General features: G+C 52.8%; 52 protein-coding genes, 1 tRNA gene and 5 pseudogenes (1 of these 58 running past the window's edge). 33 read left to right on the forward strand and 25 right to left on the reverse strand.

Features of this window, described 5'->3' with window-relative positions:
* Positions 1-129 precede the first annotated feature (129 nt).
* On the reverse strand, positions 130-435 hold the full coding sequence (locus JCM12308_RS27935; RefSeq protein ID WP_128647455.1) for a GIY-YIG nuclease family protein: 306 nt from the start codon (positions 433-435) through the stop codon (positions 130-132).
* Positions 436-1,121: 686 nt separating this feature from the next.
* Between JCM12308_RS27935 and JCM12308_RS21335 the strand changes: the two genes are divergently transcribed.
* Positions 1,122-1,394 (forward strand): hypothetical protein, encoded by a 273-nt coding sequence (locus tag JCM12308_RS21335; RefSeq protein WP_054785012.1) that lies wholly within the window; start codon positions 1,122-1,124, stop codon positions 1,392-1,394.
* Positions 1,395-1,643: 249 nt separating this feature from the next.
* Here the strand turns inward: JCM12308_RS21335 and JCM12308_RS28385 are convergent, their stop codons facing one another.
* A complete protein-coding gene (locus tag JCM12308_RS28385) occupies positions 1,644-1,814 on the reverse strand; it encodes a hypothetical protein (protein WP_164845339.1) in 171 nt (56 codons plus the stop codon).
* Between the two features lie 186 nt (positions 1,815-2,000).
* On the opposite strand from JCM12308_RS28385, the gene JCM12308_RS21340 reads away from it, so the two are divergent.
* A complete protein-coding gene (locus tag JCM12308_RS21340; RefSeq protein WP_208978830.1) occupies positions 2,001-2,618 on the forward strand; it encodes a LysR family transcriptional regulator in 618 nt (205 codons plus the stop codon).
* 5 nt (positions 2,619-2,623) lie between these two features.
* Complete coding sequence (locus tag JCM12308_RS30680) at positions 2,624-2,854, forward strand: hypothetical protein (RefSeq protein WP_208978831.1); 231 nt, start codon at positions 2,624-2,626, stop codon at positions 2,852-2,854.
* Between the two features lie 73 nt (positions 2,855-2,927).
* On the opposite strand, the gene JCM12308_RS21345 is transcribed toward JCM12308_RS30680, so the two are convergent.
* Positions 2,928-3,296, reverse strand: a complete 369-nt coding sequence (locus JCM12308_RS21345) for a PH domain-containing protein (RefSeq protein WP_054785013.1) — start codon at positions 3,294-3,296, stop codon at positions 2,928-2,930.
* Between the two features lie 276 nt (positions 3,297-3,572).
* Here JCM12308_RS21345 and JCM12308_RS28390 point away from each other — a divergent pair, with 276 nt between their 5' ends.
* Complete coding sequence (locus JCM12308_RS28390) at positions 3,573-3,710, forward strand: hypothetical protein (RefSeq protein ID WP_164845340.1); 138 nt, start codon at positions 3,573-3,575, stop codon at positions 3,708-3,710.
* A gap of 106 nt (positions 3,711-3,816) precedes the next feature.
* On the opposite strand, the gene JCM12308_RS21350 is transcribed toward JCM12308_RS28390, so the two are convergent.
* Positions 3,817-3,906: transfer RNA gene (locus tag JCM12308_RS21350), tRNA-Ser, on the reverse strand.
* A gap of 408 nt (positions 3,907-4,314) precedes the next feature.
* Between JCM12308_RS21350 and JCM12308_RS21355 the strand changes: the two genes are divergently transcribed.
* The 6 genes and pseudogenes from JCM12308_RS21355 to xsc all read left to right on the forward strand — a co-directional run bounded on the left by JCM12308_RS21355 (position 4,315) and on the right by xsc (position 11,927).
* Positions 4,315-4,632 carry a hypothetical protein gene (locus tag JCM12308_RS21355; protein WP_208609129.1) on the forward strand — a complete coding sequence of 106 codons (318 nt, stop codon included), beginning with the start codon at positions 4,315-4,317 and terminating at the stop codon, positions 4,630-4,632.
* Between the two features lie 26 nt (positions 4,633-4,658).
* A complete protein-coding gene (msrA, locus tag JCM12308_RS21360; RefSeq protein WP_054785014.1) occupies positions 4,659-5,333 on the forward strand; it encodes a peptide-methionine (S)-S-oxide reductase MsrA in 675 nt (224 codons plus the stop codon).
* Between the two features lie 208 nt (positions 5,334-5,541).
* Positions 5,542-6,021 (forward strand): MarR family winged helix-turn-helix transcriptional regulator, encoded by a 480-nt coding sequence (locus JCM12308_RS21365; protein WP_014283787.1) that lies wholly within the window; start codon positions 5,542-5,544, stop codon positions 6,019-6,021.
* Between the two features lie 419 nt (positions 6,022-6,440).
* Entirely contained in the window at positions 6,441-7,802 is a 1,362-nt protein-coding gene (locus JCM12308_RS21370; RefSeq protein WP_054785015.1) for a methyl-accepting chemotaxis protein, read from the forward strand.
* Between the two features lie 356 nt (positions 7,803-8,158).
* Positions 8,159-9,964, forward strand: coding sequence for an aminodeoxychorismate synthase component I (gene pabB / locus JCM12308_RS21375; protein WP_054785016.1), 1,806 nt, complete (start codon positions 8,159-8,161; stop codon positions 9,962-9,964).
* Between the two features lie 185 nt (positions 9,965-10,149).
* Positions 10,150-11,927: pseudogene (xsc, locus tag JCM12308_RS21380) on the forward strand (sulfoacetaldehyde acetyltransferase).
* Between the two features lie 174 nt (positions 11,928-12,101).
* Here the strand turns inward: xsc and JCM12308_RS21385 are convergent.
* Positions 12,102-14,576, reverse strand: a complete 2,475-nt coding sequence (locus JCM12308_RS21385; protein ID WP_054785017.1) for a GcvT family protein — start codon at positions 14,574-14,576, stop codon at positions 12,102-12,104.
* 79 nt (positions 14,577-14,655) lie between these two features.
* Positions 14,656-15,993, reverse strand: coding sequence for an omega-aminotransferase AptA (gene aptA / locus JCM12308_RS21390; RefSeq protein ID WP_054785018.1), 1,338 nt, complete (start codon positions 15,991-15,993; stop codon positions 14,656-14,658).
* A gap of 171 nt (positions 15,994-16,164) precedes the next feature.
* Here aptA and JCM12308_RS30685 point away from each other — a divergent pair, with 171 nt between their 5' ends.
* The 8 genes from JCM12308_RS30685 to JCM12308_RS21415 all read left to right on the forward strand — a co-directional run bounded on the left by JCM12308_RS30685 (position 16,165) and on the right by JCM12308_RS21415 (position 21,945).
* Entirely contained in the window at positions 16,165-16,812 is a 648-nt protein-coding gene (locus JCM12308_RS30685; RefSeq protein WP_208978833.1) for a GntR family transcriptional regulator, read from the forward strand.
* A complete protein-coding gene (locus JCM12308_RS30690; protein WP_208978834.1) occupies positions 16,785-17,678 on the forward strand; it encodes an aminotransferase-like domain-containing protein in 894 nt (297 codons plus the stop codon). Before JCM12308_RS30685 ends, JCM12308_RS30690 begins: the two co-directional genes overlap by 28 nt.
* A 296-nt stretch (positions 17,679-17,974) precedes the next feature.
* Positions 17,975-18,961: a taurine ABC transporter substrate-binding protein gene (locus JCM12308_RS21400; protein ID WP_008548410.1), complete on the forward strand. Its 987-nt coding sequence runs from the start codon at positions 17,975-17,977 to the stop codon at positions 18,959-18,961.
* Positions 18,962-19,084: 123 nt separating this feature from the next.
* Positions 19,085-19,867 (forward strand): ABC transporter ATP-binding protein, encoded by a 783-nt coding sequence (locus JCM12308_RS21405; protein WP_008548668.1) that lies wholly within the window; start codon positions 19,085-19,087, stop codon positions 19,865-19,867.
* 9 nt (positions 19,868-19,876) lie between these two features.
* Positions 19,877-20,224: an ABC transporter permease family protein gene (locus JCM12308_RS30695; RefSeq protein WP_208978835.1), complete on the forward strand. Its 348-nt coding sequence runs from the start codon at positions 19,877-19,879 to the stop codon at positions 20,222-20,224.
* Positions 20,209-20,391, forward strand: coding sequence for a hypothetical protein (locus JCM12308_RS30700; RefSeq protein WP_208978836.1), 183 nt, complete (start codon positions 20,209-20,211; stop codon positions 20,389-20,391). The genes JCM12308_RS30695 and JCM12308_RS30700 overlap by 16 nt, the downstream gene beginning before the upstream one ends.
* Positions 20,388-20,744, forward strand: coding sequence for an ABC transporter permease subunit (locus tag JCM12308_RS30705; protein WP_208978837.1), 357 nt, complete (start codon positions 20,388-20,390; stop codon positions 20,742-20,744). The genes JCM12308_RS30700 and JCM12308_RS30705 overlap by 4 nt, the downstream gene beginning before the upstream one ends.
* Before the next feature lie 331 nt (positions 20,745-21,075).
* Positions 21,076-21,945 carry an SDR family oxidoreductase gene (locus JCM12308_RS21415; RefSeq protein ID WP_054785019.1) on the forward strand — a complete coding sequence of 290 codons (870 nt, stop codon included), beginning with the start codon at positions 21,076-21,078 and terminating at the stop codon, positions 21,943-21,945.
* On the opposite strand, the gene JCM12308_RS30710 is transcribed toward JCM12308_RS21415, so the two are convergent.
* Genes JCM12308_RS30710 through JCM12308_RS21425 form a run of 3 tightly spaced genes read right to left on the reverse strand, consistent with a single transcriptional unit; the run spans position 21,938 to position 24,066 of the window.
* The gene (locus tag JCM12308_RS30710) at positions 21,938-22,360 is read right to left on the reverse strand and encodes a UTRA domain-containing protein (protein ID WP_208978838.1); all 423 of its coding nucleotides are present in this window, start codon (positions 22,358-22,360) and stop codon (positions 21,938-21,940) included. The two genes, JCM12308_RS21415 and JCM12308_RS30710, sit on opposite strands and share 8 nt — an antisense overlap.
* On the reverse strand, positions 22,306-22,647 hold the full coding sequence (locus JCM12308_RS30715; protein ID WP_208978839.1) for a GntR family transcriptional regulator: 342 nt from the start codon (positions 22,645-22,647) through the stop codon (positions 22,306-22,308). Before JCM12308_RS30715 ends, JCM12308_RS30710 begins: the two co-directional genes overlap by 55 nt.
* A gap of 42 nt (positions 22,648-22,689) precedes the next feature.
* Positions 22,690-24,066 carry a formimidoylglutamate deiminase gene (locus JCM12308_RS21425; RefSeq protein ID WP_054785020.1) on the reverse strand — a complete coding sequence of 459 codons (1,377 nt, stop codon included), beginning with the start codon at positions 24,064-24,066 and terminating at the stop codon, positions 22,690-22,692.
* A gap of 272 nt (positions 24,067-24,338) precedes the next feature.
* Here JCM12308_RS21425 and hutI point away from each other — a divergent pair, with 272 nt between their 5' ends.
* The 7 genes and pseudogenes from hutI (at position 24,339) to JCM12308_RS21460 (ending at position 33,208) form a co-directional block, all read left to right on the forward strand.
* A complete protein-coding gene (hutI, locus tag JCM12308_RS21430; protein WP_054785021.1) occupies positions 24,339-25,574 on the forward strand; it encodes an imidazolonepropionase in 1,236 nt (411 codons plus the stop codon).
* Positions 25,575-25,588: 14 nt separating this feature from the next.
* Complete coding sequence (gene hutH, locus JCM12308_RS21435; RefSeq protein WP_054785022.1) at positions 25,589-27,157, forward strand: histidine ammonia-lyase; 1,569 nt, start codon at positions 25,589-25,591, stop codon at positions 27,155-27,157.
* On the forward strand, positions 27,158-27,985 hold the full coding sequence (hutG, locus tag JCM12308_RS21440; protein WP_083417178.1) for an N-formylglutamate deformylase: 828 nt from the start codon (positions 27,158-27,160) through the stop codon (positions 27,983-27,985).
* 11 nt (positions 27,986-27,996) lie between these two features.
* The gene (hutU, locus tag JCM12308_RS21445; RefSeq protein WP_054785023.1) at positions 27,997-29,682 is read left to right on the forward strand and encodes a urocanate hydratase; all 1,686 of its coding nucleotides are present in this window, start codon (positions 27,997-27,999) and stop codon (positions 29,680-29,682) included.
* A 160-nt stretch (positions 29,683-29,842) separates the two neighbouring features.
* Positions 29,843-30,942, forward strand: a pseudogene (locus tag JCM12308_RS21450) (TRAP transporter substrate-binding protein).
* 191 nt (positions 30,943-31,133) lie between these two features.
* Entirely contained in the window at positions 31,134-31,652 is a 519-nt protein-coding gene (locus JCM12308_RS21455) for a TRAP transporter small permease subunit (protein ID WP_054785024.1), read from the forward strand.
* Complete coding sequence (locus JCM12308_RS21460; protein WP_083417180.1) at positions 31,649-33,208, forward strand: TRAP transporter large permease; 1,560 nt, start codon at positions 31,649-31,651, stop codon at positions 33,206-33,208. The genes JCM12308_RS21455 and JCM12308_RS21460 overlap by 4 nt, the downstream gene beginning before the upstream one ends.
* A gap of 53 nt (positions 33,209-33,261) precedes the next feature.
* Here JCM12308_RS21460 and JCM12308_RS21465 read toward each other — a convergent pair whose 3' ends face one another.
* Positions 33,262-33,618 (reverse strand): winged helix-turn-helix transcriptional regulator, encoded by a 357-nt coding sequence (locus tag JCM12308_RS21465; RefSeq protein WP_014283769.1) that lies wholly within the window; start codon positions 33,616-33,618, stop codon positions 33,262-33,264.
* 84 nt (positions 33,619-33,702) lie between these two features.
* On the opposite strand from JCM12308_RS21465, the gene JCM12308_RS21470 reads away from it, so the two are divergent.
* Positions 33,703-34,152, forward strand: a complete 450-nt coding sequence (locus JCM12308_RS21470; protein WP_054785025.1) for a GFA family protein — start codon at positions 33,703-33,705, stop codon at positions 34,150-34,152.
* A gap of 133 nt (positions 34,153-34,285) precedes the next feature.
* Here the strand turns inward: JCM12308_RS21470 and JCM12308_RS30720 are convergent, their stop codons facing one another.
* Positions 34,286-34,945, reverse strand: a complete 660-nt coding sequence (locus tag JCM12308_RS30720) for a nucleoside transporter C-terminal domain-containing protein (RefSeq protein WP_208978848.1) — start codon at positions 34,943-34,945, stop codon at positions 34,286-34,288.
* Entirely contained in the window at positions 34,903-35,547 is a 645-nt protein-coding gene (locus JCM12308_RS30725; RefSeq protein ID WP_208978840.1) for a Na+ dependent nucleoside transporter N-terminal domain-containing protein, read from the reverse strand. Before JCM12308_RS30725 ends, JCM12308_RS30720 begins: the two co-directional genes overlap by 43 nt.
* A 577-nt stretch (positions 35,548-36,124) precedes the next feature.
* On the opposite strand from JCM12308_RS30725, the gene JCM12308_RS21480 reads away from it, so the two are divergent.
* Positions 36,125-37,051, forward strand: a complete 927-nt coding sequence (locus JCM12308_RS21480) for a LysR substrate-binding domain-containing protein (protein WP_054785026.1) — start codon at positions 36,125-36,127, stop codon at positions 37,049-37,051.
* 29 nt (positions 37,052-37,080) lie between these two features.
* Here JCM12308_RS21480 and JCM12308_RS21485 read toward each other — a convergent pair whose 3' ends face one another.
* From JCM12308_RS21485 to JCM12308_RS21515, 7 genes and pseudogenes are all read right to left on the reverse strand, one after another.
* On the reverse strand, positions 37,081-38,178 hold the full coding sequence (locus tag JCM12308_RS21485; protein WP_054785027.1) for an ABC transporter ATP-binding protein: 1,098 nt from the start codon (positions 38,176-38,178) through the stop codon (positions 37,081-37,083).
* Position 38,179: 1 nt separating this feature from the next.
* Positions 38,180-39,244, reverse strand: a complete 1,065-nt coding sequence (locus tag JCM12308_RS21490) for a Gfo/Idh/MocA family protein (RefSeq protein ID WP_054785028.1) — start codon at positions 39,242-39,244, stop codon at positions 38,180-38,182.
* Positions 39,241-40,085, reverse strand: a pseudogene (locus JCM12308_RS21495) (carbohydrate ABC transporter permease). Before JCM12308_RS21495 ends, JCM12308_RS21490 begins: the two are co-directional and overlap by 4 nt.
* A gap of 7 nt (positions 40,086-40,092) precedes the next feature.
* Complete coding sequence (locus JCM12308_RS21500; protein WP_054785029.1) at positions 40,093-41,025, reverse strand: carbohydrate ABC transporter permease; 933 nt, start codon at positions 41,023-41,025, stop codon at positions 40,093-40,095.
* A gap of 94 nt (positions 41,026-41,119) precedes the next feature.
* Complete coding sequence (locus tag JCM12308_RS21505; protein ID WP_014283761.1) at positions 41,120-42,376, reverse strand: ABC transporter substrate-binding protein; 1,257 nt, start codon at positions 42,374-42,376, stop codon at positions 41,120-41,122.
* 129 nt (positions 42,377-42,505) lie between these two features.
* On the reverse strand, positions 42,506-43,453 hold the full coding sequence (locus JCM12308_RS21510) for an N-acetylmuramic acid 6-phosphate etherase (RefSeq protein ID WP_054785030.1): 948 nt from the start codon (positions 43,451-43,453) through the stop codon (positions 42,506-42,508).
* A 166-nt stretch (positions 43,454-43,619) separates the two neighbouring features.
* Positions 43,620-45,587: a metallophosphoesterase family protein gene (locus tag JCM12308_RS21515; protein ID WP_054785031.1), complete on the reverse strand. Its 1,968-nt coding sequence runs from the start codon at positions 45,585-45,587 to the stop codon at positions 43,620-43,622.
* 417 nt (positions 45,588-46,004) lie between these two features.
* On the opposite strand from JCM12308_RS21515, the gene thiC reads away from it, so the two are divergent.
* The 6 genes and pseudogenes from thiC (at position 46,005) to JCM12308_RS21545 (ending at position 51,257) form a co-directional block, all read left to right on the forward strand.
* A complete protein-coding gene (gene thiC / locus JCM12308_RS21520; RefSeq protein WP_054785032.1) occupies positions 46,005-47,804 on the forward strand; it encodes a phosphomethylpyrimidine synthase ThiC in 1,800 nt (599 codons plus the stop codon).
* Positions 47,801-48,742 carry an FAD-dependent oxidoreductase gene (locus JCM12308_RS21525; RefSeq protein ID WP_054785033.1) on the forward strand — a complete coding sequence of 314 codons (942 nt, stop codon included), beginning with the start codon at positions 47,801-47,803 and terminating at the stop codon, positions 48,740-48,742. Before thiC ends, JCM12308_RS21525 begins: the two co-directional genes overlap by 4 nt.
* Positions 48,739-48,934 (forward strand): annotated as a pseudogene (gene thiS / locus JCM12308_RS21530) (sulfur carrier protein ThiS). Before JCM12308_RS21525 ends, thiS begins: the two are co-directional and overlap by 4 nt.
* 1 nt (position 48,935) lies before the next feature.
* A pseudogene (locus JCM12308_RS21535) lies at positions 48,936-49,702 on the forward strand (thiazole synthase).
* Positions 49,702-50,295, forward strand: a complete 594-nt coding sequence (locus JCM12308_RS21540) for a thiamine phosphate synthase (RefSeq protein ID WP_054785034.1) — start codon at positions 49,702-49,704, stop codon at positions 50,293-50,295. The pseudogene JCM12308_RS21535 and the gene JCM12308_RS21540 overlap by 1 nt, the downstream one beginning before the upstream one ends.
* The gene (locus JCM12308_RS21545; protein ID WP_054785035.1) at positions 50,292-51,257 is read left to right on the forward strand and encodes a HesA/MoeB/ThiF family protein; all 966 of its coding nucleotides are present in this window, start codon (positions 50,292-50,294) and stop codon (positions 51,255-51,257) included. Before JCM12308_RS21540 ends, JCM12308_RS21545 begins: the two co-directional genes overlap by 4 nt.
* Here the strand turns inward: JCM12308_RS21545 and JCM12308_RS21550 are convergent.
* From JCM12308_RS21550 to JCM12308_RS21575, 6 genes are all read right to left on the reverse strand, one after another.
* The gene (locus JCM12308_RS21550; RefSeq protein WP_054785036.1) at positions 51,254-52,306 is read right to left on the reverse strand and encodes a substrate-binding domain-containing protein; all 1,053 of its coding nucleotides are present in this window, start codon (positions 52,304-52,306) and stop codon (positions 51,254-51,256) included. The genes JCM12308_RS21545 and JCM12308_RS21550 overlap by 4 nt on opposite strands.
* 7 nt (positions 52,307-52,313) lie before the next feature.
* Positions 52,314-53,624 carry an amylo-alpha-1,6-glucosidase gene (locus tag JCM12308_RS21555; RefSeq protein ID WP_244271983.1) on the reverse strand — a complete coding sequence of 437 codons (1,311 nt, stop codon included), beginning with the start codon at positions 53,622-53,624 and terminating at the stop codon, positions 52,314-52,316.
* A 404-nt stretch (positions 53,625-54,028) separates the two neighbouring features.
* Positions 54,029-54,841, reverse strand: coding sequence for a carbohydrate ABC transporter permease (locus JCM12308_RS21560; RefSeq protein ID WP_054785064.1), 813 nt, complete (start codon positions 54,839-54,841; stop codon positions 54,029-54,031).
* The gene (locus JCM12308_RS21565) at positions 54,834-55,778 is read right to left on the reverse strand and encodes a carbohydrate ABC transporter permease (protein ID WP_041767956.1); all 945 of its coding nucleotides are present in this window, start codon (positions 55,776-55,778) and stop codon (positions 54,834-54,836) included. Before JCM12308_RS21565 ends, JCM12308_RS21560 begins: the two co-directional genes overlap by 8 nt.
* 20 nt (positions 55,779-55,798) lie before the next feature.
* A complete protein-coding gene (locus JCM12308_RS21570; protein WP_054785037.1) occupies positions 55,799-57,037 on the reverse strand; it encodes an ABC transporter substrate-binding protein in 1,239 nt (412 codons plus the stop codon).
* A gap of 13 nt (positions 57,038-57,050) precedes the next feature.
* Positions 57,051-57,671, reverse strand: partial view of an ABC transporter ATP-binding protein gene (locus JCM12308_RS21575; RefSeq protein WP_054785038.1) — the 3' portion only. Its footprint extends 534 nt past the window's final position; only the last 621 of its 1,155 coding nucleotides appear in the window; its start codon lies beyond the right edge, outside the window — the gene reads right to left on this strand; its stop codon occupies positions 57,051-57,053.

The raw sequence follows: 57,671 nt of genomic DNA on the forward strand, positions 1-57,671 counted from the left end.
CAGGGTTGTGGGCTCTGAGGGGAGGCATGGGATGTGAGGGCATTGTGGTTTGAGGTGGGGCTGACTTTGCGGTGGTACTGATGAGCAGAGCGGTTGCCTCAGGTGTCATCCCGGCCAAGGAGCCGGGATCTATAACCACTTACGTATGCTCAAAGTGCAATGAGAGTGACAAGTCCTCCCAATGAGGTTCATCTCTTCGATGGCTTGAATTTTCCATTCCCGTCGCCAGCGTTTTACCTGCTTTTCTTTGCGGATAGCCTCGTGCGGTTCTTCGTAGAGCTCATAGTAAACAAGCTTGGAAACGCCATACTTTGCCGTAAAGCCGGAGTTCATCTTGGTCTTATGCTGATGCACACGCTCAGGCAGGTTATTGGTTACGCCCGTGTAGAGTGTCCCATGCTTTCGGCTCGCCAGAATGTACATGTAGTAAGGCATGCACTGAGTATGCAGTTGGCATTCCTTTGTCGCTACTGCGCAAACTTACCCGTTAATGCAGGGGGTATGGATCCCGGCTCGGGGGCCGGGATGACACCGAGGGCGACCGCTTTGCGTATTGGTGGAGAGGTGGGATGGGTCCCGGGTCTTCGCCCGGGATGACACCGTGGGGGGGCCGTTTTGGGTTTTGGCGTGAGCGCTGTGGTTGGGGAGCTTTCGGGTGTTTGTGGTGAGGGCTTTATTGACTGGCGAGTATGGCGTTGGTGGAGACGTGGGATGGGTCCCGGGTCTTCGCTGCGCTTTGCCCGGGATGACGTCGTGGGGGCGGCGCGTTCAAAACGCTGAGGGAAGTCTTTCACCCAACCGTTGCAGAAATGCATGAGTGGGGGAGGTTTTGGGTTTGGGCGTTGACAGGTTGTGGAGTTGTGTTTCACACTCATATGTGAGGTCCAAAACCTCTAAAGTCAGCGGTACCCGCTCCCGTAGTCTAGCGGTTTTTTTGTGCCTATTTTATAGTGCGCGAACCCTTTGCTATGAGCGGGAGGGCGGTGAATACAACACCTCCTTCGGGAGGGAATAAGCCCGCCTGTCTGACTCAGGTTTTTGGCCTCCCGCTCGCCAAGGGGTCTCCAAAAAGCTCTTAGGTGCTGCGGTTCTTCAACACCCTAGTCAGTAAGGGGATTGGAATGGACGATACCGCATGCGCGCATAGCGCCACAAACACTATCGACAATGAACTAGATGAAGTACTCATTGCTGTCTCTGACCTTGAGAATCTGGCTTATTTTCAGCAGCTTGTGCTGAGTGAGCGGATGAACCAGAGCAGCGAGCGGGATGCTTTGTTCACTTTGCATTATGCCTTGCGAGACCGCCTGGAAGCGCTGAGAAAGACCTGTGGGGTTTTACAGCGGGTCGTCGACCCACAACCAATCAGTACAACATTGACGCTTCTTGATTAACGGGTTGGGCGCGGGGCACTGAGCCCCCTGCCCTGTTCGGCTGCGTTGGTGCGCCTTGCTCTGGGTTATCTCCCCTGAGGCGTGCCGTTTCACTGTGCCGGTGCTTTCGCGGTGCGCTTGCTGCGCCGTGGGCGGTGCCTCGCAATCCTTGTTCAGCCGCCCCGTGCATGTGGTCTGCCAGCGACCGGCGGTCTGCCTGCGCGTGCACCCTGCTGGTCTGCGGTGAGTAACGCACTCCGCAGGCCAGTGTTATGCGCTGAAGAGGCAAAAGAGAACGAAGAGGCCGGCCATGATGGAGGCCAGTGCGATGTAGTAGGGCCGTGCGCAGGCGCTGGCGTAGTTGGTGTAGTAATCCTCCAACTGCTGGCGCGTTGGGTTTTTGGGGTGCTTGTCTGGTTCGGGGAGTGGAAAAATCAACATTCTGGCTTCTTTTCATTTAGGAGAACTGCGTGGAGCAACCGCCTCTTCGAGGCCTGGCGTCGCTCCATTCTTTCTTTCTGCGTACTCTTGTCCAAGAACCGGCTTCCACTTCTCGGGAGTACGCACTATCTTTCCTCGTGTTCTTCCCGCCGGATAGCGGCCAAATTTCAAAAGCAGTTTTCAAAAATGAAGGTTCGATTGCTGGATAATCTCAATGCATTCCTCGTGCTTGCGGCTTGTGGCACGCTGAGTGAAGCGGCGCAAAGGCTGTCGTGCAGTCCGGCCACGCTCAGCCGCCGTATGCAGCAGTTGGAAGAGGATGTGGGGCTGAAGCTGTTTGACCGAGTACAGGCCGGGTATGTGCTGACCGAGGACGGGCACGATGTTCTGGAGCAGCTGGAGCCGTTTCAGTGTGCCTATGCCGGGTTTGAGCAGTGGTTGAGCGCGAAATCCCGCAGGCCGCAGGTTCGGGTTTCTGCCGGCAGCTGGACGATGAAGTTTCTCAGCATGCATATTGGTGCGCTGTGCAAGCCGGAGGATGGGTTCGAGGTGGTGTTCATTACCAGCGAGGACCGGCTGAACATCAAAAAACGCGAGATTGATATTGGGCTGCGCAGTTCTCCTCCAGCGGAGATTGGGCTGGCGAGCAAGCGTCTGCCGCCCGTGGAGTTCGCGCCTTATGTGGCGGTTGGGGCGGTTGGGGCTGATGAGGCGGTGATGGAGCGCTGGCTCGGCATCGCGCCGGAGTTCGCGACCACAAATTCCTCCCGCTGGCTGCTGGAGCACCATGCAGTGAGATGGTGATGCAGGTGAGCTCTCAACACACCCTGCTGGACATGCTGTGCGCAGGCGCGGGCGTTTCCATTCTGCCGTGCTTCCTAGGAGATACCGCGCCTCAGCTGCGGCGATGCGGGCCGGTGATTGAGGAGCTGACCAAGTTCCAATGGGTGACCATGCATGATGACCGGAGACATCTGCCCGAGGTGCGGATGATGACGGACCGGATCGTACAGGTGATCGAGCAGCATCGTGGGCAGTGATGGAGGAGAGTACAATGTCAGCCTGCAGCCTGTTATGTCAGCCCGCAGGTTGTCTTTGCAGTTGGCCGATTGCTTAGAGGATAGCCTGAGAGATATGACGGGAGATCGCAATCATGTCGACTTCTCCCTTAAATTCAAACTTCACCATACCAACTGCAGAGAAATACAGCTCAAGCTCTGCGTCCAAGTCCAGCGTCCCAGCTGTTTCAATGGAGTAGGCCACAATGCTCTTGTAAGGAAGCGACGTGAAGTCCTTTTTGCTTCCCGTAATCCCCTGGACATTTACTGAAATCACACGTCTATTGGTAAAGACAACGCCGTCTCTCATTGACTTAAATGACGCGATTATCTGCTCCCCATCAACAAGCAGGTCAACCACTCTCTCTGCATAATCATCAGCCTGCTTTAGTTTGAAAAAGCCTTTATTTTTGAAATCAATCATCTTCTGTTCCAGTTTGAAAGTGCACTCAGGAGTCCCTCAATCATTGATTGAGCACAATGCGACCCTTAATCGCAACCTCTAGTTGATTAACTGGAAAATGACAAATATTTTCAGAGCATTGCCAGATGCTGATAAGTATTCTTGCTTACTGAAGCCAAAACACTCTTATTTTTTGAAAAGAAAATAAAAACTGCGCTGGAGAAAAAGTGATCGACGAGTTCACCAAGACCATCATGAGAAAAACGCGCTATCAACAGTACGTTTCGAGATAACCTATTGAAGGATGAGAAGCTGAATGCAGTGAAAGACAAGTTCGGCTTTTCTAGCAAGGATTACAAGCTTGCTTTCAGCAAGATCAGGAAAGCTGTTTCAGTAGAACTGATCCTAAGCAGCGAAAGCCGTTTCTCACGTTAGGGAAGACGGTATGCGTTCCGTGAAACAGTATTAGCGTATGCCAGAAAAATAAGCATAAACCGTATCTCTGCGAGGCGTTGATTAATTTTGCTTTTCGGGGAAGTAATGGCGGAGAGACAGGGATTCGAACCCTGGAGACGGTTACCCGCCTACACGCGTTCCAGGCGTGCGCCTTCGACCACTCGGCCACCTCTCCGCAATCTGCTCACCGGGTGTGCCCGGCGGCGTGAGAGGGGGTATATGCAAAACTCTTGGGGGGCGCAAGAGGTCTTTTCGATTTTTTTGTGATGTTTCCCCACTCTGTGGAACCAGAATGAAAACAAAGGCATTTTTCTGAGGCCATGCGGGCATCCACTCACAATCTATTACGCAGTTTTGACTGGATTTTAAGAGCGGCCCCTATCCCTGTTCTGATAGGTTGCACCTTAGATTGCATGCGGTACTGTGGATACACGCAGGCTCCAATGGGATTTGGAGTGCGCGGTGTTCATTTGCAGTTGCGTATCATGCTCTAGTTTTTTGCCAGAGTGGCTCTTTGAGACCTGGTCCTAATTGGATCTGGGGGAGCGTGCTCTGAACGCTGACAGGAAAAGGAAGCAAACACGTGGTTGGATTTTTACTGCGTTTTATTGGTGTATGGTTTGTGGCCATTGCGCTGGTCTCATTTGTCGTGGATGCCACCAAGAGCATCGCGACCTCCAACTGGACCTCTACACCGCTGGGGCTGATCTGGTTTGATCTGTCACCTGAAACGCTCAATGCATCACAGGCGGCCATCCAACGGTACGTGAGCCCTATCCTCTGGGATCCGATCATTCAAAGCATTTTGTTGATGCCGCCGTGGGTTATATTCGGACCAATCGGCCTAATTATGCTATGGTATGGCGACAAGCGGCGTCGCATCAGCACAACCCTGCTGTGATGCAGAGTCTTTACAGGTAAGTGAATATGTCGTTTCTCAGAATGCTCTCAAACAAGTTTAAAATGCCAGATGCAAGCAATGTGCTGCCTGGCCGGGACACTCCTATCATGACGCCAGGCAAACACTTCGTGAATGGCCATGACCTGGACGGGCCTTATCCTGACGGGATGAAAGAAATTTATGTGGGCATGGGCTGTTACTGGGGTGCGGAACGCGCCTTCTGGGAACTGCCGGGTGTGTATGTAACAGCCGTTGGCTTTGCAGGTGGCACTACCAAGAATCCGACCTACCATGAAACGTGCACTGGTCAGACCGGTCACACTGAAATTGTAAAAGTGGTCTACAATCCAGAAGAGATTTCACTGGAACAACTTCTGAAGGTGTTTTGGGAACGTCACGACCCAACGCAAGGAATGCGGCAGGGCAATGATGTTGGAACACAGTATAGATCTGCGCTTTATTTGACGAGCGATGCAGATATTGAGACGGCTAAAGAAACAGCAAAGACCTATCAGCGGGCCCTCAAGGAAATCGGCAAAGACACGCCGATAACCACGGAAATCGGTAGGCTCGACGTGTTCTATTATGCTGAGGAATATCACCAACAGTATTTGGCAAAGAATCCAGATGGATACTGTGGCCTTGGGGGCACAGGTGCGACCTGCCCATTGCCGTTTTCGTCGCAATCCCCTCAGCAATAGGTGATCAAAAATAATTTATGGATAATTGCAACCTGCTAATAATCAGGGACCGAATTGGCGGTTTTTATTGATTTTGCAGGTTGCACCAATGCGAAATACTTATTATTTTCAATTTTATTAAACTTGCATTTGTTAAATTGCAGTTTTAGGATTAACTCTAATGACGCTAAGTCAGAATCGTCAGGACAGTATTTTAGAGATTTAATTTATGATGAGAACAAATCATATTGCAGACCAACTTTCCGCAGTAAGTACAGCACTGGAAGATGCGAGTGTTGATGCTTACGGAGATCTTTCAACAAGCGCTGTTGCGGCTCTTCTTATTATGAGACGCTCCCCAGCCATCTCCATCGGTACGGTCGCTAAAGAAGTTCGTTTGAGCCATTCCGCTACCGTTCGCCTGATCGACCGCCTTGAAAAGGATTGGTTGGTCCGACGTCTGCGCCGCAGAGGTCGTGAAGTGATGGTAGAACTGACCGTTCGCGGTAAACGTAAAGCCGTAGAAGTGGCTGAAGCCCGTCGCAAAGCAGCTCACGCGCTGCTCGGTGACATTGATGAGAGCCAATTGGACAACCTCTCTTCCGTTCTCAAGTTCATCCTAAACGACGTGGAAAGCTCTGCTTGCACTCGCTTCTGCTATGATGACCCGATGGAAGATGAAAAGGTTGAAGAGAACGAACCAGCCTAAGACAACTATTTCACGTACTTAGCGATTTATATTTTTCATTTTATTTTCAACGCGACAACACCGAAGCGTATGCTTTGGTGTTGTTTGCTTTTTTGCCCCTCACCGACGCTCCATTAAGCTTCTCTTAAGCATAAATCTAATACAAATTACAACTAAGATTTGAATGGAATGATTTACGCAATTCATTCTGGAGAGCGTTTTCGTTTTTGAGGTGATTACTGGGCGATTTCGCTCTTTCCTGCGTGTTTCTCTTTTCATTCAGTCAAGCAGTCTCCAAGCCGATTACTCTTGGCCTGCTGCTTGCGGTTGTGCGTGTTCATTTGTGATTCCAGAGACTTACAAAGTCAGAGCGCGTGATAATAATTGGGTAGATGTATTTGGGTGCGCTTTGCACCAATACTATTAAGGGAAGACCTGAAATGAGTGCTGCAGTCGGATTTGAAGAAGAGGTAGGCCAATCTGACATGGGTTCAACCAGTTGGCCAATTGCTCTGGGCTGGGTTCTTGCTCTCCTGAGCTTTGGGATGAGCTGGGCTGGTGACACTGGCACCATGAGCATTCTTTCAGGAGTTGCTTTCCTGCTTGCTGCTGTGCCAACCGCGCTGTGGCTGAAAGATAAGACCTCCGGCACTTCAGAACTTGCTTCGGGCGTTTGCCTTGCTGTTCTGGCTGGCCTTGCGAGTTCGGCTGCTGCGGTTGGCGGGTATGCAGAAGGCTGGCAAGTGGACTTCAATATCCTGTTCTTCGCACCGCTCGTCGTTCTGGGCTCCTCCCGCAGTGGTGGCGCACTTGGCAGTTTCCTCGCAGTTTCTGCGATTTATCTGCTCGGCAGTCTGTTTGTGATGCCAGAGTTTCTGGTGAGTGAGCAGAGCACTTTTTCCGGCAACATGATCATTCTGGTTCTGCTTGCTGGCGTGACAATGGCATTTCTTGGCACGCAGGGTGAAGCACCTGCTGAAAGCACAGCCGTGAGTGAAGCTGCTGCGACCGTCAGCACATCAGCTGCCGAAATCGCAGAAAATGAGCAGAAGATTGCTGAGCAGTCCGAGCGTATCGCTTTCTTTGAGAAGCATGTTTCCGATCTGCGCGATGCGGTTGACGGGCAGCTGAAGAGCCTTTCTCAGAACACACACAGCATTGTTTCCGCTTCCAAAGGCCTGGAGAACGCAACGCATAAATGCTCCAGCCATACAACTGAGGTGGTGACTTCCTCAGATGCGGCTTCCGGCAATGTACAGACAGTTTCTGCTGCGTCTGAAGAGCTGTCTTCCTCCATTTCCGAGATCGCGCGCCAGATTGCGCAGGCCAATGAGATGGTGGAAGCTGCAACACGTGGTGCACAGGAAACCAATGACACCATTGGCAGCCTTGCAGAAGCTGCAAGCCGCATTGGTGAAGTTGTGACACTCATTCAGGCAATTGCAGAGCAGACCAACCTGCTGGCACTGAACGCAACCATTGAAGCGGCACGTGCCGGTGAAGCCGGTAAAGGCTTTGCGGTTGTGGCGGCTGAAGTTAAAGAGCTGGCAAACCAGACCTCCAAAGCGACAGAGGAGATTGCCTCGCAGGTTTCCGCTATTCAGGGCAGAACCCGTGAAGCGGTGGAAGCGATTGGTTCCATCTCCCACACCATGGATGAGGTTAACTCTCACACTGGTGCGATTGCAGAAGCGATCACTCAGCAGGGTGATGCGACCAACGAGATTTCAGCCAATATTCTGGCAGCCTCTGATGGCACCATGCTGTTTCTCAAGGCATTGCGAGCCTCAGCGAAGCCATGAATGAAGCAACCGGTTCTGTTTTCGAAGTGACAGAGAAAGCAAGCAAGGTAGATGGTGATCTTAATGAAGTTCACGATACGCTGGAGCGCTTCTTCCACGACGTTGCTTAATCAGCACCTTACATTTTAAGTTTAACGGGTCACCAATGGTGGCCCGTTTTGCGTTCTGGGTGCTTATCTTGTTTCAGCAATTTTGCCTCTTCCGGCTTCATCTTGCGGAATTTGAGAGAAAATCGATCACAATTTACGCAAAACTACTCAACAAACGGACTTGGAGACAATTTTATGATTGCCTTGGTCTGGCGGGCTGGTATTGAGCATTCTTAATAAGGATAACCCAAATAAGAATGGACAGGCATGGCGCAGTTTGCGTTTGGAACGGTACTTCTTGTCGACAGGCTAAGTCATGAGCCTGCGCGTCTCTTCCAAGCCCCTCAACGCGTGTTAACCTGCCAAACTCTTTCCGAGGTCCCCCAGTTTCTTCAGCAGTTGGAGCAAGAACGCAAAGCAGGCCATCATCTGGCGGGCTTCTTCTCCTATGAGTTTGGCTTTGCCTTTGAAGAGAAGCTGAAGCAGCGTTTTTCCGGCTCTGGCAGCATGCCACTTGCCTGGTTTGGTGTTTATGATGCGCCGGAGCTTTTGTCTCGTGCGCAAGAAGCGCAGTGGCTGAAGGAAGCGGCTGGTAACGAGGCCTCCCCCTCCATTCACATCAACCAGTTTGACATGAGCAAGAGCGATTATGATGCCGCTTTTGCAAAAACACAGCAGCATCTGGCGCAGGGTGATATCTACCAGATCAACCTGACCATGCGCGCGATGCTGGAACAGACTGGCAGTGCGGCGGCGCTCTTTGATAACTTGCTGTTTCAACAGCCTGTTGGATATGCGGCGCTTCTGCATCTGGGAGATCAGAAAGTTCTTTCCATTTCTCCAGAGTTGTTTTTGGAGCGCAAAGGCAAGCAGCTGACTACGCGGCCTATGAAAGGGACTGCCCAGCGCGGGCGGACAACAGATGAGGACGCACGCGTTCAGGAATGGCTTCAAAGCGATGTGAAATCGCGCGCCGAGAACACGATGATCCTTGATCTGATGCGCAATGACCTATCCCGCATTACAAAAGCAGGCAGTGTTTGTGTTCCCTCGCACTGCGAGGTTGAGCAATACCGCAGCCTGTTCCAGATGACATCGACCACGACTGGCGAGCTGGTGGATGGGGCTGAACTGCCTGAAATCATTGAGGAGCTGTTTCCATGTGGCTCCATCACCGGAGCACCAAAGCTGTGGGCCATGGAGATCATTGACGATCTGGAGAAGAGCCCGCGTGGGATCTATACGGGCTCCATTGGCATGATTGAGCCAAATGGCGATTTCACCTTCAACGTGGCGATCCGCACCCTTGTGATTGACGAGGATGGTGCCGCGGAAATGGGAACGGGCTCCGGTGTGGTGTTCGATTCTGGTGCCTCTCCTGAGTATGATGAATGCTTGTTGAAGCTGAACTTCCTGAAGGCCTCTGACGAACGGTTCACCCTGTTTGAAACTATGGGCTGGACGTCTGAGGATGGCTATACACTGCTGGAACGGCATATGCAGCGGATGGCAGATAGCGCATCTTACTTCGGCTTCAACTGGAATCCGGAGCAAGCTTTGCGCGTGCTTGCGGACAATGCTGCAGGTTTTGAGCGCTCTATGCGAGTGCGGCTTGATCTGGCGGAAGATGGTGAGCTGTCGGTGACTGCGCAGGAGATGCCAGCTGCAAGCGGTGAAGATTGGCGTGTTTGCATTGCAGAAGAACGCGTGCATTCGCAGGACCGCTTCCTGTTTCACAAGACCAGCCGTCGTGGGTTTTATGATCAGACACGCGCTGATTATGCCGCCCAATATGGGTGCTCAGAGATCATCTTCCTCAATGAAGCCGGATATCTGACGGAAGGCAGTTTCACCAATCTGTTTATCCGCAGGGATGGCAAGTTGCTGACACCAGCCCTGAAGCACGGCTTGCTTCCTGGTGTGTTCCGCGCTGGTTTGCTGGAGCATGGATATGCAGAAGAGGCTAATCTGACACTTTCAGATTTGCAGGAGGCAGATGCGGTTTACATCGGCAACTCTTTGCGCGGATTGATGAAGGCCAGCCTTGTTTCCCTTGATGCTGACGTAAGTTAGGTCACTTTTTTGTAATGTCCGCCAGCGGGCATTCTCCTTTTATCTTCAAGCTCCTCAACGCAACTGGCCAATGCTATAGCGGAATCTGGCCCTAAGGCTCCTCTCCACCTCACGCTAGGTTTGTTTGCATATCAGAATGTGCAGATCACAGCCGAGCCTGTGACGTGATGGGGAGGATTCGTGCGATGAAGATGACTACCGAAGAGGCCTTTGTAAAAGTGCTGCAAATGCATGGGATTGATAACGCCTTTGGCATTATCGGTTCAGCCATGATGCCGGTTTCGGATCTCTTTCCCGCCGCAGGTATCAAGTTCTGGGATTGTGCCCATGAATGTAACGCGGGCATGAGTGCGGACGGGTACTCCCGCGCCACCGGCAAGATGAGCATGGCGATTGCTCAGAACGGTCCGGGCATCACCAACTTCGTGACGCCTATCAAAACAGCTTACTGGAACCATACGCCTTTGCTGCTTGTTACCCCGCAGGCAGCCAACAAGACCATCGGACAAGGTGGCTTTCAGGAGATTGAGCAGATGGCTCTCTTCGAGGATATGGTTTGCTATCAGGAAGAGGTTCGTGATCCTTCTCGTATTGCGGAAGTGCTGAATCGCGTGATTGAGAAGGCCTGGCGCGGATGTGCTCCGGCCCAGATCAACGTGCCACGTGATTTCTGGACACAGGTGATCGATATCGAGCTGCCGCAGATCGTGCGTATGGAAAAGCCGCGCGGTGGTGTGCAATCCATCAAGAAGGCTGCAGAGCTGCTTTCGGATGCCAAGTTCCCGGTGATCCTGAATGGTGCGGGCGTGGTGTTGAGCGGTGCTATTCAGGCCTCTGCCTCTCTGGCGGAGAAGTTGAGCGCACCGGTGTGTTGTGGCTATCAGCATAATGATGCGTTCCCCGGCAATCATCCCCTCTCTGTTGGTCCGCTTGGGTACAATGGCTCAAAAGCGGCAATGGAGATGATTTCCAAGGCGGATGTGGTGCTGGCCCTTGGCACACGCCTCAATCCATTCTCCACTCTGCCCTGCTATGACATGGATTACTGGCCGAAGGAGGCCAAGGTCATTCAGGTGGACATCAATTCTGACCGGATCGGCCTGACCAAGAAAGTCACCGTCGGTATTCAGGGTGATGCTCGTGCTGTGGCGGAGCAGATTATGGAAGAGCTGGCTGATCATGCTGGCAATGATGGCCGTGAGGAGCGTGAGGCTCTCGTGCATCATGCTAAGTCTGCGTGGTTACAAGAGTTGTCCTCCATGGATCACGAGGATGACGATCCGGGCACCACTTGGAATGAGCGCGCTCGCACGCGTGAGCCTGAAAAGATGTCTCCTCGCATGGCATGGCGCGCTATTCAGGCCGCACTGCCGAAGGAAGCGATCATCTCTTCTGACATCGGCAACAACTGTGCGATTGGTAATGCCTATCCGAGCTTTGACGAAGGGCGTAAGTACCTTGCTCCGGGTCTGTTCGGCCCATGCGGATATGGCCTTCCGGCTATTCTGGGTGCGAAGATTGGTTGCCTGATACGCCGGTGGTCGGCTTTGCTGGTGATGGTGCGTTTGGTATCTCCATGAACGAGATGACCGCGTGTGGCCGTGATGACTGGCCGCCGATTACCATGGTGATCTTCCGCAACTATCAGTGGGGTGCGGAGAAGCGCAACACCACGCTGTGGTACGACGATAACTTCGTTGGCACCGAGCTTAATCTGGAAGTGCAGTACGCCAAGATTGCGGAGGCCTGCGGCCTCAAGGGCATTCAGGTGTTCAGCATGGATGAGCTGAGCAAGACACTGGATGATGCCATTGAAGGCCAGATGGAGCGCAATGAAACCACGTTCATTGAGGTGATCCTCAATCAGGAACTTGGAGAGCCTTTCCGCAGAGACGCCATGAAAGCACCGGTTGCTGTCGCAGGCATCAATGCGGAAGATATGCGCGAGCAAGAACTCGCGTAAGTCCCCCAGCAGTGCCCTTCTCGCCTCCTCTGAGAAGGGCATCAATCTTAAAGCCCGCGCAGTGTAAAGCTGCCCGGGCTTTTCTTTTTACGTATCAGTTGAACAACAACACTTTGCCGCACAAACATCCGGTTAGAAGAGCACCTCAGGTTTGATCCGAGATGCTCTCATGTTTTATGCGTCTTCCAGTTCTTTCAGGCCGCGCATACGTAGGCTTTTAGGGTCGTACATTGGCTTGAAGGATGCTTCAGCATCGCAAAGAGTGCCTTCCACGTCGATTTGGTAGGTGGAAGCGAGCATGTCTTTGATTGTTTCACCCTTACACGGCACGTAGCCGAGGCCGACTGCACCACCGAGCGTGTGACCGTAGTTTCCGGAGGTGAGATAGCCGACGATTTCTCCATCCCGCAGCACAGGCTCGTTGTGATGCAGGAGTGGCTCTGCATCTTTCAGCTTGAACTGCAGCATGCGGGAGGACAGGCCTTCTTCTTTCTTCCGCAGGACAGCATCTCTGCCAATGAAGGATGGCTTCTTAGTGCTGACTGCGAAACCAAGGCCAGCTTCCAAAACGTGGTCTTCTTCGGTTATATCATGACCGAAATGTCGGAAACCTTTTTCGATGCGCAGGGAATCCATTGCATGGAGACCGCAGAGTTTTAGGTCTAAATCGGCGCCTGCTTCCATCAGAGTTTCATAGGCATGCGCCGCCATGTCGGTTGAGACATAAAGCTCCCAGCCCAACTCACCCACATAGGACACACGGTGCGCACGCGCGAGGCCCATGCCGAGTTCGATCTCCTGCATGGTGCCGAAGGGGTGGTTTTCGTTGGACCAGTCGTGGTTAGAAAACTTGGAGAGCAACTCTCTGGAGTTAGGCCCCATCACCACCAGTGTTGCTTCGCCCGTAGTTATGTCGGTGATCACCACATTGGCGCCCGCTTTGTGCTTGTTGAGCCAGCTGAGTTCGCAGATCACTGTCGCTGCTGGGGTTACGAGCAAATAAGCGGTTTCGGAGAGGCGGGTGACGGTGAGGTCCGCTTCAATGCCACCGCGTTCATTGAGGAACTGCGTGTAAACAATCTTGCCGACTGGTACCGACATATCGCCACCGCACATATGATTGAGCAGACTTTCCGCATCCGGACCTTCAACACGGATTTTGCCGAAGGAGGACATGTCATAGAGGCCGACATTGTTGCGGATGGCGAGGTGTTCTCGTTTAGAGTTCTCGAACCAGTTCTGGCGTTTCCAAGAGTACGCGTAGGTTGGCTCCTGCCCTTGGTCTGCAAACCAGTTGGCTCGTTCCCATCCAGCCGTCTCACCAAATGCTGCACCTGCTTGTTTTAGATGCTCATGCAAGGGTGAGCGGCGGACACCGCGGGCGGTTACCTTTTGGCGGAATGGGAAGTGGTCTGCATAGAGCAGTCCAAGCGTTTCCTTGGAGCGCTCATAGAGGAAGGTCTTGTTGCCCATAAACGGTTGCATACGGCGGATATCAACATCGGAGAGGTCAAATGGCGGATAGCCGTGCTCCATCCAATGCGCCAGTGCCATGCCTGCTCCCCCAGCGGACTGTATACCGATGGAGTTGAAGCCCGCACAGACAAAGAAGTTCTTGAGCTCAGGTGCTTCCCCCAGATGATAGGCATCATCAGGCGTGAAGCTTTCCGGGCCATTGAAGAAGGTATGGATCCCCGTTACGGCCAGTTCAGGGAAGCGGTTGATGGCTTGCTCCAGGATTGGCTCGAAGTGCTCGATATCTTCAGGCAACTGATCGAAGCAGAAGTCCTCTGAAATGCCCTGCATGCCCCAAGGCTTGGCGATTGGTTCAAAGGCGCCCAGAAGGATTTTGCCAGCATCTTCTTTATAATAGGCGCACTCGTCCGGTACGCGCAGGGTTGGGAGTTGAGGCAGGCCAGCAATGTTGTCAGTGACCATGTAGAAGTGCTCACAGGCGTGGAGCGGCACGTTTACGCCGGCCATTCGGCCCAATTCGTGTGCCCACATGCCAGCGCAGTTGACCACATAGTCAGCGGCGATATGGCCTTGCTCATCACTTCCATCACGCTGCCATGAGACACCAGCGACGGCGCCATTGCGCTTTTCAATGCTGGTGACTTTGACACCTTCAAAGACTTGCGCACCCCGTTGGCGCGCGCCTTTGGCAAGAGCAAGGGCGATGTTGCCCGGGTCTCCCTGCCCGTCCTTTGGCAGATAGACAGCCGCAGTAACATCCTCAGCATTTACATAGGGATAGCGATCCAGCAGTTCTGATGTGGAGATTTCTTCGACTTCCACCCCAAAGGCGCGGGCCATGGCGGCGGAGCGCAGGATCTCGCTGCGGCGCTCTTCGGTCAGAGCCACCGTGATTGAGCCGTTGCGGCGGAAGCCAGTCGCAATTTCTGTTTCGGCTTCCAGGTCGCCGTAAAGCTCCTGCGAGTATTTCGCCAGGCGCGTCATGTTTTTGGATGCGCGCAGCTGCGCGATCAAGCCCGCAGCGTGCCACGTGGTGCCACAGGTAAGCTGTTTGCGCTCCAACAGCACGATGTCTTTCCAGCCAAGCTTGGCCAGATGATATGCAACAGAACACCCGGCGATACCGCCACCGATGATAACCGCACGAGCATTTTGTGGAATAGGCTTCGTCATTGATTGCCTCCCCTCAACCAACTAGGAAAACAAAAGAAGAGCACAAATGTGCTCTTCTCAAAACAATACTTTCTTCGATTTATTCGGCCATGAGCGTTTTTCTCATTGCATCCACGATCTCATCGACATGACTTCGCTCTGCAATGAACGCTGGGGCCAGAATGGCTGTGTCCCCCGTCCATTTGGCGTGGCACCCGTTCCAGAACAGCTTTTTCTGCATCTCGTTGCCGCGGATGCCGGGCTTGCCGGGAAGTGGGTGAACCTCCACACCGCCCATGAGGCCGTACCCTCGAATATCTTTCACGATCGGAATATCCTGTAGGGACCAGATCGCGTCGAGGAAGTAATCGCTCAGCTCTGCTGCACGTTCAAACAGGCCTTCGTCCTCGTAAATCTTCAGCGTTGCCAGACCTGCTGCACAGGCTGCCGGATGAGCTGAGTACGTGTAGCCGTGGAAGAACTCGATGGCATTTTCCGGAGCAGCTTCGGTGATGGTCTCATAGACCTGATCGGACGCTGCGACAGCCCCCATTGGAATCGCGCCGTTGGTGAGTGCTTTTGCCAGGGTGATAATGTCTGGCATGACGTTGAACGCATCAACTGCAAATGGTTTGCCAAGGCGACCAAAGCCGGTGATCACTTCATCAAACACCAGCAGAATGCCATGCTCATCACAGATCTGACGGACGCGCTCCAGATATCCCTTTGGCGGGACAAGCGTTCCGGTAGAACCCGCGACAGGTTCAATAAACACAGCTGCGATTGTTGAGCCGCCGTAAGTTTCACAGAAACGCTGCAGGTCATTTGCCAGTTCGGCACCTGTTTCCGGCTGGCCTTTTGTGAAGGCGTTTTCTTCGTTCCAAGTGTGACGCATCATGACAATGTTTGGCATGACGACCGGGAAGGTTTCGCGGTTTTTCACCATACCGGACAATGAGACGCCACCCATGTTTACACCATGGTAGGCCCGCTCTCGGGAGACAAAGCGGGTGCGTTGCGCTTCACCATTGGCACGGTGATAGGCCATGACCATTTTGAGCGCTGTATCGATGGCCTCTGAGCCAGAGTTAACGAAGAACACATGGTTGAATGGCTCTGGCATGATCTGGGTAAGTTTAGCCGCAAACTCAAAGGATGTTGGTTGCCCCAGCTGGAATGGCGCTGTGTATCCGTTCTGCATCATTTGAGCATGGACGGCATCCGCAATGGACTTGCGGGCATGGCCTGCCGGGACGTTGAACAGACCGGAAGATCCATCAACCAGACGATCACCCTGCTGATTCCAAAGGTACATTCCCTCTGAACGAGTGATGAGGCGTGGAGCATTCTTGAAATCCCGGTTTGAGGAAAACGGCATCCAGTGTTGCTCAAGAGAATTAGTTTTGACTTGTTCAATCGGCTCTGCAAGGACACTCATCTCGATCTTTCTCCTAGAACACTGAGTTATTCACCAACAGTTCCCCAGAGGTACTGTGAGAAATATCTTGTCGTCGAAATATTAGGTCAGATAGGTCCAGTTGTTCTTGACCATAGAGCCAGATGAACTCATGCTGATACTTCGCTCGTGATTTGGAGGGAGGGGCCAGCCATGAGATACAGCTTGTTTTCCGTTGACCGGGATGACAGCACAACGCTGCAAAGTCAGATTCGCGAGATGCTCGTCTCTGCTATTCTTTCCGGCCAACTTGCTGAAAACACACCAGTTCCTTCAACACGTGCTTTGGCGAAACGGCTGAGTGTTTCGCGCAATACGGTGATGTTGGCGTATCAGGCACTGGCTGCAGATGGCTATCTGATTACCCGAGAGAGGTCGGGATTTTACGTCTCACCAGAGGTTATTGAGAATCTCGGACAGCTGCCAGATCCGGTCAGACCCAAGGAGCAGGTGCCTGGTGATCGGGTGGATTGGTCTTCAAAATTGCGGCTTACGCCCTCTACTCAGTTCAACATTCTGAAGACTGAGAACTGGCACAGCTACCCCTATCCGTTCATCTATGGGCAGGTGGATCCGACGCTGTTTCCAATCAGCGCCTGGCGGGATTGTGTACGCCAGACCATGAGCATCAAATGGCTGGATGCCTGGACTGATGATCGCTTTACAGCTGATGACCCCATGCTGATTGAGCAGATTCAGCGGCGTATTCTGATCCGCCGTGGAGTTATTGCCGAATCTGACGAGATTCTGGTGACGATGGGGCTCAGAACGCGTTGTTTCTCATCGCCCACCTGTTTGTAAGGCCGGACACGCCTGTTGCGTTGGAAGACCCAGGTTATCCTGATGTGCGCAACATCATGCAGCTGCGAAGCTCGGACATTCGGGCGATTCCCGTTGATGAGGAAGGCATTCGCGCGGACATGTTGGGGGATGCAAAGCTAGTCTATGTGACGCCCAGCCATCAGTTCCCTACCAACACCACGATGACTATGAAGCGGCGTAGGGAAGTGTTGGAATGGGCAGCGCAATCTGATGCGCTGATCATTGAAGATGATTATGAGTATGAGACCAACTACCGGGGGCAGCCGACTGCTGCACTTCGGTCTGTCGATGCATCAGGGCGTGTGCTTTACGTGGGCAGCCTTTCCAAGTCGATCATGCCGGGGTTGCGGATTGGGTTTATTGTGGCACCAAAGCCTGTGATCAAAGAAATCCGCGCAATGCGCCGGTTGATGCTACGCCACCCACCCGGCAACAACCAGCGCAGCGTTGCTCTGTTTCTGGCGCAAGGTTCGCAGGATGCGCTGATCAGCAAGCTGCATCACGCGTACTCCAACCGCTGGAATGCGCTGAGTGAAGCTATGGAGACGCACTTCCCCGGCTGGGCTCAGGTCTCTGCATTTGGGGGATCTTCTTTCTGGGTGAGTGGGCCGCCTGAACTGGATGCAACTGCGCTTGCGCAAGAAGCGTTGAAGAAAGGTGTTCTGATTGAACCGGGCAATGTGTTCTTTGCGGATCCAAGCCAGGGTAAAAACTATTTCCGCCTCGGCTTTTCTTCAATTCATGCTGACAAAATACCCAAGGGAATAGAAATACTCTCAGAGACAGCAGATAAATTGCTGCATCGCAGCACAAATAAACGAGAGAACCCTCTCATCAGCGCATAAACACTGATCTCTTCGTTTATTTATACAATTCTAAAATAGAAGAACGCGAGACACAGGACCATCTTCCGCAGAGATTAGGGAATTAATATTGCGATAGCGGGCATTTATATCTGCATCTCTCTTTGGAAATACTCTCTGGTTCTATCGGGATTCACAAACTGGCACTACCGAGTGATACGGTTTCATAGTGTCCTGAATCCTGAACATAATTCAAATTAACAAGTTTCCAGCGACAAGGGACGGTAAAAAATAAAGAAGGAATAAGCACTTAGCAACGCACTGGAGGGGGAATTGATATGGCATTGAAGAAGCTTGCAGGTAAACTGGCACTTGCAGCAGGCCTGGTGGCGAGCCTTGGAATGAGCACGGCTCATGCGCTTGATAAAATCACCGTCGCCTACTTTCTGGAATGGCCTACCGCGAACCAGGCAGCACAGATCGACAAGACCTATGATGAAGCTCTTGGTCTGGAAGTTGAATGGCGTGCCTTCGGTAATGGAAACGAGATGGTGCAGGCCATGGTTTCCGGCGATGTGCAGATTGCTTACAGTAACGGCTTTGTTCCCTTCGTTGTTGGTGTTTCCTCTGGTGCTCCGATTAAACTTGTAGGTGTGGCAGTCACTTACGCTGAAAATGACCTCTGCATTGTGCGCAATGATTCCGGCATTACCAAAGCAAATGCGAAGGAGCTAGAAGGGAAGAAAGTTGCGACACCGATCGGCAACGTAACCCACTACAAGCTCATTCGTACGCTGGATCACCTCGGCGTAGACATCAACAAAGTGAACCTTGTGCAGATGAACCCTGCCGATGCGGCGGTTGCTGTTGTGCGCGGTGATGTTGTGATGGGCTGTGCTTTTGGCGGTGCGTTGGACCGTATGAAAACCGTTGGTACACCGTTGATGACTGGTGCTGAACAGGAAGCCGTTGGCATCAACACGTTTGATGTGGTGAATGTAACCAACGACTTTGCAGCAGAGCATCCAGATCTGGTGAAGAAGTTCATGGAAGTTACCAATCAGGCCAACACCACCTACAACAGTAATCCGGATGCGGTTTACGACAAGATCGCCCTTGCTGCAGGTATGGATCTTGAACCCGCCAAGAAGATGATCGCGAACTTCGGCTTTCCAACCAGCGAAGAGCAGCTTCAGGAAAACTGGCTTGGTGGTGGTATTCAAGCAGCGGCTAAAGGCGTGGCTGATGTGATGGTTTCAGCTGGCGGTCTGGATGAAGCGCTGGACGACTACTCCCAGTTCGTCGACGCAAGCTACCTCAAATAAAAACAATTAGAAAATGGCGGGCTTTGTCCCGCCATTCTTCCAAGAACAAGACCGGGCGAACCAGGCATTTTCCAAAGAACCGGGAGAAGCGCTTTGAGTGGAATAGTTGCCGACAATATCTCTATGGTTTTCACCCTTCCCAATGGTGATCAAGTCCATGCTCTCAACAACGTCAATCTGAATGTAAAGGATGGTGAGATCATCTCCGTTCTTGGTCCATCCGGATGCGGTAAAACAACTCTTCTCAACATCATTGCAGGCTTTCTTCGTCCGACCTCCGGCAAAATCGTCCGCGAGAATGTGGATGTGACCGGCCCCGGCCCGGACCGCGGAATGGTGTTTCAGCAAGGCGCGTTGTTTGAATGGATGACCGTTGAGAAGAATATTGCATTTGGCCCAAAGATGGCTGGGCGTCCCGCTGCTGAAACCAAGCGCAAAGTGGATGAGCTGCTGCAGATTGTAGGCCTGCAAGACTTTGGCAAAAAGCCGGTTTATCAGCTTTCCGGCGGCATGCAGCAACGTGTGGCTCTGGCTCGCTGCCTTGCCAACGATCCGGAAGTGATCCTGATGGATGAACCACTTGGCGCACTGGATGCTCTGACCCGCGAAAAGATGCAGAGCCTTGTGCTGAAGCTTTGGAAAGAGACGCGCAAAACCATTATTCTTATCACGCATTCCGTTGAGGAAGCACTCTTCCTTGGGGAACGCCTGATTGTGATGGCACCACGTCCTGGCCGAATCCTGCGTGAATACGAGCTTCCGTTTGCAGATCTCGGATTGGTGGAGAGTCCTCGTCAGATCAAAGCTTCACCGGAGTTTGTGAAAACGCGCGAAGAAATCCTGTCTCTCATCTGGGGCATGGAAGAAGAGATTATGGGCAATGACCAAGAGCTGGAACCAGCATAGGAGGCCAATATGAGCAAGCATCACACGCCGCCCTCCGGCCTATCTGTTTGGCTTGGGCTTAAAGACAATGTTTTCACGCAGCAAAAGACCGTTCGTTTTGGCGACGCCAGCGCCGTCAACTCTGGCCGGTTCTACTCCATCCTGACCGTTGTTGTGCTGCTGGCCGCATGGGGCATCGCAAGCGCCTTGGGCATGCTAGAGAGTTTCTATTGGCCATCGGTGGACGCGACGATCACACGAATGAGCAAGCTGCTTTCCGCTGGTTTCAGAAACGTGGCGTTCTGGGATCATATTGGTATCTCGGTGTTCCGTGTTCTTGCTGGCGTTTTGCTGGGAGCCTCGTGGGCATCCCTCTAGGTCTGGCCATGGGGCTTTCTTCCGTTGCTCGCGGCTTGTTTGATCCCATCGTGGAGTTTATGCGCCCGATCCCTCCGCTGGCATTGATCCCGCTGATCATTCTGTGGTTTGGCATTGATGAGACAGCAAGATCTTCCTGCTGTTCCTTGCATCCCTGTTCATCATGACGATTGCAGCACGCTCTGGCGTGAACAGCGTCAAGATCACCAAGGTGCACGCAGCTTACTCATTGGGTGCCTCGCGTACACAGATCCTGTTTCATGTAATCCTGCCCAATGCACTGCCAGAGATCTTCACTGGTCTGCGTACGGCGATGGGCGTTTGCTGGGGCACTGTTGTGGCGGCGGAGCTGGTGGCAGCTGATAAGGGTGTCGGCTCCATGATCATGATTGCAAAGAACTTTTTGCAGACAGATACGGTGGTTATCGGCATCTTTGTGATCGGGCTTATCGGATACACGATTGAGCTGGGCATGCGGTATCTGGAACGCTGGCTTATTCCGTGGCAAGGCAAAGGTTAAAAGCCAACAAAGGGCCACTCATTTAAAAGAGGGGAGAGCTGAAAGGCTCTTCCCTTTTTTCGTTAAGGCCTACGCAATCACGTTGCCTATGCACAATTACCGGTTGATTTTAGCTGCTAAAGCTCCCATTTTTTGAGAGTAGGATTGAGGGCATTAGAGGTGTATTTCTGCCTGATCTCATCCTTGCATAAAAAGCAAACCTTGCTTCGGTCAAGCGTATGCCGTCCGGCCTCTGCTCCTTGGTTGAGTAAGCACCCAAAAGGTAATTGGCGCCTTTTCATTTTCCCCGGCTGCCGACCTTTTGCGGCACCTAATATTTGAGGGAATTGCCATGAAGAGTGTCGTTATTGCAGGCGCAACTGGTTATCTGGGCTCCTATCTCGTTTCCTACTACAGAAAACAGGGTTGGCACGTTCGTGCTCTTGTCCGCGATGAGCAGTCTGCTCGTGCAAAGGGCCTTGACGCCAGTGAGTTTTTTGAGGGAGAAGCGACTAAACCCGCCAGCCTGCATGGATTGATGGATAATGCTGATCTGGTCATTTCTGCTCTCGGTATCACGCGCCAGAAAGACGGCCTGAGTTACAACGACGTTGATTATCAGGCCAATAAGAACCTGTTAGATCTGGCGGTTGAGAACAGTGTCCCTCAGTTTGCTTACATTCATGTTCTGAACGCGACCAAGTTACTGGATGTTCAGCTGGTGCGTGCAAAGCAGCATTTTGTGGAGGCTCTTCAGGCTGCCCCAATCAAAAGCACCGTGATTTCACCCAGTGGTTACTTCTCTGATCTGGAGGAGTTTTTTGGAATGGCAAAGTCCGGGCGGGTCTACATGTTTGGTTCGGGTGATTATCGGATCAACCCTATCCACGGTGCTGATCTGGCTGCAGCTTGCTTCGACATTATCAAGGACGGCCAGGCTTATGCTGAAGTAGGCGGGCCGGTGAAGTATACCCACAACGAGCTGGCTGAGATTGCCTTTAAGAGCCTGCAGAAGAAAGCCAAGATCACGCATCTGCCCAACTGGATTAGCGTTGCTTTGCAGCGGCTTCTGGAGACTTTCACCTCAGCGAAGACGTACGGCCCAATCCAGTTTTTCCTGAGCGCGATGCGGATGGATATGATCGGCAAATGCTATGGCAAAATCCGGCTGGAAGATCACTTCGCTCAGTTGGTGCAAAAAGAGAAGCAGAAGACTAGCTGAAGATCGGCTCATCCGAGCTACGCGTAGCCATGTGATAACGACTGCCAGGATGTACTAGCCGCACGTAAGTGATGCCCTGCCCTGAAATCCAAGTACGGCGCTCGATGGTGAACACGGGCTCGCAGTCTTCCAGCTGGAGCAGTCGTTGCTCTTCAGCTGTGGCTTTGTCCGCACGGAAGACATGTTCAATGCTTGGATGAGGGACACGCTGCAGTAGCCACTCGTTGGGGCCAATATCTGCAAAGCTTTCCTCAGTAGCTTCTGGCAATGCAGAGAGGTTGATCCAGCGGACATCCAACTGCTGAGGGATGCCATCCCCATAATGCAGGCTTTTCAGGAAGAGAGCCTTTTCATTCTGGTTCAGTCCAAGCTGGATGCGGGCGTCTTCTGGTGGCAAAGCTTCCAGACGCTCCAAAAGCAGATACTTGTAGGCTTGACCTTTGTTCTCGATCTCCTGCCGGATGACCGGAATGGTGATGGTTGCAGGGTGAGACTTGGGCTGGACAACACGGGTTCCGGCCTTGCGGCGGCGTTCAACCAGCCTGCATCAGCAAGCTCCCGCATGGCGCGGTTGACGGTTGCACGGGTACAGCCAAACTCCTCTGAGAGCGCTTGTTCGCTTGGCAGCAGATCACCCGGCTGCCATTGCTGGCTGGTGATCCTCTCCTGCAAAATGCCTCTGATTTCCTTATAGGATCGCAAGCGCTCTTCCTGTCGTTTTCAAGAAAATGAATTTGGGCGTTGTTAGGCTGCTTCCAGCAAAACTGCAAGCTGTTCTCTGTATTTAGCGGTGATAGCTGCGCGGTGGATGTGCTGCCCATCCTTCACCATGTGTCGTCCGGCGGACCAGACATCAGTTACGACACGATCATCACCTGCAAAAATCCAATAATCCAGATATTGGTCTGGCCTCAGGCCGGTGAACTCCACCCGTGCTGTATCAATCGCGACGACATCTGCGAGGCTGCCTTCTTTGAGCTCACCAGTGCTGCGACCCAAAGCCTGAGCTCCACCTTTGGCTGCGGCCTGATACATGGCGGTGCCAACAGATCCTTCGCCGTTCAACATGACATTTCGGGACTGATCACGCAGGCGCTGGCTGTATTCCAGCACGCGCAGTTCCTCAGAAAGTGAGATGCGCAGGTTGCTGTCAGAACCAACACCATAGACACCACCTGCTTCGATGAAGGTCGGCCCGTTGAATATGCCATCGCCAAGGTTTGCTTCGGTGATTGGGCACAGGCCCGCTACGGCACCAGCTTTTGCCATAGCCACAGTTTCTTCTGTGGTCATATGGGTGGCGTGTACGAAACACCAGTTGTTGCGGACATCAACGTTGTTCAGCAGCCATTCGATTGGGCGTGCCCCAAGCCATTCTTGAACAGCTTCGACTTCCTTCATCTGCTCTGAGATGTGGATGTGCACTGGCTTGCCAGCAAAGACGGATGCAATCTCACGCAACTGATCGGGATTGGTCGCGCGCAGAGAATGCGGCGCGATGCCGAACTGGCAATCTGCCGGCAGAGATATCGTTAGGGATTTCGACGCTTCTTCAATGAGTTGCAGGTGGCGTTCCAGATCATTGCCGAACCGTAGTTGTCCGCCGCTTAAAGGCTGCTCGCCAGCACCACCGTAGGAGTAAAGAACCGGCAAATGAGTGAGGCCGATGCCTGTTTGATTGGCAGCGGCAAATATGCGGAGGCTCATTTCTGCGAGGTTGTCGTAAGGCGTTCCATCTGGCTGGTGATGAAGGTAGTGGAACTCGCCAACACTGGCGTACCCAGCCTCTAACATCTCCATGTAAACCAGCGCGGCGATTGCCTCGACCTGTTCCGGGCGCAATTGCCCCAGAAACCGATACATCAGCTCGCGCCATGTCCAGAAACTATCCTTCCCCTTCTGGCGAACTTCGGTCATGCCTGCCATTGCCCGTTGGAAGGCGTGCGAGTGCAGATTGGCAGGGGCCGGACAGATCATCCTGTTTTTGCCAGAAACCTCTTCACCTTCAGGCGTCACGCCGGTCTCAACGGTTTTTATGGTGCCGTCAGCGTTCAGGTGCAAACGCACATTCTCGGTAAGACCAGTGGGGAGTAAAGCCTGCCCTGCGAAGATGGTTTTCATTGCTCACTCAATAGTTTGATGTGAAACGTCGATCAATTCAGATCATTTTTGCAGTAATAAGCATATACATAAATGCACCTCACACAACCATCCTCTTTTTCTAAGATATCACCAGACAAAGGTTAAAATGGCTGAATTTAGCTATTTATTTAATTGATACTGCTGGGTTAGGCTAAAAATTACTCACACTGCATATTTTTTATGTATAGACATTAAGCGATTTCCATGTAGATTTTTACTGAAGTGAATTCACGTGGAATCTCGGGAGGTCCATGACAAGCGGGAGAACCGTACTCACCAACCTGACGGCTGCAACTCTGTCTGCACAGGCAGATGGCTATGGCCTGATCCACGATGCCGCCATTGCGATTGAGGCAGATTCCATCAGCTGGATTGGCCCTGCAAAGGAGCTGCCGGAGGAATGGAAAGACGCACCTCAGGTAGATCTGAACGGACGCCTTGCCACTCCTTCTCTCATCGATTGCCACACGCATATCGTCTACGGCGGTTCCCGCGCTCGCGAGTTTGAGATGCGGTTGAATGGTGCGACGTACGAAGAGATCGCCCGTGCGGGTGGGGGCATCCGTTCTACGGTATCTGCAACACGTGCCGCCAATGAAGAAGAGCTCTTGGCAAGTGCATTGCCACGCGTTGATGCGTTGCTGGCAGAAGGTGTAACGCTTCTGGAGATCAAATCGGGATACGGATTGGATCTTGATACAGAGCTGAAAATGCTGCGTGTTGCGCGAAAGATTGGCGAACTTCGTCCTGTCAAAGTGCTGACCACTTTCCTCGGCGCACATGCGTTGCCGCCAGAGTATGAAGGACGCAGTGACGATTACATCAGCTTTGTCTGCGATGAGGTACTTCCGGCTGTCAAAGCAGAAAATCTGGCTGATGCGGTTGATGCATTTTGTGAAGGCATTGCCTTTTCTCCTGAGCAAGTGAGCCGTGTGTTTGATCGTGCGCAGGAGCTCGGCCTTCCGGTCAAGATCCACTCCGAGCAGCTTTCCAACCTTGGCGGTACTGCAATGGCTGCCAGCCACAAAGCACTTTCCGCCGACCATCTGGAGTATCTGGATGCTGCTGGCATTCAGGCTATGAAGGATGCGGGCACCGTTGCCGTTCTGTTACCGGGTGCGTTCTACTTTCTGCGCGAAACTCAGTATCCTCCCCTTCAGGAGTTGCGGGATGCTGGCGTTCCAATTGCGTTGGCGACAGATGCTAACCCGGGATCTTCTCCCCTTACCTCGCTCCTGCTTTGCATGAATATGGCTTGCACCTTGTTCCGCATGACACCGCAGGAAGCTTTGGCTGGCATCACACGCAATGCGGCGCAGGCATTGGGGCAATCTGAGTTTTGCGGAACGCTAGAAGCTGGCAAGCAGGCCAACATTGCGATCTGGGATGTGAAAGAGCCAGCCGAACTGGCCTATCGCATCGGGTTCAACCCACTGAATCGCCTGTATTTCCTCGGCGAAGACATCACAAAAACACAAGCAAATTAAGCACTGAGGCATTCATGACGACTTCCCCCTCCACTTCTTCCAGACCTAAGCTGGTTTTAAAGCCGGGAGAACTTACTCTCACTCAACTTCGCCAGATCTACCGTGAAGAGACGAATGTCGAGCTGGACCGCTCCTGCAAAGACGGTGTTGAGCGAGCCGCTGCAATTGTTCATAGCGCGGCACAGGGTGATACGCCGGTGTATGGGGTAAACACGGGTTTTGGTAAGCTTGCCTCGGTTAAAATTCCGGCTGAAGATACTGCTACCCTGCAGAGAAACCTCATTCTTTCCCACTGTTGCGGTGTTGGTGAGGTTCTGCCGCAAAACATCGTGCGTTTGGTGATTGTGCTTAAACTTGCCTCATTGGGGCGTGGCGCATCTGGTGTTCGTTGGGAGCTGATTGAGTGCCTTGAGCAGATGCTGGAGCATAACGTTGTGCCTGTTGTTCCGGGTCAGGGCAGTGTTGGTGCTTCCGGTGATCTGGCACCTCTTTCTCACGTGGCTGCGGTGATGCTGGGCGAAGGCGAAGCGTTCTTTGGTGGCGTGCGCGTTTCTGGCAAAGAAGCGATGCAGCTGGCTGGTATTCCGACAATTCAGCTGGCAGCGAAAGAAGGCCTTGCGCTGATCAATGGAACGCAGGTGTCGACCGCTCTGGCTTTGGCCGGTTTGTTCCAGGCCCATCGCCTTGCAAAGACTGCGTTGATTACCGGCGCGATGTCCGTAGACGCGCTGATGGGTTCTGGTGCTCCATTCCGTCCTGAAATCCACGAGCTACGTGGCCACAAAGGACAGATTTCTGCTGCAGCTACCATTCGCGAGCTGATGTCTGGTTCTGCAATTCGCGAAAGCCATCGTGAGGATGATGAGCGTGTGCAGGATCCATACTGCCTGCGCTGTCAGCCACAGGTGATGGGCGCGGTGTTAGGGCTGCTCGCTCAAGTGGGATATACGTTGGAGATTGAAGCGAACGCGGTGACTGATAACCCGCTGGTGTTCAAAGACGGTTCTGTCGTTTCTGGCGGTAATTTCCATGCTGAACCTGTAGCGTTTGCTGCGGACCAGACCGCGCTTGCTATTGCAGAAATTGGGGCAATTGCACAGCGCCGGATTGCGACGCTGGTTGACCCTGCACTTAACTACGGGCTGCCGCCCTTCCTGACACCTAATCCGGGTCTCAACTCTGGTTTCATGATTGCGGATGTGACGTCTGCTGCACTTTACAGCGAAAACAAGCAACGGGCTGCGCCATGTTCCGTAGATTCCACGCCGACCAGTGCCAATCAGGAAGACCATGTTTCCATGGCAACCCATGCTGCACGGCGTTTGATCGACATGAACTCCAACCTTTCCAAAATCATCGGTATTGAGTTGCTGATGGCGGCGCAGGGCATTGAGTTCCGGATTCCACTCAAAACCAGCCCGATCCTGCAGGATGTTGTGGCTGCGGTTCGCGAAGATATCGAAGAGCTGGAAGACGATCGCTACATGGCGCCGGATCTTGAGAAAGCTGCAAAGCTTGTTGCTTCTGGCCGGATTTTTGAAGCTGCCAGCAAAGCTCAGTTCTTTAAGCTAGAGGAGGCCTGATTGACCTACTCCTTCTCACCACTGATCAAAAAAGGTGACAGCCCGATAGTGCTGGCTCAGCCGCATGGTGGTACTGATGTGCCGCTGTCGATCTGGGACAGGTTCAACTCTGTCGGGCAAGCACTGGCTGATACGGATTGGCACATCAACCGCCTGTATGATGGTTTGCTTGAGAATGCCAGTGTGATCCAGACGCCTGTGCATCGCTATGTGATTGATGCTAATCGCGACCCTGCGGGTGTTTCGCTCTATCCCGGCCAGAACACCACTACACTCTGCCCTCTGACAGACTTTGATGGTCGTCCGATCTATCGTGATGGGCAGGAACCATCAGAAGATGAAGTTGAAGAGCGCCGTGCTACATTTCACGCGCCTTATCATGAGGCGATTGTGGACGAGCTGGAGCGCGTAAGGCAGAAGTTTGGTGTGGCCGTTCTTTATGACTGCCATTCCATCCGCTCCAACATTCCGTTTCTGTTTGAAGGTGAGTTACCTGTATTCAACATTGGCACCAATATTGGGCAGACCTGCGCTCCGATGATTGAGCAGATCACCATTGATGCCTGCCGTGCAGATGCCAGCGTAGAAACGGTGGTGAATGCTCGCTTCAAAGGTGGCTGGACCACTCGCCACTACGGCAAGCCTGAGACTGGCATCCACGCCATTCAGATGGAGACTGCGCAGCGGGCTTACATGTTTGAGCAGAGCCCATGGGCTTACGCTCCAGAGCACGCTCACAAAACACGTGCCACCCTCAAATCTATTCTTTCTCAGTTAGAAGCGCAGGCCCTTGCAGGGGCATTTTCAAGCGCCAGCACAAGTCGCTAACGGAGCCGACCATGACCGATACGCTCACTCAAGATCCTCGCAAGAACACCCGCGATATCTTTCCACCAACCGGACCAGAGCTGAACGCAAAGAGCTGGCTGACAGAAGCGCCTATGCGCATGCTCATGAACAACCTGCATCCTGATGTGGCTGAGAACCCGCATGAACTGGTGGTTTATGGTGGCATTGGCCGCGCTGCACGGACATGGAAAGACTTTGACACCATTGTCGATACGCTGAAGAATCTGGAAGCTGATGAGACCTTGCTGGTTCAATCCGGCAAGCCTGTTGGCGTGTTCCGCACGCATGAGAATGCACCGCGTGTTCTGATCGCCAACTCCAACCTCGTCCCACACTGGGCGAACTGGGATCACTTCAACGAGCTGGATAAAAAAGGTCTGGCAATGTACGGCCAGATGACTGCTGGCTCGTGGATCTATATTGGCTCTCAGGGCATTGTTCAGGGTACTTATGAGACCTTCGTGGAGGCTGGTCGTCAGCACTACGGCGGTGATCTGAAAGGCAAGTGGATCCTGACTGGCGGCCTTGGCGGTATGGGTGGTGCTCAGCCACTTGCTGCTGTGATGGCTGGTGCTTGCTGTCTGGCCGTTGAGTGTAACGAAGACAGCATCGATTTCCGCCTACGCACTAAATACGTCGATGAAAAAGCCAAGACGCTTGATGAAGCGCTGGAGATGATTGAGCGCTGGACGGCAGCTGGTGAAGCCAAATCCGTTGGCTTGCTCGGCAATGCCGCTGACATCTTCGCTGAGCTTGTTGAGCGTGGCGTTCGTCCGGATATCGTGACTGACCAGACTTCCGCTCATGATCCAATCAATGGCTATCTGCCACAGGGCTGGACCATGGCAGAGTGGAAGGAAAAGCGCGAGAGCGATCCTAAAGCCGTTGAGAAAGCTGCACGGGCTTCTATGAAAGTGCATGTGAAGGCGATGCTGGACTTCCATGAGCGCGGTATTCCAACAGTTGATTATGGCAACAACATCCGCCAGATGGCGTTTGAGGAAGGCCTGGAGAATGCCTTCGACTTCCCGGGTTTTGTGCCTGCTTACATTCGTCCGCTGTTCTGTAAAGGTGTTGGTCCATTCCGTTGGGCAGCACTTTCAGGTGATCCTGAGGACATCTATAAAACAGACCAGAAGGTGAAGGAACTCATCCCAGATGATCCGCACCTGCACAACTGGCTGGATATGGCGCGCGAGCGTATTTCCTTCCAAGGTCTGCCTGCGCGTATTTGCTGGGTTGGTCTGGGTCAGCGTCACCGTCTCGGCCTTGCCTTCAACGAAATGGTTCGCAACGGCGAGCTGAAGGCACCGGTGGTGATTGGTCGTGACCATCTGGATTCTGGATCCGTGGCTTCTCCAAACCGTGAAACTGAGTCTATGATGGATGGCTCTGATGCTGTTTCTGACTGGCCTCTGCTCAACGCTCTGCTGAACACAGCATCTGGCGCAACCTGGGTGTCATTGCACCACGGTGGTGGCGTTGGAATGGGCTTTTCCCAGCATTCCGGCATGGTGATTTGCTGCGACGGAACTTCGGGCGCAGACGAACGGATTGGCCGTGTTCTTTGGAATGACCCTGCGACAGGTGTTATGCGCCATGCGGACGCAGGCTACCAATTGGCAATTGATTGCGCCAAGGAGAATGGTTTGAACTTACCTTCTCTAGGTAAGTAACTGATTCAGTACGACAAACTCGCCCTAGGTAAGTTTTAGTTTCCGTTTCCGGGCAAACTGGTTCAGCCGCGTATTTTTGGCATTCCAGACTTTACACAAAAACCGATGAGGGACCGTGCTTTGCGGCCCCTTGTTATTCTAATTTTTGAGGGGAAAAATTATGAAAAGACGTGATTTTCTTAAGGGTGCAGGTGTTGCAGCAACTGGCGTCGCCGCTGCTTCTGCTCTGGCAGCTCCGGCTGTAGCTTCCGACAAGATCAAGTGGAAGATGGTCACCTCGTGGCCTAAGAACCTTCCGGGTCCTGGCGTTGCAGCGCAGATGCTTGCAGACCGTATCACCATGCTTTCCGGTGGTCGCATTGAGGTTAAGCTCTATGCCGCTGGAGAACTGGTTCCAGGCCGTGGTGTGTTTGATGCAGTATCGGAGGGGACTGCAGAACTTTACCACTCAGTGCCTGCTTACTGGGGCTCCAAGTCCAAAGGCTTCTTGCTGTTTGGTTCTCAGCCATTCGGTTTGACCGCAGATGAGCAGTACGGCTGGATGGCACATGGTGGTGGTCAGGCGCTGTATGACGAAATGTATGCGCGCTTTAACCTGAAGCCGTTCCTGTGTGGCAACTCTGGTCCTCAGGCTGCTGGCTGGTTCCGTACCGAGATCAACTCCGCTGAAGACCTGAAAGGTCTGCGTTTCCGTACAACTGGTCTTGCTTCTGAAATGTGCACCAAGATGGGTATGGCAGTTCAGGCTATGGGTGGACGTGACATGTTCCAGGCCCTGCAGACTGGCACACTGGATGCTGGTGAGTTCATCGGCCCTTGGACAGACTCTGCTCTGGCTTCTATCAGGTTGCCAAGAACTACTACTTCCCGGGCGTAGGCGAGCCAAGCTCCGCAGAAGAATGTGCCGTCAACTCCGAGGCTTACAATGCGCTGCCAGATGACCTGAAGCAGGTTGTCGCGTTCGCATGCTCGTCGCTCTACAACGATGTTTGGACCGAATACACCACCAATCACGCTAAGGCTTTGAAGAAGCTGGTTGCTGAAAAAGGTGTGATGGTAAAGAACTTGCCAGAAGACGTTCTGCTGGCGATGGGCAATGCTGCTGGTGAAGTCATCGGCGAACTGCGTGGAAATGACGACGAGCTGGTGAAGCGCATCACAGAGAGCTTCCTCACCTACCGTGAATCCATGAAGGAATACAAACCTCTGGCAGATAACGGCCAGATGAATATGCGCCTTCTGGACATCAATTACGGTTAAGCAGCTGTCACCCGGCAAGCATCCTGTTTGCTGACATTTTCTGCACGACACAAAGTCGGGGCTTCTGGCCCCGGCTGTTCTCCTGCTTTCTTCAGTTCAGCCGCGTCTCATCCGCCGATAATCGGTTCCCATAGCTTTGAGATACGCTCTGGAAAGCCAAGAAAATACTCTGGCCTGATCGGATTTTACCGATGACCTCTGTTGTTTCGAAACTCGACGCAATCAACCGCTTGGTTGGCCACACCATCCGCTGGTTTGCGTTGCTCATGCTGCTGTTGCAGTTTGGGATCGTTCTGCTGCGCTATCTGTTTGGCGTCAGCTACATCTTCCTCGGCGAAGGCGTGCTTTACATGCATGCATCTGTTTTCATGCTTGGCGCTGGCTATACGCTTTTGGCTGACAAGCATGTACGCGTCGATATCTTTTACGGGCAGGCGTCTCCCAAGGCCAAAGCCATCATCAATCTGATCGGAGCACTGTTCTTTTTGCTACCCACTGTTGGTCTGTTACTCTGGATCAGCTGGCCCTTTGTTTACAACAGCTGGAAGATCCTTGAAGGACCGATTTCGGTTGGCGGTATTCCCGCAAGCTTCCTGCTTAAGAGCCTTGTTCCTGCATTTTGTGGCCTCCTGATTATTCAGGGCATCTCCGGCATTCTAAGGGATGGGCTGTTTTTATGCGGCGTTGATGTTGAGGAGCCAAAGCTGTGACTGAGTTTCTCGACATATTCATGTTCGCGGGCCTGTGCTTTGCGATCCTGCTGGGCTATCCGGTGGCCTTCACCATCGCTGGTGTGGCCGTGCTCTTTGCTATTCTTGGAGCGATGACCGGTGCGTTTGATACCGGGCTGCTGGGTGCACTTTCACAGCGCATTTTCGGTACGATGACTAACAACGTACTGATTGCAATCCCGCTCTTTGTGTTCATGGGGCTGGTGCTTGAACGCAGTCGCATTGCAGAAGATTTGCTGGAAGAGATGGGCAAGCTGTTCGGCTCGCTCCGCGGTGGTCTGGGGATCTCTGTTGTGCTTGTGGGAGGACTGCTGGCAGCCTCAACCGGTATTGTGGGCGCAACGGTGGTGACCATGGCGTTGATCGCTCTGCCGACCATGCTGCGTAATGGATATGATCCTAAGCTGGCGGCAGGTACTGTGTGTACCGCTGGCACACTCGGGCAGATCATTCCCCCATCCACTCTGCTGATCATCCTTTCTGAAGTGATGTCCAACGCCTATCAGCAGGCTCAATTTGCGGAAGGCAAATTCACCGTAGAGACCATCAGCGTAGGCCAAACCTTTGCGGCTGCGCTGGTTCCAGGTCTGATGCTGGTGGGTGTCTATATTGTTTATCTGCTGATCCGCGCCTATTTGCAGCCGAGCTCTGCACCTGCCATGGACAAGCGTGTTCTAGGGGAGACATCGGCGCGTCGGATTGCTTCCGTTCTGATCCCACCAGTCGCGCTGATTATTGCGGTTCTGGGTTCCATTCTGGGTGGTGTTGCAACACCGACAGAAGCGGCTGCGGTTGGTGCAGTCGGTGCTTTGCTGTTGGCGGGTTTCCGACTGAGTAATGGCAAATCCAACGTGTTGCTTGGTGCGAGTGTTGTGGCTCTGCTGGCGGTGATCGCGCTGGCTGGGATGACCACTATCCGCTTGCAACGCAGCGAGTTGACTGTCACTGATTATGGCCTTGCTGGTGTTGCGATTGTGTTGCTGATCATTGGCATCAGCGGTCTGCTTCAAAGTGTGATGCGTATGTGGCGATCTCAGCTGCTTGCGCCGGTGATGACCAACACACTCTCCATCTCAGCGATGATCTTTGCGACGATCATTGGGGCAAGTGTGTTCTCTCTGATTTTCCGAGGTCTTGGTGGTGACGCTCGCATTGAGGAGCTGATCTCTGCAATGCCAGGCGGTGAGATGGGTGCCCTGCTGTTTGTGATGGCGCTGATTTTTGCCCTCGGCTTCTTCATGGATTTCGTAGAGATCTCCGTAATCCTACTGCCGATCGTTGGCCCTACCCTGCTGATGATGGGTTTTGATCCTATCTGGCTTTCTGTGATGATCGCTATCAACCTGCAGACCAGCTTCCTGACACCACCATTCGGGTTCTCGCTGTTTTATCTGCGTGGTGCGGCCCCGCCCGAGATCACAACAGGTATGATCTACAAGGGGGTGCTGCCTTATATCCTGCTGCAGATTGTCGGGATGGGGCTGGTCTGGTTCTTCCCTCAGATCGCAACCTGGTTGCCGTCAGTTCTGTTCTGACGAGAAGGGGCAACGGAGTTTGAGAAAGGCTGGATGTCACATCCAGCCTTTTTCTATACGCGCTTCTGCATGAAGCTTTCTGGTGGGATCCACGTTTCAGGCATGTGCTTGTTGGCCCACCGACACATTTCCTGAAGCACAGGCAAGATATCCTTGCCGCGATCTGACAGCAGATATTGGTAGCGTTTGGGATTCGATTGGTAGAGCTCTTTGGTGACCATGCCAGCCGCTTCCAGCTGATTCAGGCGAACGGTCAGAACGCTTGTCGTGATCTTTTCCGGTGAACTCAGGAACTCTGAGAAGATCTTTTTTCCGTTGAACATATCCCGCAGGATCAAAAGGCTCCAGCGGTCTCCGACGATATCTAGCGTATTCGCGATGGGGCAGCCGGAACGGTTTTCGGTTGACATACCGCCATTCTCTCCTATTGTGAATAGTAACTTGCAATTTACAAGTCACTAAAACATCTCTCAACTCAGACTAAGGATAGTATCATGGAAAGCGCATTTACAGGGTCTTGCCTTTGCGGGAATGTACAGCTGAAATCAAGAATGAAGCCGCAGATGGCCGCGCATTGCCACTGTGATGACTGTCGTAAGTCATCGGGGACAGGGCATTGCACCCATGCGGCCCTGCCTAAAGAAGCGGTGGAAGTGACTGGAGAGCTCACATTTTTCGACAAACCTGCCGACAGCGGGAATGTGGTCACACGAGGCTTTTGCCCAACCTGTGGCAGTGCGATGTACTCTCTGAACTCATCTATGACAGATCTGATCTTCGTGCGTGCATCAGCTGTTGATCAGCCGGAGGTTATTGAGCCTCAGGTGAATGTGTATGCCAGCCGGGCACCATCTTGGGATGAGGTTGATCCAAAGCTTCCAGCTTTCCCGGAAATGCCTCCGCAAGGGTCCCGAGAAGTTATCGAAGAAGGCGTTCACGAGTAACGCTTCTTTCCTGTGAAGCAGAGACGCGTACACCCCCAACGTAGCGCAGTCTGTTTTTCTGACACAAATAGAAACGGGGAGAGCAAAGCTCCCCCCGTCACAGGCAATTCAGAGATTAAGGAAGAAAACTCTCTTACATTGCCAATGAGATAAAGATACCCGCGATTGCTGCGCTCATGAGGTTTGAGCAGGTTGCAGCCAGCAGTGTGCGAGGACCATACTTCGCGATGAAGTTCATGCGGTTTGGAGCCAGAACACCCAGACCACCGATGAGAATACCCATGGAAGAGATGTTCGCGAAGCCGCAGAGTGCGAAGGAAACGATTGCTTTGGTCTTTTCCTGAATGACCGGCAGACCCATTTCCACTGCGGTGGCATCTACGAGGTAGTTCTTCAGGTCGAGGTAAGCGACGAACTCGTTCACAACCAGCTTTTTACCGATCAGGGAACCTGCAACACCAATGTCAGCCATTGGAACACCCAGAAGGTAAGCGATTGGAGCGAAGATCCAGCCGAGGATCATTTCCAGAGACAGATCGAAGCCAGCGAAATCACCAACACCACCGAGGATCAGGTTCACCAGAGTGATCAGACCGATCATTGCAACCAGGTTTGCACCGATCGCGCCAGCAAGCTGGAGACCGTTCATTGCGCCCTGACCAGCAGCAGCAAGCACGTTCTCTGGCTTTTCGTCGCCAAAGCTCATGTCTTTTTCAACGGTGTAGTTGGTTTCTTCAGTTTCTGGCAGGATCAGTTTTGCGAAGAGAAGACCACCTGGAGCAGCATGAAGGATGCTGCGAGGAGGAACTCGATCTTAACGCCCATCAGCGCATAACCGCCGAGAACAGTACCTGCAACAGAAGCCATACCACCACACATGATGGCGAAGAACTCACTGTCGGACATCTTTGGCATGTAAGGCTTCACAACGAGTGGAGCTTCAGTCTGGCCCACGAACACGTTGGAAACTGCAGACATGGATTCTGCCTGGGAGGTACCCAGCAGTTTCGCCATGCCACCACCGATGACGCGAATAACAATCTGCATAACACCGAGGTGGTACAGAACAGCAATCAGTGCAGAGAAGAAGATAACGAGGCAAAGCACGTTGAAGGCAAATACGAAGCCAACGGTGTCGGAAAGTGAACCGTTGGTGAGGTTGCCGAAGAGGAAGTTAACACCGGAACGACCACTGTCGATCACACCGGCAATGCCCGTTGACATTGCGTGAAGAATGGCACGGCCAGCTGGAACGTAAAGAACGAAAGCGCCGATACCGATCTGGAGAGCCAGCGCACCACCTACGGTGCGGAGGTTGATCGCCTTGCGATTGGTTGAAACCAATACAGCAATAACGATCAGTGTAGCGATGCCAAGAAAACCTGTTGCGAACATTATGAGCTCCTCCCAGAGGCTCTGAGGTAAGTTGTTGATTATGGTTGGGGAGAATTTTGAGGTGCCGAAAGGCGACTAACCGTACCCACCTTCACGTGGACAGTTGAGATGGCCACCCGCATCCAACAAACGCTTTCCTATTGAAAAACAATGTAAAACGCCTGCGGTTGTAGAACCTTCCAATACCTCAAAGGGAATTACCGCTGCTGACAGAGTACGTACGGTGGGAGTTCGTGCGTAAGAGCCGTCGGTCTCCATGGAAGCGAGGCATACGACAGGCGCAGCACACTCACCTTGCGTAGGTGCGAATGTGGACTGACCCAATTGCATAATTTGCCTCACCTTTTAACTAATTCCCTTCGGTGAGGGCAAACTAGTTGCCTGAGAGGCAATTATTAAGTTTTTTAAATATATCAATCGTTTCGAACTTCGAAACAAACTATAAAATATTACGTAGAAAACCACGCTAGATAAGGACTATTTCGTAGATTATAGTTCTTGCAGAACATATAGAATAAAAATAGTAGAACTTTAAGAGCTACAACCTGGACAAAAATAAAAACAACAAAACAAGTTCATGCACGATCTCATTACATCCGGGCGCATTACTTTGCGTATGCTGCGTTACTTTCATCAAGTTGCAGTAAGTGGGCACTTTGGCCGCGCAGCGGAAGAGCTGCATATTTCTAAGTCACCGATGTCCATACAAATCAAAGAGTTGGAAGTTGCCCTTGGACTATCACTCTTTCAACGAGACTCCCGAAATGTTTCTCTCACAGCAGCAGGGCGCGTGCTGAAGCGTGAGTGTGAACAGATTTTCAAGGTGCTGGATTACGCCATAACCAACACGCAGCGGCAGGGTCGTGCCGAAAACTCAACCCTGAGCATTGGCATGGTGAGCAGTGCCTTCCTGGATGGATTTGCGAACTTACTTTCAGATTTCAAGGGCAAGCATCCAGATTGTTCCCTAAATTTTACAGAGCTGGCCCCTAATCAGCAGAAGGAAGCCCTCGACGGAGGCACCATCGATCTGGGCATTTGTCGCTATGGCGATACGCTCAATGAGCCAGCTTTGAACTCCAAAGTATTGGTGCGAGAAAATCTTATTTTGGCAGTTCCCAACACCCACCCATTGAAGGACCGTAGGGTGGTCGCACTGGAAGAGCTAAAAGATGAGGAAATGGCGGTATTGGATCGCAGTATGTCCAACTCAACGCCATTTTTGATCGCCCGCTGCAAAGATCAGGGGTTCTATCCTAAGGCTGCTTTTGAGGTGCAGGAGCCAAGCACGCTATTGGCACTGGTCGCTTCGGGACAGGCGATTGCGCTGGTCAGTGACTGCTTCCGCAGCCAGAAATCCAAGAACGTCCGGTTTATTCGCCTGAAGGAAGACATTCCTGCAGACCTTTGTGCCATCTACAAAAAGAACTATGAAACCGAAATTCTGCGCAAGTTTCTTCAGTTTATTGAGTTCGACTACAAACCGCAGATTGACGAAAACTGAGGGACCAAGACTGCCCCTCAGTTCAGCTGTTAAGCTGTTTCAGGCTCAACGATGCTCACTTCCATTCGCTTGCCCGTGTCTGCGTTAAACAGGTGAACGCCTGAAATGCCCAGTTCCACATAGACTTCGTCACCAGTCTGACGCTGTATTTCCGGGTTCTCCCGAACCACCATTTGCTCACTGGTTTCCAGCTCAACATGCACATAGGTGGTGTCGCCTAGATACTCCTCAAGCAGGACTTCGGCTTTCAGATAGCCCTCCCCTGCTTTGTCATGCAAAGCGCAGTGAGATGGGCGGATGCCGAGCATGACATTCGATGGAATGACCGAGGCCTTGTTGGAAACAGGAAGCTGTGTGCTGTCCTTCAGTTGAGCGCTGTTTTCAGTTAGTTTCTCCAGTTGTAGGAAGTTCATGGTGGGTGAACCAATAAAGCTGGCGACGAACAGGTTGGCTGGTCGTTCATACAGATCTCGCGGCGTTCCCACTTGCTGGATCTCACCATCATTCATCACCACAATCCGATCTGCCAGTGTCATAGCCTCCACCTGATCGTGGGTTACGTAGACCATTGTGGCGGATAAGCGTTGGTGAAGGCGGGCAATTTCCAAACGCACCTGACCGCGTAAAGCAGCATCCAGATTGGAAAGAGGCTCATCAAAGAGAAAAACCTTCGGGTCTCGGACAATTGCACGACCGATCGCAACACGTTGGCGCTGACCGCCTGAGAGCTGAGATGGCTTTCTGTCCATCAATGCGTCCAGTTCCAATGCTCTTGCACTTTCAGCCACTCGCTCCTTGATCTCAGCCTTCGAGTAACCGGCCTGTTTGAGCACCAGCTCCATGTTTCCACGCACACTGAGATGCGGATAGAGAGCGTAGGTTTGGAATACCATCGCGATTTCACGCTTTGAAGGTGGCAGGTGAGCGATGGACTTGTCGTCAATTGCGATGTCGCCTGCGCTTTCATCTTCCAACCCTGCCATGATGCGCAGAAGCGTGGATTTTCCGCAGCCGGATGGGCCGAGCAATACGAGGAACTCGCCGGACTTGATATTTAGATCAATTCCATCCAGCACGTTTTCGGCGCCAAAGGACTTGTAGAGAGATGAGATTTTTAGATTAGCCATATTACAAGTCCAGTTTCTGTGCTTTACCAGTTCGCACTGCTTGATCTGCTGCCAGAACAACAGCCAGTGAGTTCACTGCTGCATTCATGTGGTCTTCCAGATCCAGATCTTCGCGGATAGCTTTGAGTACAAAGGCTTGCTCCCTGTCGCATAGCGCCTGATGCCCCGGTTCGCCTTCCATACTGAGCACATCATCCTGTCGCGTGAACTCGCCATTGGCGTTTGTGTCGCCGTAATGGACACGAATGGTGGAGGTTTTGGTATGCATATCGATATCGTCAGAGCGCGCTTCGCCTTCCATGACGATGGAGACGCTTCCGTTCTTTGACACGACATCTTTCACAAAGAACGCGGTTTCTGACATCATCGGACCCCACCCTGCTTCGTACCAGCCGACGGAGCCATCCTCGAACAGCACCTGAAGGTGGCCGTAGTTGTACATGTCGTCCGGCAGTTCATCACTTAACCTCACGCCCATGCCTCGCACCTCAACAGGCTTGGCATCGGTGATCTGGCACATGACGTCGATGTAGTGAACGCCGCAGTCCACGATGGGCGATGTGGTTTGCATCAGTTGCTTATGCGTTTGCCAGGTGGCTCCACTGGACTGTTGGTTCAGGTTCATGCGGAACACATAAGGTCCACCTAACTTCCGAGATTGCTCAATGAGTGTTGTCCAGGATGGATGGTGACGCAGGATATACCCGACGACGAGCTTGCGCCCCAGCTTGCGGGCTGTTTCAACAACGCTTTGGGCATCTTCAACTGTGGTTGCTAATGGCTTTTCGACAAAGATGTCTGCGCCTGCTTCCATTGCCATGACGGCATACTCTGCGTGGCTGTCAGAGTAGGTGCAGATGGAGACGAGGTCTGGCTTGGTTTCGACCAATGCCTGCGCGAAGTCATGTTGGATTGTGTGGTGAGCCAGCTCTTCTGGTAACTCGACAGGAGAGCGGTTGATCAGGCCAACGATCTCAAACCCCGGATTGGCTTCATACGCCAGAGCGTGAGACTTGCCCATGTTTCCAAGGCCTACCACGAGCACGCGAATAGGTTTGTCACTCATTTGACTGCTCCTGAGGTTAGGCCCCGAATGAGCTGGCGCGAGAAGATCGTGTAAAGAACAAGCACCGGATGATCGCCAATGCCATAGCCGCCAGAATTGCATTCCAGTTGTTGGTGAACTGCCCCACAAACACCTGCGCACCGAGTGTGAGTGTTTTGGTATGCTCAGCCGGCGCCAGAATGAGTGGGAACCACAGGTCGTTCCAGACCGGGATCATGGAGAACACCGCTACCGTCGCCATTGCGGGTCTCACGAGTGGCAAAACAAGCCGGAAGAAGATGGAGTATTCCGAAAGGCCATCAATACGACCTGCGGATTTGAGATCTGATGAGACCGTGGACATGAACTCTGAGAGGATGAAGATCGCCAGCGGCAGGCCTTGGGCGGTGTAGACCAGAATGAGCGCCCAATGGGTGTTCACCAGATCCGTCGTGACCATGAGGCGGAGAATACCGACTGTACCCAGCCGGATTGGGATCATGATGCCCAGAGCCATGTAGAGCCCCAGCAAGCGATTGCCGCGGAACTTGTACTCACTGAGCGCAAAAGCAGCCATGGCCCCAAACAGCAGGATGAAGAACAGGCTGGCACCGGTCACGAACAATGAGTTCCAGAAATACAGTGGGAAGTTACCTTGCTGCAGCACTGTTGTGTAGCCGACCAGATCCAGAGTTTCAGAAGTTGGGAACTCCAGCGGTTGACGGAAGATAGCTTTTTTGGTTTTGAGCGAGTTGATCAGAATGAGGAGTACCGGGAACAGCGCGATCACTGCAAAGGCAAGCAGGATTATGTGCGCACCCAGCTCTGCCATTCGGTTTCGTCTTGCACGAGAAATAGCCATTTGCGCCTCACATCTCGTAGCGTGTCAGCTTGCGCTGAATGAAGAAGAGGTAGATGGCAACACCCGTCAGGATGATGAAGAACATCACCGTTGCGATGGCAGCCCCCATGTTGGGATCACCTGGCTGGAGTTGTTGCCCGTAGAACGTTCGGTAGAGGATCGTACCCAGCAGATCGGTCGAGAAGTTTGGTCCTGCCAGTGGACCTTGCGTGGTGTAGATCAGGTCGAACGCATTGAAGTTGCCCACGAATGTGAGGATCGAGATGATGCCGATGGTTGGCAGAATAAGGACCAGTTTGATTTTGAAGAACTGAGAAATGCCGGTCACGCCATCACATTCAGCGGCTTCAATCACCTCATCTGGAATAGAAAGCAGTGCGGCATAGATCAGCATCATAGGAATGCCAATGAACTGCCAGACGGAAATGAGAGAGAGTGTGGTGAGCGCGGTCTCTTCCTTGCCGAGGAACGGCAGATACCAGCTGCCAAGCCCGACTGACTTCATCAATCCTTTCGACACCCCCCAGAGCGGAGACAGCATCAGCTTCCAGACGAAACCGACCACCACGAAGGACAGGAGCGTTGGCATGAAGATGGCTGTGCGGTAAAGCTTTTTGCCCGGCAGGTGGACCATGGAGAGCAAAGCTGCGATCAGAATGCCGATCGGGTTCTGCACCAGCATATGGATCATGAAGAAATAGCAATTGTTCCAAAGCGAGTTCAGGAATGGTTCGACCCAATATGGATCGAAGAACAGCTTGATGTAGTTCTCAAAACCAACAAATGAGACCACCTGCGTGGTTGTGTCTCTTTGGAAGAACGAAAAGCGCAGCGTTTCAGCCAGCGGCAGGATCATGATCATCGTATAGACGATGACTGCCGGTGCCAGAAAGACGAGTACGTGCCAGCGAAACGGCTTCTTTTTCCGCTCACTGACCATAAGGTCTTGTTCCACTTCTATCATCTCTCATTGCGAGGCAGATGCGCAGGCGAGCTGCACATCTGCTGTTTTGTGTTCAGGTAGGAGAGATGCCTTAGTCCATCTGAGGCTCATACCAGGAGCTCAGCCCCTTCTGCAGCTGGTTGGCTGCATCCTGAGGTGACTGCTTGCCATTGATGACGTTTGCAGAAACCACCCACATTTCGTTCCAGAGGTTTGGCGTACCGCGAGAAACGATCTGTGCAGCTGAGCGGTTGGTGGACTGACAGTCCTTACGCCATGAGATGAACTCATCAGCGAGAGGATCAGACAGGGAGATCTCATGCTTGGACAAGGAGAAGAAGCCCGGAACAGCGTTGGAATAGAGTTCCGCAAACTCTTTGGTGCCCATCCACTCCAAGAACTTCATCGCAGCTTCGGCATTTGGAGATGCTGCATTCAAGCCGATGCCGATATCGGTGTGGTCTGAGATGTAGCAGCTGTCACCTTCTGCTGGCAGAGGTGGACGGAATGCACCCAGCTTGAAGTCTGCATCGCGGTTAAAGCCTGCGATTTCCCATGAACCTGATGGATAGATTGCGGCACGGCCCAGCGTGAAGAGTGTCTGACTGTCCGGATAAGATTGAGCTTCATAACCATCACCAAGGTAAGGTCCCCAGCTGGCCAGAACCTCAAATGGCTTCACCCAGCCTTCATCTGTCAGTTTGCCTGTACCGGCGACGATGGCTTTGCGGCCCTCTTCACCCTTCCAGTACATAGGACCGATGTTCTGGTAACCCATGGCAGCGGATTCCCACTGATCCAGTGTGCCCATGGCCATTGGAATGTAGTTGCCGTCTTCCTTGATTTTGTCGAGCACTGCCATGAACTCAGCCTGAGTTTTTGGTGGCTCGACACCGATCTCAGCGAAGGCATCCTTGTTGTAGATGAAGCCGTGGATCACGGCAGCCATTGGCACGCAGAAAGTTGCGCTGCCATCATCTGTGCTCCAGGCACCTTTGGCTGAATCCGGGAAGTTGTCGAGCGTTGCCATGCCCTGAAGGTTCTTCAGGTAGCCTTTGCTGTAAAGATCCAGCGAACCATCGAACGGACGACAAGTGATCAGGTCACCAGCAGTGCCACCTTCCAGCTTTGCATTTAGTGCCGCGTTGTACTGTACCGGAGCAGTTGGTGTGAACTTGATTTTGATATCGGGATGCGCCTTCATAAACGCAGGCAGAATGGTTTCCTGCCAGATGCTCAAATCATCATTGCGCCAGCTTTCAATTGTCAGCTCTGAAGCCGCAAATGCGAAGGACGCGGAGCCCAGCAGCAAAGACGCAGCAATGCCCGATGACAAATAGTGTTTCATAAATTCCTCCCATAACAAATGATCGAATACCGCCTTGAAAAACTGCCGGTATCGCAATTCGCCTGCCCCCCAGCGGGCGAATATTCTTTTAGGCATCAGGTGATTGAAATAGCTCACCTGATGCAAAAGCTATTCGGGTTGATGCAACCCAAGAACCTGAAGAGATTCTCCCAAATCTCCCTGAGTTTCTGCCAATACATTGGTGGCTTGTTGTTTGGTTGCACCAAGCACCAACAGCACAGCCAGCTTAATCTGATTACCGCTTTCATGCAGGGATGCTGCAGCTTTTTCCTGCGAACAGCCGGTGAGTGAGACCACCATGTCTTTTGCACGTTGATCCAGCTTGTCGTTGGTCAGCTGCATATCGACCATGTAGCCGCGATATACCTTGTTCAGCCGCACCATCAGGGCAGTGGAGAACAGGTTGAGAGCTGCCTTCTGGCTGGTCCCTGCTGATAGTCGCGTAGAGCCTGCCAGCACTTCCGCGCCGGTTCTTAAAAGAACTTCGTGCTCCGCGTCTGCCAGCAATGGGCTCTGCGGATTGTTGGCTAATGATATGGTCAGTGCGCCTGAGGCACGAGCTGTCTGGATTGCAGCACGGGTGAATGGCGTCGTGCCACTGGCAGCCAGACCCAATACAACGTCCTGAACGCCAACCTTATGTTCTATGACAAAGTTTCGGCCCGCTTCTACACTGTCTTCTGCCCCTTCCTGAGGACGCAGAAGACCTGCTTCGCCGCCTGCCAAACCGTAGATCAAACGCTCTTCTGGCCAGCCGAATGTGGGAATGAGTTCAATGCCATCCAGAACGCCAAGGCGGCCTGAAGTTCCTGCACCAACATAGACAAGCCGACCCTCGCCTGCCTTTAGTCGCTGAGCAGTCGCATCAACGGCGGTCTCCAGTTCGCCCAGCGCGGCCCAGACTGCATTGAGGGCCTGCATCTGGCCGCCCAGCAATGCTTTGAGAACCTCATCGGTCCCCCATGTTTCCAAGCCTGCGTAACGTGAAGATCTTTGCTCGGTTTCTCGCCATTCTCGTGGATTGGAATGTTCTGGAAACCCGACTTTTCTGGACATGCTGGACACGAGACTCTCCCTGATACCAATAGCATACCAACAACTCGCGATATGGCAATGATATATTAGAGAGAGCTCTTAATTTGGGTAATTCTAATAAATTTCCAGCATTTACCTGAGACAGTTGCAGACCACAGGTATTATTTTGGCTCTAGATTTTTTGTCGTTAATCCCAGCGAGCTTCTTCTTCCCGGCGTACGAACACAACCTGCCGACCATCTGGCAGCAGCTGGCTGATTTGATCGGGCCCGCCATGTTCATCAAACTCAACTAATCCAATGCCACTTGCATTCAGCAGGCGACGACCGTGTTGCGTGCCGACTGGCTTACGCGGGATCACTTTCATCCCTCGCCGTCTCGTGAGCCAGTTTAGCGGTGAGCGGGGCGCATAGAGCCAACGGTTCAGATGATCGAGTTTGTCCAGCAGCTTTGCGGGGAACTCGTTCTTGATGCCACTGCTGCAGATTTGCCAGATGTCCGGCCCTCTGGAATGGCCGCGCAGTTCTACGTCATACACAAACGAGTAATGCACATCTCCGGAGAGGATCGTGAAACGGTCTGGCGTTTTCCGGTGACGGAACACATTCAAAATGCCATCTGCCGTTCCCGGATGAGCCATCCAGTATTCAGCGTCCACCATAAGCGGCTTGCCCATGAAGGTGAGGAGCTTCTGAAGGGTCTCAATCAACTTAACGCCGAAAATTGGCGCAGCGGATACAAGCAGGACAGCATCCTTGCCGCGAAGGGATCGCTGAAGATCAGTGACAGCTTCCCAATCCAACAAGCCAGAGGGTAGATACCCCGCACGTTCTGATCTCCATCTGCGTGTGCGGGTGTCCAGCACCAATAGTGGCGGGTCCAGCTCCCAGTGATAGTCCCAGTTCTCAAAGCCAAAGAGGTTGTCCAGAAACTCATCGTAGGCGTTTGTGCCGGGTGTCTTGAAGACCTCAGTCATCTCATTCAGTAGTCCACCCGCGAAGGCTTCCGGTTTGTTACCCCAGCCCTGATTGAGCATGTAGGCGCACAGGGCATTACCGATGATGCGGCGGGAGAACGGGTGACCGTAGGCGGTTTCTTCCCAATCACGATTGAGGTTCCAGTCGTCCGTGACATCGTGATCGTCAAAGATCATCGCAACTGGCAAATGCGCAAAGAGCCTGCGGACCTGACTGAGGCCTGAGACAAAGTCCTTCAAGATTTCCTGCTCAGTCTCATAAAGCTCTGTTTCTTCAGGTGTTAGACCCTCAGGTTTATCTGTCTCAACAAGTTCCCATGCAGCAGGTGACCAGACAAGCAGATACATCGCCAAAAATTCAGCAAGTGTAATCAGGTGGTTGTGAGCATGGTCAGCCGTAAAAATCGGCTTCTCTACCCCACCAAACAAAACAACCCAGAGCTTCCGGTTCTTCTCCAGATTGGGCAGAAACTTTTCACGCCGATAGTAGGTATCACCATGGCTATACAGGTCTGATGCAGTGTCGGGGATCTTGCTTTCCAAGCCACTCAACTGCTCCTCTGTAATGCCGAGCTTTTCGATGAGCGAATGGATTGCTCGCAACATCGGGCCAGCTACATCATCAGAGTAGATCTGGTCACCGCTCATCACCAGTGCAGCAGGCCATTTTTCCTGATCGATCTTGGTCTCGCCATTCGATGCAATATGCTTGGCCAGAAACTGGTCCGCAGCAACCAAGCCATCACCGGATTCGTGATGAGGCTTACGGCAAGAGCCGTGCAGAAGCGAAGACACTTTGGAGCTGAGAAGGAAGCCGGGAAGCGATTGACCTTCATAACAGAGATCAGGTGCCCAAGCCGTGTGATCTTGCCAGCCCGCTGCTTCATCATCTGCCATACGCAAAGATAGGCGATAGTTGACCCAGACATCCTGTGGCAGTGGCTGATGAAGCGGAAGGTCGATCAACAGGTAATGAAGGTGTGTGCCTGCTGAAATCAGGTTCACCTCTGCCTGCTTTTTGGAAAGCTCATAGGTTTGCGGATCACCGCCTTGGGGCAGTAGCTCCAGCTTTACATCTGCCGGTGCGCGGACAGCGAGCCAGAAGGTTAAACGGTTGGTTTCTAATCGCCGCAGAATAGGGCCGGCAAGAACAGACGGGAGAGAAGAGGTTTCAGGCATTCGTTGATATTATTAGTTGCGATATCCAGAAGTGAAATTCTTAGATGAGAGATAGGTGCGCAAACCGCAAAATCCAATAAGGGCCAACAACTCCCCTCTCACCAAAACTAAATTACAGAAGATTTCTGAACCTCACCTGAACCGAACCTGCCTTGACAGGCTCTTCTAATAGGTCTAGCAAAAACACGTATGCAGGGGAGTCTCACCTAGGAGACTGAGAGGCTGACAGAGCGCAAGCTCGGCGACGCGACCCTTTGAACCTGACCCAGTTGACACTGGCGTAGGAAGCACGGGTCGCGCGGCCTGTTATCAGGGGTATTGTATCCACCGCGATCCACTCAGCAGGAGATCTTCCTGCCGTTTCCCAGCCAAAACTCATCTGGTGTCTTTCGAGTTATGAACTTGAGGAGCACCATTATGACTAGCCCAAAGCCATCCATCACTACAGGCTGTCTGCCTGCATCACGCAAGATCTACGTGAGTGGCAATCTGCATGAAGACGTACGCGTCCCGATGCGTGAAATCAGTGTCCATCCAACTGCAGGCGAACCACCGTTGCCAGTCTATGACAGCTCCGGCCCCTACACTGACCCAGCGGTCACAACCAATATTTCCGAAGGTCTGCCAGCGTTGCGGCGTAAGTGGATTGAGGCTCGCGGAGATGTGGAAGTTTATGAAGGCCGGGAGATCAAACCTGAAGACAACGGCTTTGTGCAGGGTGAGCGATTGGTTGCTGAGTTTCCAGTGAAGCCGCAGCCTCTGCGTGGCAAGGACGGCACGGCTGTGACACAGCTGGCTTATGCCCGCGCTGGCATCATTACGCCGGAGATGGAGTTTGTTGCTATCCGCGAGAACCAGATGCGGGAAGCAGCAACTGAAGAGCGATCTGGCAATGACTGGGGCGCGAGCATTCCCGATTACGTAACGCCGGAGTTTGTTCGGGATGAGGTTGCGGCAGGTCGTGCGATTATCCCCTCCAACATCAACCACCCCGAGAGCGAGCCGATGATCATTGGCCGGAACTTTCTGGTCAAGATCAACGCAAATATGGGCACGTCCGCTGTTACCTCTTCCATGGAGGAAGAAGTAGACAAGATGGTTTGGGCGATCCGTTGGGGTGCGGATACGGTTATGGACCTCTCAACAGGTCGTAACATTCACAACACTCGCGAGTGGATCATCCGCAACAGCCCGGTGCCGATTGGGACGGTTCCGCTTTATCAGGCACTTGAGAAAGTAAATGGCATTGCTGAGGATCTCACTTGGGAGATTTTTCGCGACACGCTGATTGAGCAGGCTGAGCAAGGGGTTGATTACTTCACCATCCATGCTGGTGTGCGTCTACATATGGTGCCAATGACCGTTAATCGCGTGACGGGCATTGTTTCTCGTGGCGGCTCCATCATGGCCAAGTGGTGTCTGCATCATCATAAAGAGAGCTTCCTTTATGAGCACTTCGCTGAGATCTGCGATATCTGCCGCCAGTATGATGTGGCTTTCTCCCTTGGCGATGGCCTGCGTCCGGGTTCCATTGCAGATGCTAATGACGAAGCACAGTTTGCAGAATTGGAAACACTTGGCGAGCTGACCAAGGTCGCATGGGCCAAGGATTGTCAGGTGATGATCGAGGGGCCGGGCCATGTGGCCATGCATAAGATCAAGGAGAACATGGATAAGCAGCTGGAATGCTGTCATGAAGCGCCGTTCTACACGCTTGGCCCTCTCACTACAGACATCGCCCCCGGTTATGACCACATCACCTCTGGCATTGGTGCTGCGATGATCGGTTGGTTTGGCTGTGCCATGCTTTGTTACGTGACGCCGAAGGAGCATCTGGGCCTACCGGATAGGGATGACGTGAAGACTGGCGTAATCACCTACAAGATTGCAGCTCATGCTGCTGATCTTGCCAAGGGATTGCCAGGTGCTCAGCGGCGGGATGATGCACTTTCACGAGCACGTTTTGAGTTCCGTTGGGAGGATCAGTTCAACCTATCCCTCGACCCGGAAACAGCGCGCAACTTCCATGATGAAACATTACCGAAAGACGCGCACAAGGTGGCGCATTTCTGTTCCATGTGCGGGCCAAAGTTCTGCTCTATGCGGATTTCTCATGACATTCGGGCGGAGGCGCAGAAGGAAGGCATGGAAGCGATGGCGGCCAAGTTCCGTGAAGGTGGAGAGCTTTACCTTCCATTGGCGGAGGCGGAGCAGTGATTACGATTGCAGGAGCTGGCCTTGCGGGGCTGGCTTCCGCCTATGAACTGGCAAAGCGTGGTGCATCTGTCACTATCTTCGAGAGGGCAGAAAAGCCAGGAGAAAACAGCGTTGCCCGGTTCGCGGGCGGCATGCTGGCTCCATACTGTGAGCGGGAAAGTGCGGAAGAGAATGTCATCACGCTTGGATGCACTGCGGCAGATTGGTGGGCTCAGGTCACGCCAGTCACGCGGCATGGAACACTTGTGGTGGCACCGCCACGAGATCATGCAGAACTGACACGGTTTGCACGGCGGACGTCTCATTTTGATGAAGTTGATGGTCAGGTAATCACTCAGCTTGAACCCGCTTTGGAAGGACGGTTTGAGCGAGGGCTTTTCTTCAAAGAAGAGGCGCATCTTGATCCTAGGCAGGCACTTGCTGATCTGACGAAAGCGGTTGAGGAGCTTGGCGTGGAGATCCGCTATGGCACTGACGCGCCTTCGCGGGTTGATCTCAACTGCACGGCAATGGCGGCTGGTCTGCCTGACTTGCGGGCTGTGCGTGGTGAGATGGCTGTTTTGCATTGCCCGGATGTTAAGCTGTCTCGTGTCATCCGTCTCCTGCATCCGCGTATGCCGCTTTATCTGGTGCCGCGTGCCGATGGGCTGTTCATGATTGGGGGCACGATGGTGGAGAGCAGCTCAGACCGACCTCCCACACTCAGATCACTCACAGAGATGATGAGTGCGGCCTTCGCTATTCATCCGGCCTTTGCGGAGGCGAGTGTGGTGGAGATTGGTGCAGGCTTGCGACCTGCTTTTCCTGACAACCTTCCTCGTCTTGTTGAGCGCGATGGCGTGCTTCATCTCAACGGGCTTTATCGCCATGGCTTTTTGCTGGCTCCGGCAATGGCGCAGCAAGCAGCAGAGCAGCTTTTATCGGAGACTTGCAAATGAAGATTATCGTGAATGCAGAACCGCGCGAGGTTGCTGGCAAAACTTTGGCTGATGCTCTTACCGAGTTGGAATTTACCAGCAGCAATCGCAGCAGCCCTGAACGGCAATTTTGTGCCGCGTGAGGACTATTCAGAAACACCACTTTCAGACGGTGACAAGCTGGAAGTTCTGGCTCCAATGCAGGGAGGTTGAGATGCAGGTTTACGGTTCAGAAATCAGCTCCCGCTTACTTCTTGGCACTGCGCAATACCCTTCACCTGCCGTGTTGAAGAAGGCGATTGAGGCCAGTCAGGCAGAGATCATCACAGTCTCCTTGCGGCGAGAAACTGCGGTTGGGTCTGGTGCAGGGTTCTGGGAGTTGCTGAAGGATTGCGGTTGCAAAATCCTACCGAACACCGCCGGATGTCATAGCGTGCAAGAGGCTGTCACGACTGCACAGATGGCACGGGAGTTGTTTGGCACTGACTGGATCAAGCTGGAGGTCATCGGCAACACAGATAGTTTGCAACCGGATGTATTTGGGCTTGTCGAAGCTGCAAGAATCCTGAGCACAGACGGTTTCAAAGTGTTCCCGTACACCACGGATGATCTGGTGGTTGGAGAGAAACTGCTGGAAGCTGGTTGCGAGCTGCTGATGCCGTGGGGCGCACCGATTGGATCTGGTCAGGGACTGCGGAACCCAGATGCGTTGCGGGCGATGCGAGCGCACTTTCCGGATACTCCATTGATCGTCGACGCCGGGATTGGTCGCCCTTCTGATGCGACACGTGCGATGGAGTTGGGTATGGATGCCGTTCTGCTTAACACCGCTGTCGCAAAAGCGGGGGATCCAGCTTTGATGGCTAAAGCGATGGCACAAGCGGTTGAAGCAGGTCGCTTGGTTATACCGCCGATCCAATGGAACCGCGGGATATGGCGGTTCCTTCAACCCCAATCCTTGGCATGGCGGAGTTGATCTGATGGAACGGTTTTACCTGATTACTGGGGATGTGGACTGGATCGAAAAACTCGTGCCTCATGGCGTGAAGCTTGTGCAACTGAGGATCAAAGATCAACCAGAAACTGAGGTCCGTCGACAAGTCATCAAGGCCCGAGATTTCTGCAAAGCTCATAGTGCCCAGTTGATCATTAATGACTACTGGGAGCTGGCATTGGAACTGAGCTGTGACTTCATTCACCTCGGCCAAGAGGACATGGATACCGCAGACTTTACCGCTCTTCGAAAAGCGGGCATTCGCTTTGGTCTTTCTACCCATGATGAGGCCGAACTTGATCGAGCCCTCTCTCATAATCCTGAATATGTGGCACTGGGGCCAGTCTATCCAACCAAGCTGAAGAAAATGAAGTGGGCGCCTCAGGGATTGGATCGCATCCGTCGTTGGAAGCAGATGGTTGGAGAAACACCTCTCGTAGCTATCGGAGGACTAACACCGGAGCGGCTTGCTGGCGTGTTCGAAGCTGGAGCAGATAGTGCTGCCGTGGTGACTGATATTCTGCAAGCCCCAGATCCGGTTGCCAGAACACAGGAGTGGGCGGAGGCCTGTAGGCTATGACCCGCTATGATCGTCAGATGATTTTGCCGGAGGTCGGTACAGAAGGCCAAGGCCGGCTACGCGCTTCGCATGTGCTGGTGGTTGGAGCTGGAGGGTTGGGGTGTCCAGTTCTGCAGTATCTTGCTGGTGCCGGAGTTGGCATCATCACGATTGTTGATCCCGATGTTGTTGAAGAGAGCAACCTTCATCGCCAACCTTTGTATTCCCTTGCTAATGTCGGTGAGAGCAAAGCGTATGCGGCTGCGGCTCGTTTGCATGGCTATAATCCAGAGGTAGAACTGCGCGCACGCAACATTGCGCTGGAGCCGGGGAACGTCGCTGAGTTGGTTGGTCAGGCAGATATCATTGTCGATGCTGCTGATACCTTCGCAGCGTCTTACATTCTCTCTGACGAATGTTACCGGCAAGGCAAACCGCTCATCTCAGCATCTGCATTGAGAACCACCGGGTACCTTGGTGGATTTTGTGGCGGTGTGCCTTCGCTAAGGGCGGTCTTTCCTGCTCCGCCTTCCAACGCTGTAAACTGCTCATGTGCAGGTGTGCTTGGCCCAGCAGTTGGAAGCATCGGTACCATGCAGGCGCAGATGGTTCTGGCGGTGTTGCTTGGCTTCTCTCCGAACCCAATGGGTCGCCTCATTACAATCGATCTTAAGAGCTTTGGGTTCGGTGGGTTCTCTTTCTTCAACGCGAAGGAACCAGAGTGGCATGCTCCGTTTATCTCAACAGAAGGCTTAAGCTCTGATGATCTGGTGATTGAGCTGAGAGACAACATAGAAGCACCCGAGCCCGTTTGTCCAAGTGCCCAGCGTGTTCTACCAGAAGAACTCACCAACTACGACTTCAACGGCACCCAGCGCATTGTGCTTTGTTGCCGGACTGGTTTACGGGCATGGCGAGGGGCTCAAGCACTTTCAGAGCGAGGGTTTAAGAACATCGCTCTAATTGCTGATAGCAGGAGCTAACTTTGTGCCTGCTGCTTTTCGAGATTGCACGTATCAGCGCCACGCTCGATCAAGTCAGGCACAAACAGCTTCTGGAGATTTTTAGGATCCTCACCGCCAATTAAGTCCAGCATGAACTGGCCCAGCGTTTCGCTTGGCTTCGATATCGGGAGATAACAAGTTGTAATTGGCGGTGAGAAATACTGCGACACATTCAGGTCGTCCGTTGCAATCACGACCGCATCGCGGCCATGTTCCATACCACGCACCTGAAACCCAGAAAGAACGCCCATTGCCGTCGCTTCATTGGCACAAATATAGGCAGTTGGAGGCTCTTCAAACATAGACATCTCAAAGAGTTGCTCACGGCCAAATGCTGGTGTCAGACGGCCATAAGCAATCAGAGATGGATCGAAACTCAATCCTGCACGAGACAAGGATGCAGTGTAGGCTTCCACCCGGTTTTGCGTGTAGTTCAGCTCTTCTCTGGCGTTGATCATTGCAATCCGACGATGGCCTTTAGAGAGCAGGCGATCCACGCAGATCGTGACAATGCGGCGATTGTCCGTATCCACATAGGCATGGGGTGCACTGGCATCACTGGTACCATACGTGACAAACGGGAACTCCTTCTCCTGCATGAAGCTGATGCGGGGGTCGTTTACGCGTGTTCCGGAGATGATAATGCCATCAGCCTTCTTATTCTGGACGATACGCTTGATGACTTCGAAGCTCTCATCAAAACTGGCTACCTGATACTGCACCACGCGATAGGGCGTGTGGGCGATTGCTCGGGAGATGCCGCTGATTAATTGCGTATATCCCACCCCAGCCCATTCATCGTCATCCGGTGATGCAATGACGGTCACCATGGCAATCTGATAGGTCTTGCCAGTGCGCAGTTGAACACCGCTTATATTCAGCTCATAACCCAGCTCTTTTGCAGCTTGCAGAACCTTGTCACGGGTACGCGGGCGCACCTGGGGAGAAGCATTGAGCGCTTTTGAAACAGTGGCTGTTGAGAGCCCTGTTTCTTTCGCAATTGTTTTGATCGTTGGTCTTTGCGCCATTGGATACTCAAGCTGGGGTCAGTTGTGCCTTTGACAGCACATCCTGAAAACGAAGATAGACAGCGGATGTCCAAGCGAATGCTTTGTCGCGTAGACCGTCTCCAGTCAAGGCATCAAAGTTTTCTGCCATTCCTGAAGCCTCGCAAGTTCTCATAAACCGCTTTGCCAGTTCATGCGCCAGTCGGATCTCACCTTGCTGACATAAACCATCGAAGATCAGCAGTGTGGTAGGCGCCCATATGGGGCCACGCCAATATCCATCTGCTTCATAGTAAGTGCTCTGTGGGTGTTCTGTAGCAGGTCCCCATTCAGTGAGGAAGCCTAGGGAATTGAACCTTTCGAGCAGTTTCTCTGCAATCTCTCTTGGCAGATCACTGCCGAGCAACAGCGGCATAAACTGGGCAAGGCTGGTATCCGGAAGGATCAACTCTGGTTGCGCTGATTTGCGGAACTCAAAGGTTTTGCCGTTCCAGAGCTGTTTGATCATCAGATCCCTGAGGTCCGTGCTTATCTGATCAAATTTGCTAGCAACCTCTGGTGCTTCGGCCTTTCTGTGCAGCTGCGCAATGCACTTTGCAGTCAGGCAGAGGAATGTGGGGAGGTCTGGCCCAATCACAGGTCCGCCGTGATCGAAGAAGCTGGCATTATCCCAGCCGCTGTCGTTGCCGTGAAAATAGCTCGGAAGCTCCTGCGGGTTTGCGCGTGTGTGCGTGAGCCAGTAACTGAGCTGACGCTCCATTTTCTCGCGCAGATAGACGAGTTGATCAGATGTAAAACTTCCCCGATATGTTTCAAGTATGTGGGAGATGGCCCAGCCATGGACGGGGGGCTTTGTGAATGCGAACGAAGCTCCAACATCATGCACAAAGTCTGGCAGTAAACCGCTGTTGTCTTGCCACTCATAAATGGCTGCAAACTGACTAAACGCTAGTTCAGGATCAATGCCAGCAAGACCTATGGCAGAAAAGGCGTTGTCCCAGCTCCAGATGTTGATCATGTGGTTCTTGGACATGTACGTGGCTGGATGTGTCAGGGTACCCTCCGCCGGGACTGTGTTTGCCCATAGAAGGTACGTGGCTAACTTCTCCGCTTCACTCTGATGTTGCTTTCCATGCCATTCGGCGAAGGCTTGCTGAGACGCTGCCTGGACATCCTCAAACGAAGTCTTCGCAATATCCGGGCAAAGGCGTCGATGAAGGATTATACCGCCTTCAAACCGTTCTCCTGAGAAGGTCAAGGCAACGTTGTCTGCGTGGTCTCGTCGCCAGTTGCCTTCAACGGTGGCGTTGCCCTTAGAGGCGAAGGGCGTAAGGCGCAAGTTTTCTCCCGCGGCCACAATACATTGCTCACCACTTGGATGTTGGAAAGCGTAGTCGTACCGGGAGTCTTCAAGAGCAAATCGAACCGAGCTCTCTGCCCTTTTAGATGGAGTACTTCTCCATTCCCGATACAGAAGCTGATGTCTCCTCTTTTTTGCTCATCAGCGAACAGTTCAACATCCAACCTGTGTGGAGATAGAGAGAACTGAGGAGTTAGTTCTGAACCATCCTCGCTTAAGAACTCCAACTTGCACAAACGACCGAGGCTGGGTCGCTCATCTCCGCCCGCCACGTAGCGCAGGTAGCATTGATGTTCACCACACTGCCCACGTACCATGGAAAGCGTTGTGAAGCGTTGGTAGTGGGAGAAGGGTACCCGGTCAAAGTCAAATAGCGTCATGCATTACCCTTTCACCGAGGAACCAATTGAACCGTCCATGATGTAGCGCTGTGCAAAGAAGAACAGGATCAACGGCGGAATGCAGAGGACAACCGTAATTGCCGCAATCGAGGTGATGTCTGTTTCGTGCAGGCCCTTGAACATGGAAAGGCCCAGCGTCAGCGTGTATTTGGACTGATCGTTTAGATAGATCAGCGGACCCAGATAGTCGTTCCATGCGTTCATGAAATGGAAGGTACCAACAAGCACGAGCGCTGGCATCATCAATGGCAGGTGGATGCGCCAGTAGATCTGCCAAGAGTTTGCGCCATCCATGCGCGCGGCTTCATCAATTTCGATGGGCACAGTCATAATGTATTGGCGCAACAGGAACACGAAGAATGCATCTGCAAAGTAAGCTGGCACAATCAATGGTTTGAGCGTGTTGATCCAGCCAAGCATGTTGAACTCCATGTAGAGCGGGATCATTTTCACATCCCACGGGATCATCATGGTTGAGAGCAACAGGACGAAGATGGCATCGCGGCCCTTGAACTGAAAACGTGCAAAGCCGAAAGCAACCAGTGAGCAAGAAAACAGCTGTCCGATGGTCGAGAGAACCACCACAATCACTGAGTTTTTGAGATAAACATCAAAAGGTTGTTTGAACCATGCAGTGACAAAGTTCTCCCACATAACCTCATTTGGCCAGAAGACAGGCGGGAACTGGTAGAGTTCTCCGATGTTTTTTACTGCGGTGATGAAGGTCCAATAAAATGGGATGATGAACATCGCCGAGAGGAACAACAGCGCGCTATACGTGAGGGCTCTAGTCATCATTGGCCTCCGTCTTTTTCATCTCGCCTTCGTAATAGACCCATGCAGAAGATGACTTCAGAACCATCATGGACAGTGCGAGGATGATCAGGAACATGACCCAGGAGTTGGCAGCAGCAAATCCCATTTCGAAGTATTTGAATGCGTTGTCGTAAATGTACATGGCGAAGAAGTAGGTGCTCTCCAAAGGACCGCCGCCGGTCAGCAGCAATGCGATTGTCAGTTGCTGGAAAGCTGAGATGATCGATGTGATCACTGTAAAGAGCAGCATGGGTGAAAGCATAGGGATGGTAATGTAAACCAGCCTCGCCCACGCAGGCACGCCGGAAATCTTGGCAGCTTCGTACAGCTCTTTCGGGATGGATTGCAGGCCCGTCAGCAAGATGAGCATGGTTCCGCCAAGCCCCCAGAGAGAAGCGATCACGATTGCCAGCAAAGACCAGTTTGGGTCACCCAGCCAGTTTGGTCCTTCAATGCCCGCAAGGCCGAGCAGGAAATTCAGGATTCCGTACTCGTGGCTGTAGATCCACGCCCAGATGGTGACGAGCGCGACACCGGAGATCACTGAAGGCAGATAGAAAATTGTTCTGAAAAAGCCTGTCCCGATGACTTTCTGATTAAGCAGAACGGCAAGGAGCAAGCCGAGGATCACGTTGAATGGCACAAAGAACAGGCCAAACTTCACCGTGATCCAGAGACTGTCCCAGAACAGTGGATCTTCAGTCAGCATGACCTGGTAGTTTTGCAACCCAACGAACGTCCGCTCCCCCACCACAGGCCAGTCATAAAAGCTCATAATGAATGAGAAGATGAGCGGCCCAAGGGTGAAGAACAGGAAACCCAGAATCCAGGGAGAGATGAATAGATATGGCGTTAGCTTTTCGATGAAGCGATGCCGCTCCTCAGCAACTTCATCCTGCACGACCAGTGTAGTCATCTCTCCCTCCCCCAACATTCTTATTTCAGGTGACGCTTGGAACGCGCAACCGCACTATCCAAATGCTTCTTAGCGTTGCCTTTTTCGATCATTGTCGCTTCAATCGCGCGCTCAAGATTGGTTTGGATCTTGCCCCAGTTCTTATGCTTGAGGAACGCGTTGGACTCGCGATCTGAAAGCGCTAGCATTTCGAAGAATGGCTGGAAAATTGGGTCAGATGTGAGTTCCATCTCTTCAGCAACACTCGTGCGGATCGGCAGATCGTTCTCACGCAGCTTCACGGCCTCTGGAGAGGCAAAGAACTTCACGAACTTCCAAGCGAGTTCCGGGTTCTTGGTCGCTTTCGCGATAGACATGGCAGATGCACCGATGGACGAATGAACTGGCTTGTCTCCGAATGCGGGCAGCATTGCTACGCCGTAGTTGATGCCTGCTTTATCAATGCCGCCTTTGGACCACATCGCACTCTGGAACATTGCTAGCTTGCTGCCTTTGAACAGCGCGGAACCGGAGGTGTTGTCGCCAATACCGAGAACCGTAGCTTCCTCGTTCTTCGCCATCTCTGCAAACATGGTCAGTACTTCAACAGCCTCAGGACTGTTCATATATCCGTCCACGGTGCTACCATCTTCGGCGATAAACCTTGTGCCGTTGGACCAGAAGAATTGCTCGTAATCGTATGGATCTGGCTTGGCTTCCACGGCAAAGCCGTAGGTTTTGCTGGCTTTATCGCGGAACTTGGCGGCTTTTGCGCGAAGATCCGCCCAAGTCCAGCCTGCTACCGGCTCAGCAACACCGGCTGCAGCAAACATATCCTTGTTGTAGTAGACCACATGAGTGGTGAAGCCTGCCGGAATACCATAGGCCTTGCCTTCCACACGGGTGATGTTGATCAGGCCTGCCGGGATGTCTTCAAGGTCCATCTCCTCAGCATCGCGCGCCATCAGCTCATCCAGAGGCATCAGTGACGAGTGGTATTTGGGGTAATTCCACATATACATGACATCAGGCGGATTTCCGGCACCGAATGCGGCGATCAGCTTTTTGTCATAGCCGTCACCATAGGATTCCACCTGCACTTTTACACCGGGGTTGTCCGCTTCGAACCGCTTGGAGATTTCCTGTAGAATGCCAAGGTTCTCGCTGCTGTTCCACGTTGCAAACCGGAGCACCTCTTCTGCAGATACAGCACTGGCTCCTCCCAAAGCCATCGAGGCAACTGCCGTCACCATCGCCAGTTGTTTCAGATGCTTTTTCATTCCTCTCCTCCTTCTATGCAATGCAAAGTGCTGCGGTTTCCTGACGTTCAATCAATGAACGTGTTTCCCCATCCAACTGACGCGGATAGGCCTCCCCCTCAGGATTGAAAAGATGGCAGTGCTCTGCTGGAAATTTGAGATGGACTCTGTCGCCCATGTTGACCGGATGCGTTCCCCTTGTGACAACCGTAAGCCCCTGCCCGGTATCCAACCGAACGTGAACCTGGCTTTCTGTTCCCAATCGCTCAACCAGTTCCACATTGCCGCTCATATGGGCTTCTGCTTCCTCAACCAGCTCCACATTTTCCGGACGAATGCCGAATGTGTGGAGCTGGCCGGGAATGTGTTGCACGGGAGCACTTAGCTGAAACGGAATAGATCCAGACATGCTTTCAGAGGTAAGCGCAATGCTCATCTCATTGATCGCACTGGCGTTTACTTTCATCATGTTCATCTTGGGCGAACCGATGAAACCGGCAACAAACAGGTTTTGTGGGGCATAAAACAGCTCAAGCGGAGTGCCAAACTGTGCGACAACGCCTTTGCTCAGAACAACGACACGGCTGGAGAGCGTCATGGCCTCGACTTGGTCATGCGTGACGTAGATCATCGTCGCACCCAGTCGACGGTGCAG

This window comes from Pseudovibrio denitrificans JCM 12308, from assembly GCF_001310815.1.
Lineage (GTDB): Bacteria > Pseudomonadota > Alphaproteobacteria > Rhizobiales > Stappiaceae > Pseudovibrio > Pseudovibrio denitrificans.

Bases quoted from the DNA above. Each gene is read 5' to 3' on its own strand.
- JCM12308_RS27935 (WP_128647455.1), bottom strand. From the start codon at position 435: ATGCCTTACTACATGTACATTCTGGCGAGCCGAAAGCATGGGACACTC.
- JCM12308_RS21335 (WP_054785012.1), top strand. From the start codon at position 1,122: ATGGACGATACCGCATGCGCGCATAGCGCCACAAACACTATCGACAAT.
- JCM12308_RS28385 (WP_164845339.1), bottom strand. From the start codon at position 1,814: ATGTTGATTTTTCCACTCCCCGAACCAGACAAGCACCCCAAAAACCCA.
- JCM12308_RS21340 (WP_208978830.1), top strand. From the start codon at position 2,001: ATGAAGGTTCGATTGCTGGATAATCTCAATGCATTCCTCGTGCTTGCG.
- JCM12308_RS21345 (WP_054785013.1), bottom strand. From the start codon at position 3,296: ATGATTGATTTCAAAAATAAAGGCTTTTTCAAACTAAAGCAGGCTGAT.
- msrA (WP_054785014.1), top strand. From the start codon at position 4,659: ATGTCGTTTCTCAGAATGCTCTCAAACAAGTTTAAAATGCCAGATGCA.
- JCM12308_RS21365 (WP_014283787.1), top strand. From the start codon at position 5,542: ATGATGAGAACAAATCATATTGCAGACCAACTTTCCGCAGTAAGTACA.
- JCM12308_RS21370 (WP_054785015.1), top strand. From the start codon at position 6,441: ATGAGTGCTGCAGTCGGATTTGAAGAAGAGGTAGGCCAATCTGACATG.
- pabB (WP_054785016.1), top strand. From the start codon at position 8,159: ATGGCGCAGTTTGCGTTTGGAACGGTACTTCTTGTCGACAGGCTAAGT.
- JCM12308_RS21385 (WP_054785017.1), bottom strand. From the start codon at position 14,576: ATGACGAAGCCTATTCCACAAAATGCTCGTGCGGTTATCATCGGTGGC.
- aptA (WP_054785018.1), bottom strand. From the start codon at position 15,993: ATGAGTGTCCTTGCAGAGCCGATTGAACAAGTCAAAACTAATTCTCTT.
- JCM12308_RS30685 (WP_208978833.1), top strand. From the start codon at position 16,165: ATGAGATACAGCTTGTTTTCCGTTGACCGGGATGACAGCACAACGCTG.
- JCM12308_RS21400 (WP_008548410.1), top strand. From the start codon at position 17,975: ATGGCATTGAAGAAGCTTGCAGGTAAACTGGCACTTGCAGCAGGCCTG.
- JCM12308_RS21405 (WP_008548668.1), top strand. From the start codon at position 19,085: ATGGTTTTCACCCTTCCCAATGGTGATCAAGTCCATGCTCTCAACAAC.
- JCM12308_RS30695 (WP_208978835.1), top strand. From the start codon at position 19,877: ATGAGCAAGCATCACACGCCGCCCTCCGGCCTATCTGTTTGGCTTGGG.
- JCM12308_RS30705 (WP_208978837.1), top strand. From the start codon at position 20,388: ATGACGATTGCAGCACGCTCTGGCGTGAACAGCGTCAAGATCACCAAG.
- JCM12308_RS21415 (WP_054785019.1), top strand. From the start codon at position 21,076: ATGAAGAGTGTCGTTATTGCAGGCGCAACTGGTTATCTGGGCTCCTAT.
- JCM12308_RS21425 (WP_054785020.1), bottom strand. From the start codon at position 24,066: ATGAAAACCATCTTCGCAGGGCAGGCTTTACTCCCCACTGGTCTTACC.
- hutI (WP_054785021.1), top strand. From the start codon at position 24,339: ATGACAAGCGGGAGAACCGTACTCACCAACCTGACGGCTGCAACTCTG.
- hutH (WP_054785022.1), top strand. From the start codon at position 25,589: ATGACGACTTCCCCCTCCACTTCTTCCAGACCTAAGCTGGTTTTAAAG.
- hutU (WP_054785023.1), top strand. From the start codon at position 27,997: ATGACCGATACGCTCACTCAAGATCCTCGCAAGAACACCCGCGATATC.
- JCM12308_RS21455 (WP_054785024.1), top strand. From the start codon at position 31,134: ATGACCTCTGTTGTTTCGAAACTCGACGCAATCAACCGCTTGGTTGGC.
- JCM12308_RS21465 (WP_014283769.1), bottom strand. From the start codon at position 33,618: ATGTCAACCGAAAACCGTTCCGGCTGCCCCATCGCGAATACGCTAGAT.
- JCM12308_RS21470 (WP_054785025.1), top strand. From the start codon at position 33,703: ATGGAAAGCGCATTTACAGGGTCTTGCCTTTGCGGGAATGTACAGCTG.
- JCM12308_RS30725 (WP_208978840.1), bottom strand. From the start codon at position 35,547: ATGTTCGCAACAGGTTTTCTTGGCATCGCTACACTGATCGTTATTGCT.
- JCM12308_RS21480 (WP_054785026.1), top strand. From the start codon at position 36,125: ATGCACGATCTCATTACATCCGGGCGCATTACTTTGCGTATGCTGCGT.
- JCM12308_RS21485 (WP_054785027.1), bottom strand. From the start codon at position 38,178: ATGGCTAATCTAAAAATCTCATCTCTCTACAAGTCCTTTGGCGCCGAA.
- JCM12308_RS21490 (WP_054785028.1), bottom strand. From the start codon at position 39,244: ATGAGTGACAAACCTATTCGCGTGCTCGTGGTAGGCCTTGGAAACATG.
- JCM12308_RS21500 (WP_054785029.1), bottom strand. From the start codon at position 41,025: ATGGTCAGTGAGCGGAAAAAGAAGCCGTTTCGCTGGCACGTACTCGTC.
- JCM12308_RS21505 (WP_014283761.1), bottom strand. From the start codon at position 42,376: ATGAAACACTATTTGTCATCGGGCATTGCTGCGTCTTTGCTGCTGGGC.
- JCM12308_RS21510 (WP_054785030.1), bottom strand. From the start codon at position 43,453: ATGTCCAGAAAAGTCGGGTTTCCAGAACATTCCAATCCACGAGAATGG.
- JCM12308_RS21515 (WP_054785031.1), bottom strand. From the start codon at position 45,587: ATGCCTGAAACCTCTTCTCTCCCGTCTGTTCTTGCCGGCCCTATTCTG.
- thiC (WP_054785032.1), top strand. From the start codon at position 46,005: ATGACTAGCCCAAAGCCATCCATCACTACAGGCTGTCTGCCTGCATCA.
- JCM12308_RS21540 (WP_054785034.1), top strand. From the start codon at position 49,702: ATGGAACGGTTTTACCTGATTACTGGGGATGTGGACTGGATCGAAAAA.
- JCM12308_RS21545 (WP_054785035.1), top strand. From the start codon at position 50,292: ATGACCCGCTATGATCGTCAGATGATTTTGCCGGAGGTCGGTACAGAA.
- JCM12308_RS21550 (WP_054785036.1), bottom strand. From the start codon at position 52,306: ATGGCGCAAAGACCAACGATCAAAACAATTGCGAAAGAAACAGGGCTC.
- JCM12308_RS21560 (WP_054785064.1), bottom strand. From the start codon at position 54,841: ATGACTAGAGCCCTCACGTATAGCGCGCTGTTGTTCCTCTCGGCGATG.
- JCM12308_RS21565 (WP_041767956.1), bottom strand. From the start codon at position 55,778: ATGACTACACTGGTCGTGCAGGATGAAGTTGCTGAGGAGCGGCATCGC.
- JCM12308_RS21570 (WP_054785037.1), bottom strand. From the start codon at position 57,037: ATGAAAAAGCATCTGAAACAACTGGCGATGGTGACGGCAGTTGCCTCG.